Annotated in this window: 51 protein-coding genes (2 of these 51 only partly in view); 18 read left to right on the plus strand and 33 right to left on the minus strand. The window is 57.8% G+C overall.

The features are described from left to right. From nuoF to GRI41_RS05955, 9 genes are all read right to left on the minus strand, one after another. A protein-coding gene (gene nuoF, locus GRI41_RS05915) for an NADH-quinone oxidoreductase subunit NuoF (RefSeq protein ID WP_160603820.1) crosses the window boundary here: on the minus strand, window positions 1–240 show its beginning. The gene continues 1,053 nt to the left of window position 1, outside the view; 240 of the gene's 1,293 nt are visible here — the first part of the coding sequence; its start codon is at window positions 238–240; its stop codon lies beyond the left edge, outside the window. 33 nt (window positions 241–273) lie between these two features. Next, window positions 274–420 (minus strand): hypothetical protein, encoded by a 147-nt coding sequence (locus GRI41_RS05920; RefSeq protein ID WP_160603821.1) that lies wholly within the window; start codon window positions 418–420, stop codon window positions 274–276. After that, a complete protein-coding gene (locus GRI41_RS05925; RefSeq protein ID WP_160603822.1) occupies window positions 420–1,088 on the minus strand; it encodes a complex I 24 kDa subunit family protein in 669 nt (222 codons plus the stop codon). Before GRI41_RS05925 ends, GRI41_RS05920 begins: the two co-directional genes overlap by 1 nt. After that, window positions 1,088–2,299 (minus strand): NADH-quinone oxidoreductase subunit D, encoded by a 1,212-nt coding sequence (locus GRI41_RS05930; protein ID WP_160603823.1) that lies wholly within the window; start codon window positions 2,297–2,299, stop codon window positions 1,088–1,090. Before GRI41_RS05930 ends, GRI41_RS05925 begins: the two co-directional genes overlap by 1 nt. Further along, on the minus strand, window positions 2,296–3,015 hold the full coding sequence (locus tag GRI41_RS05935; RefSeq protein WP_160603824.1) for an NADH-quinone oxidoreductase subunit C: 720 nt from the start codon (window positions 3,013–3,015) through the stop codon (window positions 2,296–2,298). The genes GRI41_RS05930 and GRI41_RS05935 overlap by 4 nt, the downstream gene beginning before the upstream one ends. A gap of 1 nt (window position 3,016) precedes the next feature. After that, entirely contained in the window at window positions 3,017–3,589 is a 573-nt protein-coding gene (locus GRI41_RS05940) for a NuoB/complex I 20 kDa subunit family protein (RefSeq protein ID WP_235901060.1), read from the minus strand. Then, window positions 3,586–3,960: an NADH-quinone oxidoreductase subunit A gene (gene ndhC / locus GRI41_RS05945; protein WP_160603825.1), complete on the minus strand. Its 375-nt coding sequence runs from the start codon at window positions 3,958–3,960 to the stop codon at window positions 3,586–3,588. The genes GRI41_RS05940 and ndhC overlap by 4 nt, the downstream gene beginning before the upstream one ends. Before the next feature lie 118 nt (window positions 3,961–4,078). Then, the gene (locus tag GRI41_RS05950) at window positions 4,079–5,368 is read right to left on the minus strand and encodes an SMP-30/gluconolactonase/LRE family protein (protein WP_160603826.1); all 1,290 of its coding nucleotides are present in this window, start codon (window positions 5,366–5,368) and stop codon (window positions 4,079–4,081) included. Next, entirely contained in the window at window positions 5,368–6,798 is a 1,431-nt protein-coding gene (locus GRI41_RS05955) for a coniferyl aldehyde dehydrogenase (RefSeq protein ID WP_160603827.1), read from the minus strand. The genes GRI41_RS05950 and GRI41_RS05955 overlap by 1 nt, the downstream gene beginning before the upstream one ends. Window positions 6,799–6,965: 167 nt before the next feature. Between GRI41_RS05955 and GRI41_RS05960 the strand changes: the two genes are divergently transcribed. Further along, window positions 6,966–8,162: an acetyl-CoA C-acyltransferase gene (locus GRI41_RS05960; RefSeq protein WP_160603828.1), complete on the plus strand. Its 1,197-nt coding sequence runs from the start codon at window positions 6,966–6,968 to the stop codon at window positions 8,160–8,162. Window positions 8,163–8,228: 66 nt separating this feature from the next. Then, entirely contained in the window at window positions 8,229–8,894 is a 666-nt protein-coding gene (locus GRI41_RS05965) for a hypothetical protein (protein WP_160603829.1), read from the plus strand. 151 nt (window positions 8,895–9,045) lie between these two features. On the opposite strand, the gene GRI41_RS05970 is transcribed toward GRI41_RS05965, so the two are convergent. Then, entirely contained in the window at window positions 9,046–9,516 is a 471-nt protein-coding gene (locus GRI41_RS05970) for an SH3 domain-containing protein (RefSeq protein WP_160603830.1), read from the minus strand. Between the two features lie 90 nt (window positions 9,517–9,606). Between GRI41_RS05970 and GRI41_RS05975 the strand changes: the two genes are divergently transcribed. Beyond that, on the plus strand, window positions 9,607–10,623 hold the full coding sequence (locus tag GRI41_RS05975; RefSeq protein WP_160603831.1) for a 2-hydroxyacid dehydrogenase: 1,017 nt from the start codon (window positions 9,607–9,609) through the stop codon (window positions 10,621–10,623). Further along, window positions 10,620–11,198 carry a YkgJ family cysteine cluster protein gene (locus GRI41_RS05980; RefSeq protein WP_160603832.1) on the plus strand — a complete coding sequence of 193 codons (579 nt, stop codon included), beginning with the start codon at window positions 10,620–10,622 and terminating at the stop codon, window positions 11,196–11,198. Before GRI41_RS05975 ends, GRI41_RS05980 begins: the two co-directional genes overlap by 4 nt. A 6-nt stretch (window positions 11,199–11,204) precedes the next feature. On the opposite strand, the gene GRI41_RS05985 is transcribed toward GRI41_RS05980, so the two are convergent. The 4 genes from GRI41_RS05985 to GRI41_RS06000 form a co-directional block, all read right to left on the minus strand. After that, window positions 11,205–11,813: an esterase/lipase family protein gene (locus tag GRI41_RS05985; RefSeq protein WP_160603833.1), complete on the minus strand. Its 609-nt coding sequence runs from the start codon at window positions 11,811–11,813 to the stop codon at window positions 11,205–11,207. A gap of 97 nt (window positions 11,814–11,910) precedes the next feature. Continuing rightward, complete coding sequence (locus GRI41_RS05990; RefSeq protein WP_160603834.1) at window positions 11,911–13,317, minus strand: NAD(P)H-dependent flavin oxidoreductase; 1,407 nt, start codon at window positions 13,315–13,317, stop codon at window positions 11,911–11,913. A 26-nt stretch (window positions 13,318–13,343) separates the two neighbouring features. Beyond that, window positions 13,344–14,096 carry a class I SAM-dependent methyltransferase gene (locus GRI41_RS05995; protein ID WP_160603835.1) on the minus strand — a complete coding sequence of 251 codons (753 nt, stop codon included), beginning with the start codon at window positions 14,094–14,096 and terminating at the stop codon, window positions 13,344–13,346. 77 nt (window positions 14,097–14,173) lie between these two features. Beyond that, window positions 14,174–14,971 (minus strand): 2-keto-4-pentenoate hydratase, encoded by a 798-nt coding sequence (locus GRI41_RS06000; RefSeq protein ID WP_160603836.1) that lies wholly within the window; start codon window positions 14,969–14,971, stop codon window positions 14,174–14,176. Window positions 14,972–15,147: 176 nt separating this feature from the next. Between GRI41_RS06000 and GRI41_RS06005 the strand changes: the two genes are divergently transcribed. The 5 genes from GRI41_RS06005 (at window position 15,148) to GRI41_RS06025 (ending at window position 20,244) form a co-directional block, all read left to right on the plus strand. Then, window positions 15,148–16,167: a LacI family DNA-binding transcriptional regulator gene (locus GRI41_RS06005; protein ID WP_407985516.1), complete on the plus strand. Its 1,020-nt coding sequence runs from the start codon at window positions 15,148–15,150 to the stop codon at window positions 16,165–16,167. Window positions 16,168–16,286: 119 nt separating this feature from the next. Next, window positions 16,287–16,919 (plus strand): RpiB/LacA/LacB family sugar-phosphate isomerase, encoded by a 633-nt coding sequence (locus GRI41_RS06010; protein ID WP_160603838.1) that lies wholly within the window; start codon window positions 16,287–16,289, stop codon window positions 16,917–16,919. A 22-nt stretch (window positions 16,920–16,941) separates the two neighbouring features. Continuing rightward, window positions 16,942–17,715: a 2-dehydro-3-deoxy-D-gluconate 5-dehydrogenase KduD gene (gene kduD / locus GRI41_RS06015; protein WP_202388665.1), complete on the plus strand. Its 774-nt coding sequence runs from the start codon at window positions 16,942–16,944 to the stop codon at window positions 17,713–17,715. A 138-nt stretch (window positions 17,716–17,853) separates the two neighbouring features. After that, window positions 17,854–19,371, plus strand: coding sequence for a carboxylesterase/lipase family protein (locus GRI41_RS06020; protein WP_235901061.1), 1,518 nt, complete (start codon window positions 17,854–17,856; stop codon window positions 19,369–19,371). 3 nt (window positions 19,372–19,374) lie between these two features. After that, window positions 19,375–20,244 (plus strand): rhamnogalacturonan acetylesterase, encoded by an 870-nt coding sequence (locus tag GRI41_RS06025; RefSeq protein WP_202388666.1) that lies wholly within the window; start codon window positions 19,375–19,377, stop codon window positions 20,242–20,244. Between the two features lie 6 nt (window positions 20,245–20,250). Here GRI41_RS06025 and GRI41_RS06030 read toward each other — a convergent pair whose 3' ends face one another. The 3 genes from GRI41_RS06030 to GRI41_RS06040 all read right to left on the minus strand — a co-directional run bounded on the left by GRI41_RS06030 (window position 20,251) and on the right by GRI41_RS06040 (window position 24,877). Beyond that, window positions 20,251–20,601: a cupin domain-containing protein gene (locus GRI41_RS06030; protein WP_235901159.1), complete on the minus strand. Its 351-nt coding sequence runs from the start codon at window positions 20,599–20,601 to the stop codon at window positions 20,251–20,253. Window positions 20,602–20,684: 83 nt separating this feature from the next. After that, on the minus strand, window positions 20,685–22,016 hold the full coding sequence (locus GRI41_RS06035) for a pectate lyase family protein (protein WP_160603841.1): 1,332 nt from the start codon (window positions 22,014–22,016) through the stop codon (window positions 20,685–20,687). Between the two features lie 116 nt (window positions 22,017–22,132). Next, window positions 22,133–24,877 (minus strand): TonB-dependent receptor, encoded by a 2,745-nt coding sequence (locus GRI41_RS06040; RefSeq protein ID WP_160603842.1) that lies wholly within the window; start codon window positions 24,875–24,877, stop codon window positions 22,133–22,135. Window positions 24,878–25,337: 460 nt separating this feature from the next. Between GRI41_RS06040 and GRI41_RS06045 the strand changes: the two genes are divergently transcribed. Genes GRI41_RS06045 through GRI41_RS06055 form a run of 3 tightly spaced genes read left to right on the plus strand, consistent with a single transcriptional unit; the run spans window position 25,338 to window position 28,017 of the window. Then, window positions 25,338–26,252 (plus strand): TRAP transporter substrate-binding protein, encoded by a 915-nt coding sequence (locus GRI41_RS06045; RefSeq protein WP_235901062.1) that lies wholly within the window; start codon window positions 25,338–25,340, stop codon window positions 26,250–26,252. A 2-nt stretch (window positions 26,253–26,254) separates the two neighbouring features. Beyond that, window positions 26,255–26,734 carry a TRAP transporter small permease gene (locus GRI41_RS06050; RefSeq protein ID WP_160603844.1) on the plus strand — a complete coding sequence of 160 codons (480 nt, stop codon included), beginning with the start codon at window positions 26,255–26,257 and terminating at the stop codon, window positions 26,732–26,734. Further along, complete coding sequence (locus tag GRI41_RS06055; protein ID WP_160603845.1) at window positions 26,734–28,017, plus strand: TRAP transporter large permease; 1,284 nt, start codon at window positions 26,734–26,736, stop codon at window positions 28,015–28,017. The genes GRI41_RS06050 and GRI41_RS06055 overlap by 1 nt, the downstream gene beginning before the upstream one ends. On the opposite strand, the gene GRI41_RS06060 is transcribed toward GRI41_RS06055, so the two are convergent. After that, window positions 28,018–29,541, minus strand: coding sequence for a UxaA family hydrolase (locus GRI41_RS06060; RefSeq protein ID WP_160603846.1), 1,524 nt, complete (start codon window positions 29,539–29,541; stop codon window positions 28,018–28,020). Window positions 29,542–29,704: 163 nt separating this feature from the next. Between GRI41_RS06060 and uxaC the strand changes: the two genes are divergently transcribed. After that, window positions 29,705–31,105: a glucuronate isomerase gene (gene uxaC, locus GRI41_RS06065; protein WP_202388740.1), complete on the plus strand. Its 1,401-nt coding sequence runs from the start codon at window positions 29,705–29,707 to the stop codon at window positions 31,103–31,105. Then, the gene (locus GRI41_RS14460) at window positions 31,102–32,454 is read left to right on the plus strand and encodes a mannitol dehydrogenase family protein (RefSeq protein WP_160603848.1); all 1,353 of its coding nucleotides are present in this window, start codon (window positions 31,102–31,104) and stop codon (window positions 32,452–32,454) included. The genes uxaC and GRI41_RS14460 overlap by 4 nt, the downstream gene beginning before the upstream one ends. A 94-nt stretch (window positions 32,455–32,548) precedes the next feature. Here the strand turns inward: GRI41_RS14460 and prfB are convergent, their stop codons facing one another. The 3 genes from prfB to GRI41_RS06085 all read right to left on the minus strand — a co-directional run bounded on the left by prfB (window position 32,549) and on the right by GRI41_RS06085 (window position 37,287). Continuing rightward, entirely contained in the window at window positions 32,549–33,676 is a 1,128-nt protein-coding gene (gene prfB / locus GRI41_RS06075) for a peptide chain release factor 2 (protein ID WP_160603849.1), read from the minus strand. Between the two features lie 124 nt (window positions 33,677–33,800). Continuing rightward, window positions 33,801–36,308 (minus strand): penicillin-binding protein 1A, encoded by a 2,508-nt coding sequence (locus tag GRI41_RS06080; RefSeq protein ID WP_160603850.1) that lies wholly within the window; start codon window positions 36,306–36,308, stop codon window positions 33,801–33,803. Window positions 36,309–36,417: 109 nt separating this feature from the next. Then, a complete protein-coding gene (locus GRI41_RS06085) occupies window positions 36,418–37,287 on the minus strand; it encodes an N-acetylmuramoyl-L-alanine amidase family protein (RefSeq protein ID WP_160603851.1) in 870 nt (289 codons plus the stop codon). A 478-nt stretch (window positions 37,288–37,765) separates the two neighbouring features. Here GRI41_RS06085 and GRI41_RS06090 point away from each other — a divergent pair, with 478 nt between their 5' ends. Then, on the plus strand, window positions 37,766–40,498 hold the full coding sequence (locus GRI41_RS06090; protein WP_160603852.1) for an Rne/Rng family ribonuclease: 2,733 nt from the start codon (window positions 37,766–37,768) through the stop codon (window positions 40,496–40,498). 42 nt (window positions 40,499–40,540) lie between these two features. Here GRI41_RS06090 and GRI41_RS06095 read toward each other — a convergent pair whose 3' ends face one another. Continuing rightward, window positions 40,541–41,098, minus strand: coding sequence for a class I SAM-dependent methyltransferase (locus GRI41_RS06095; RefSeq protein WP_328600519.1), 558 nt, complete (start codon window positions 41,096–41,098; stop codon window positions 40,541–40,543). A gap of 157 nt (window positions 41,099–41,255) precedes the next feature. Beyond that, entirely contained in the window at window positions 41,256–42,002 is a 747-nt protein-coding gene (locus tag GRI41_RS06100) for an SDR family NAD(P)-dependent oxidoreductase (RefSeq protein WP_160604649.1), read from the minus strand. Window positions 42,003–42,221: 219 nt separating this feature from the next. Between GRI41_RS06100 and GRI41_RS06105 the strand changes: the two genes are divergently transcribed. The 3 genes from GRI41_RS06105 to zapE are packed head-to-tail and all read left to right on the plus strand — an operon-like array spanning window position 42,222 to window position 44,603. Beyond that, on the plus strand, window positions 42,222–43,004 hold the full coding sequence (locus tag GRI41_RS06105) for a succinate dehydrogenase iron-sulfur subunit (RefSeq protein WP_160603854.1): 783 nt from the start codon (window positions 42,222–42,224) through the stop codon (window positions 43,002–43,004). A gap of 13 nt (window positions 43,005–43,017) precedes the next feature. Further along, on the plus strand, window positions 43,018–43,476 hold the full coding sequence (locus GRI41_RS06110; protein ID WP_160603855.1) for a PaaI family thioesterase: 459 nt from the start codon (window positions 43,018–43,020) through the stop codon (window positions 43,474–43,476). After that, window positions 43,473–44,603, plus strand: a complete 1,131-nt coding sequence (gene zapE / locus GRI41_RS06115) for a cell division protein ZapE (protein ID WP_160603856.1) — start codon at window positions 43,473–43,475, stop codon at window positions 44,601–44,603. Before GRI41_RS06110 ends, zapE begins: the two co-directional genes overlap by 4 nt. Before the next feature lie 39 nt (window positions 44,604–44,642). Here zapE and GRI41_RS06120 read toward each other — a convergent pair whose 3' ends face one another. The 10 genes from GRI41_RS06120 to GRI41_RS06165 all read right to left on the minus strand — a co-directional run. Next, window positions 44,643–45,602 (minus strand): crotonase/enoyl-CoA hydratase family protein, encoded by a 960-nt coding sequence (locus tag GRI41_RS06120; protein ID WP_235901063.1) that lies wholly within the window; start codon window positions 45,600–45,602, stop codon window positions 44,643–44,645. A gap of 151 nt (window positions 45,603–45,753) precedes the next feature. Further along, the gene (locus GRI41_RS06125; RefSeq protein WP_160603857.1) at window positions 45,754–47,652 is read right to left on the minus strand and encodes an XrtA/PEP-CTERM system amidotransferase; all 1,899 of its coding nucleotides are present in this window, start codon (window positions 47,650–47,652) and stop codon (window positions 45,754–45,756) included. Between the two features lie 10 nt (window positions 47,653–47,662). Next, entirely contained in the window at window positions 47,663–49,201 is a 1,539-nt protein-coding gene (xrtA, locus tag GRI41_RS06130) for an exosortase A (protein ID WP_235901064.1), read from the minus strand. Window positions 49,202–49,214: 13 nt separating this feature from the next. Beyond that, window positions 49,215–50,462, minus strand: a complete 1,248-nt coding sequence (locus tag GRI41_RS06135) for a TIGR03087 family PEP-CTERM/XrtA system glycosyltransferase (RefSeq protein ID WP_160603859.1) — start codon at window positions 50,460–50,462, stop codon at window positions 49,215–49,217. Further along, window positions 50,462–51,526: a FemAB family XrtA/PEP-CTERM system-associated protein gene (locus tag GRI41_RS06140; protein ID WP_160603860.1), complete on the minus strand. Its 1,065-nt coding sequence runs from the start codon at window positions 51,524–51,526 to the stop codon at window positions 50,462–50,464. The genes GRI41_RS06135 and GRI41_RS06140 overlap by 1 nt, the downstream gene beginning before the upstream one ends. Continuing rightward, window positions 51,523–52,437, minus strand: a complete 915-nt coding sequence (locus tag GRI41_RS06145; protein WP_328600520.1) for an XrtA system polysaccharide deacetylase — start codon at window positions 52,435–52,437, stop codon at window positions 51,523–51,525. The genes GRI41_RS06140 and GRI41_RS06145 overlap by 4 nt, the downstream gene beginning before the upstream one ends. A gap of 14 nt (window positions 52,438–52,451) precedes the next feature. Further along, complete coding sequence (locus tag GRI41_RS06150; protein ID WP_160603861.1) at window positions 52,452–53,606, minus strand: XrtA/PEP-CTERM system-associated ATPase; 1,155 nt, start codon at window positions 53,604–53,606, stop codon at window positions 52,452–52,454. A gap of 18 nt (window positions 53,607–53,624) precedes the next feature. After that, on the minus strand, window positions 53,625–55,304 hold the full coding sequence (locus GRI41_RS06155; protein ID WP_160603862.1) for a preprotein translocase subunit YajC: 1,680 nt from the start codon (window positions 55,302–55,304) through the stop codon (window positions 53,625–53,627). 6 nt (window positions 55,305–55,310) lie between these two features. Then, on the minus strand, window positions 55,311–56,375 hold the full coding sequence (locus GRI41_RS06160; RefSeq protein WP_160603863.1) for a P-loop NTPase family protein: 1,065 nt from the start codon (window positions 56,373–56,375) through the stop codon (window positions 55,311–55,313). A gap of 10 nt (window positions 56,376–56,385) precedes the next feature. Then, a protein-coding gene (locus tag GRI41_RS06165; protein WP_160603864.1) for an XrtA system polysaccharide chain length determinant crosses the window boundary here: on the minus strand, window positions 56,386–57,671 show its 3' portion. It continues 235 nt past the right edge of the window; 1,286 of the gene's 1,521 nt are visible here — the last part of the coding sequence; the start codon falls outside the window, past its right edge; it ends in the stop codon at window positions 56,386–56,388.

A 57,671-nucleotide genomic window follows, 5' to 3' on the forward strand; every position in this document is an offset into this window, starting at 1 on the left:
AAAGCTCGGCCGGCCATCCGCGCTCTCCTTGGGCATGAAAGACCATTTCAGGCCGGTCGGGAAGCCAGCCCCGCCGCGTCCGCGCAGACCCGATGATTTGATCTCTTCGATGATCGCATCCTGCCCCTTGGCAATCAGATCTTTGGTCTTATCCCAATCGCCGCGCGCCTGCGCAGCTTTCAGGCCCCAGTCCTGAAAACCGTAGAGATTGGTAAAGATGCGGTCTTTGTCAGCGAGCATATGCGAGCGCCTCACAAATAACGTCGTGCAGGCTCATGATAGATAGCCCTGCGAATAGATGTACAAACCGCCGCACAGAATTGCGGCGATGGCAGCGAATTTCACCATGCCCTTGATGACCTTCCACGCAACAAATGCGAGGCCGAGAGCGATAGCAAGAGTGACCCAGTCAAAGCCCATCACCATTCCTTCCGGTAATCGTGATTGGCATCGACCATGTCTTTCAGCGTGGTCGGACCGCCCGATGGTTCGGAGGTATGGCGCCCTGGCTCTTGCGTGCCTTCCTTGGGCTCCTCGCCCTTGGTCAGCGCGTCAAGTACCGCATCGAGCCGCTCAACGGTCAAATCTTCGTAATTGGCGTCGTTGATCTGGACCATCGGCGCTGTTGCACAATTGCCCATACATTCGACTTCGGTCAGCGTCCAAAGACCGTCTTCGGAGACTTCGCCCTTTGCCATCCCGCGCTTCTTGCAAGCGGCAATGATATCGTCCGATCCGCGCAGCATGCAGGGCGTGGTGCCGCATACTTGCACGTGATATTTCCCAACCGGAACAAGGTTATACATGAAATAGAATGTCGCGACTTCGAGCACGCGGATAACCGGCACATCGATATAGGCGGCGACATATTCGATCACCGGCAGCGGCAGCCAGCCTTGCGTATCGGTTTCCGCGCCAACCTGACGCTGCGCCAGATCGAGCAGCGGCATAGTCGCCGATTTCGCGCGGCCTTCGGGGTATTTGGCAATATGCCAATCCGCCTTCGCCTTGTTCTCTTTCGTCCATTCGAAAGAGCCCCAGCGCTCGCGCAGTTCAGGCGTATCGGGTGCGATGTGACGGTTAGCCATTAGCGGTCACACTCCCCGAATACGACATCGATTGCGCCGAGAATCGCGGTTGCGTCGGGCAGCATATGGCCTTTGCTCATCATATCCATCGCTTGAAGGTGACTGAACGCCGTCGGGCGGATTTTGCAGCGATAGGGTTTGTTGCTGCCATCGCTCACCAAATAGACGCCGAATTCGCCTTTGGGGCTTTCGGTCGCGACATAGACTTCGCCTGCCGGAACGTGGAAGCCTTCTGTGTAGAGTTTGAAGTGGTGGATCAGCGCTTCCATTGACTGCTTCATCTCGCCGCGTTTTGGCGGGGAAACTTTGCGGTCGTCTGAGCAGATCGGGCCTTCGGGCATTTCTGCGAGGCATTGTTTGATGATCTTCGCGCTTTCGTACACTTCCTTCACGCGCACCATGAACCGGTCATAGCAATCCGAATTGGTGCCCACCGGAATATCAAACTCCATCCGGTCATAAACATCATAGGGCTGCGATTTGCGCAGGTCCCACGGAATGCCCGCGGCGCGGATCATCGGGCCGGAGAAGCCCCACGCGATCGCGTCTTCCTTGCTGACATGCGCAATATCGACATTGCGCTGTTTGAAGATGCGGTTGTCCATCACCAGGCTCATCGCATCGCCGAACAATTCGGGCAGACGCGTATCCACCCAATCGCCGATATCGGTCAGCAGCTTCAGCGGCACATCCTGATGAACCCCGCCCGGGCGGAACCACGCGCTGTGCATCCGTGCGCCCGATGCGCGTTCGAAGAAGTTGAGGCAATCCTCACGCAGATCGAAGACCCATAGGTTCGGGGTCATCGCGCCCACATCCATCACATGCGCGCCGATATTGAGCATGTGGTTGCAGATCCGGGTAAGTTCGGCGAACAAAACACGCAGATATTGCCCACGTTCCGGCACTTCGAGATTAAGCAGCTTCTCGATTGCGAGAACGTAGGAATGCTCCTGCGCCAGCGGGCTGCAATAGTCGAGCCGGTCGAAATAGGGCAGCGCTTGCAGATAGGTCTTATGCTCGATCAGCTTTTCGGTGCCGCGATGAAGCAATCCGACATGCGGATCGATCCGCTCGACGATTTCACCATCCAGTTCCATCACCATCCGCAAAACGCCGTGCGCCGCAGGGTGCTGGGGACCGAAATTGATCGTGTAGTTGGAGATGACTTCGCCGTCAGTGGTCAGCGATTCTTCGAGCTGCATGCTCATGCATCACCTCCCGATGGTTTTGCGGCCTTCTTGTCCGCCTTCTTGCCCGCGCCGGTTTGCTTGGGGCTTTCCGTCGTTTTTGGTTCGTCGACAGGAGGCGTATCGGCCTTCTCGTCGCCGGGAAGCACATATTCTGCGCCTTCCCACGGGCTCATGAAATCAAACTGCCGCAGATCCTGCGCGAGTTCGACGGGCTCGTACACAACCCGCTTTTCCTCTTCGGAATAGCGCAGCTCGGTATAACCGGTGAGCGGGAAATCCTTGCGGAACGGGTGCCCTTCGAAACCGTAATCGGTCAGAATGCGGCGCAAATCGGTGTTGCCGTCAAACAGCACGCCATAAAGGTCGAACACTTCGCGCTCGAGCCAGCCGGCATTGGGCCACAGGGTTGTGACCGTTGGAACTGCATTATTCTCATCAGTCGAAACCTTCACCGTCACACGGTGGTTCTTGGTCAGCGACAGCAGCATATACACGACTTCGAAACGCTCTGCGCGCTCGGGGAAGTCAACACCGGCGATTTCCATCAGCTGCTGGTAGGAATGATCATCGCGCAACATCCGCAGCACATCTTCGATGCTGTCGCGCGATACGGTGAGAACAATCTCTCCATGCGCTTCATCCGCGCTGATCAGGGAAGCGCCAATCGCCTTTGCCAACGTGTCTTTGACGCCGTCATTGCTGGCATATCTGGGGGCCGAGTGAAGAACAGTCATATTAACGCTCTATCGTCCCGGTGCGGCGGATCTTGCGCTGCAATTGCATCACGCCATAGAGCAGCGCTTCTGCAGTCGGCGGGCAGCCGGGAATATAGATATCAACCGGAACAATCCGGTCACAGCCGCGGACCACGCTGTAGCTATAGTGGTAATAGCCACCGCCATTGGCGCAGCTGCCCATCGAAATCACATATTTCGGATTGGACATCTGATCGTACACTTTGCGCAGTGCCGGGGCCATTTTGTTGCACAGCGTTCCGGCAACCACCATCACGTCGGACTGGCGCGGTGATGCGCGCGGCGCGGCGCCAAACCGCTCCATATCATAGCGCGGCATATTGGCGTGGATCATCTCCACAGCGCAGCATGCGAGGCCGAAAGTCATCCACCACAGCGAGCCCGTTCGCGCCCATTCAAACAAATCCTCGGTGCTGGTGACAAGGAAGCCCTTGTCATTCACCTCGGTCTGCAGCGCGTTGAAATAATCCGCGTCAGGCTGACGAATCTCGCCCGCTTTCGCAGTGGGCAAAAGCGAACTTTGCGCGGCGGTAGGTGCGGCTTGATTGGTCATTCCCACTCCAAAGCTCCTACTTTCCAGGCATAGGCAAAGCCGACAATCAGTTCGAACAGGAATACCATCATCGTTATCCAGCCTGGCCAGCCGGTCAGATCAAGGCTGACCGCCCAAGGGAACAGGAACGCGGCTTCAAGGTCAAAAATGATGAACAGGATCGCAACCATATAGAATCGCACATCAAATGGCGCGCGCGGGTCTTCAAATGCAGGAAAGCCGCATTCATATTCGCTGTTCTTCTCCGCATTCGGGCTGTGCGCGCCGGTCAGCCGCGAAACGCCCATTGGTAGGAACACGAACAGAGCTGACAATCCCACTGCAATGAACAGAAAGATCAGGATCGGAAGATACTGTAAAGGGTCGAACAAGGGGACACACCCGACTGTTAGTAAAGCTTAGGCGCGCCCTAGTCCCCTGCCCCACGCTTCGCAAGGGGGTGAGGCGTGTAAAATGAGCGAAAATCGGTGCATTATATGCAAGCCGGCCCTAGAGCGGCAAACGCCGGACCTGTGTTGCTATGGATGGCTTGCCTTCAATTGGCACCCCGCCCTCTTCGAAGCGATCCCACTGACCGGTTGCGACATAATACAATGCGCCATCGCGGATTGTACCGCCAAGGGGTTCCGTCCACGCGGAATGCGCCTGCTCAAGGACTGTCAAATTTGTCGCGGATTTTCCATCATCGGAAAGGTCAATCGCAACGATGCGCATCGGGTTCATCCCGTTCTGTATACCGATCAGGCGGTTCCCGGCGCGCCACAATCCGTCGATTCCGTCAAGAATCACGGGCTTTTGCGCAACCAGCCGGGAGATCTTGCCGCTGTGCAGATCGACAATCGCAATGCCGTAGCGATAATCGCTTACATATAGTTTGGTGCCATCGGCGCTTGTCGCAAGACCCTGTGGCGACCGGAATTGCCGTTTGTCTTGCCCGACAATCTTTTCCAACTGGCTCTGGCCGGGCGCAGCAAGATAAATTTCCCCGCCAAGCGGATTGCTTGCATAGACCTTACCGCCGCCCGCAAGGTGGATGTCTGAAGGGTTTCCGCCAGACACCAATTCAATGCTCGTCGGGCTGGTATTCTGATTGATACCGAACCGGAAAAGACCCTTCGCCATTGTCCCGGCTTCTGCGCCCGACATGCCCAGATCGGCTGATGCCACCCACAATGTGCGTGTTTCAGGATCAATGGCGATGCCGCTCAGGCTGTTGGCATTGGGCAATGGCGCGCCCGTCCAAGTGCCATCATCATCGATCCCGAAGATCATGCGTGAAACCACCGTCGAAACGACCATTCTGCCATTTGCGGGATCGATCGCGATGCCCTCCACTAGCTTGGCTGTTTCAGGAACGGTTGCCGCAACCTCGCTCCGCTCTATCGGCTTAGCATTGCTTTTCAGCGCCGCTGCCAAATTGGCCGCAATCGCGGTTTCGCCCGCCATGTTCAGAATTTGCGCGCGTCCCGCATCGCTGAAAGAATAGCCACGGTCGGCGAGCCACAATGCCTCTCTGACCACGCCAGCAGCGTTTTCGGTCTCCGCGTAATGCCGCAGCAGTCGCAACCGCACCGATGCACTGTCCGGAAATGCGCGGGCCAGCGATCTCAATCCGGCGAGATCGGAAATTGTGCCTGTTTCCTCATCAACTGCGCGCCAGCCGGCATCGCCGGAAACGACAAATCCAGCAGTCGCGCGGGCTGATCCTGGCGACACAGGCGGCACGTAATTGCACGCCGATACGCTTAGTACGGCGACAAGACAGGCGAGCGTTCTCATCACTTCAATTGCGTAGCAATCGCCTTCTTCGTGGCTTTACCATAGGGCGGTTTGAAACCGGCAATTTTGGCAATGTCCATTTTTGGCTGCGAATAGACCGAACGTGCATGGCTGAATTCCTTGAACCCTTCAGGCCCGTGATAGGAACCGATGCCCGATGGTCCCACCCCGCCAAAGGGCAGATCATCCATGGAGATATGGAAAATCACATCGTTCACTGTCACACCGCCAGAAATTGTTTTTTGGAGAACACGCTCTTGTTCGCCCGTGCTCTGGCCAAAATAATATAATCCCAAGGGCCGGTCATTCTGGTTCACATAGTCGATCGCTTCGTCGACATCCTTGTAGGTCTTGACCGGCAAGACGGGGCCGAAAATCTCTTCCTGCATCGCTTGCATATCATCATTGACGTTGCGCAGAATGGTCAGCGGCATTTTGCGGGAATTGGAATTCGAGAAATCCTCTTCCGCCGGATTGACCTCGATGACTTCCGCGCCCTTCTCTTTTGCGTCTGCGACCAGCCCTTGCAACCGGTCAAAATGGCGGTCCGTCACGACGGAGGCGTAATCATCATTATCGAGCAAAGTCGGATATTGATTGTGAACGCCCAGCTGGACACCGGCAATCGCGGCCTCTTCCTTCTCTTCGGGCACAATCATGTAATCGGGCGCGAGACATATCTGTCCGGCGTTCATCATCTTGCCCATCGCAATCCGCTCGCCTGCTTTCTCAAGATCTGCGCTGCGCCCCAGAATAACCGGAGATTTCCCGCCCAGCTCCAGCGTGACGGGAACGAGATTTTTGCCCGCTGCCTCCATCACTTTGCGACCGGTCGCGGTCGAGCCGGTGAACAGCAGATGGTCGAATTGCAACGATGAAAACGCCTGCGCCACTTCCGGGCTGCCGGTGATCACCGCCACTTCATCCTGCTCGAAATATTCGCTGACCAATTTGTCCATCAGCGCAGAAGTCGCTTCGGTAAATTCGGACGGTTTGACCATCGCCCGATTGCCCGCAGCCAGAATCTGCATCAGCGGGTTGAAAGTCAGCTGCACGGGAAAATTCCACGGGCTCATGATGCCGACAACGCCCTTGGGTTCATAGCGAACCTCGGCCTTTGCACCCAGCAAGCCAAGCGGGAACGTTACTTTCCGTTTTTCCGGCTTTGACCAAGCGCCCATATGTTTGAGGCAATATTTTCCGAAATTCACCGAACTGACGATATCGGTGATCATCGACTGATCGACGCTGCGATTACCGAAATCCTCATTCATTGCCTGACACAAAACTTCGCTGTGATCCTTGAGCAATGCGATTGCCCGCTTGATCCTGTCCCGGCGCCGATCGAGCGCTTCAGGGCGCGCGGCGACAAAGGCATCGCGCTGGAGCTTCAGGATTGTTTCCATTTCGGCGTTTTTATCGGCGGCCATTATGTCTCTCCCATTGGTATCGAATTGCCACCCATTTTTCACGAGAGTCAGCACATTGACAAGCGGAGAATAGGCTTGGCGCGTTTCCCGCATAGCTATGTCGATTGATTTTGGTGCGCTGCAACATTAGGTCAGGGGAAATTTCACTTTGAACTGGAAAGAACCCAATGACCCAATTCTCCGCTGCCGACCCGATCGTAATCCTTTCCTATGCACGGACCCCGATGGGCAGCATGCAGGGCGTTTTGTCCGATGCAACTGCGACCGAGCTGGGCGCAACGGCGGTAAAAGCAGCGGTCGAACGCGCTGGAGTTTCCGGAGATAAGGTAGACCGAATCTATATGGGCTGCGTCCTGCCCGCAGGCCTCGGCCAGGCCCCGGCCCGCCAGGCAGCGCTGAAGGCCGGTCTGCCAAAATCGGTGCAAGCCACCACGGTCAACAAGGTTTGCGGATCGGGCATGCAGACGGTGATTATGGGCTCGGAAGCGCTGGCATCGGGGACTGTGGGTACGGTTATCGCAGGCGGCATGGAGAGCATGACCAACGCGCCCTATCTGCTGAAAAAGCACCGCTCGGGAGCGCGCATCGGGCATGATACAGCCTATGACCATATGTTCCTCGACGGTTTGGAGGATGCATATGAAGAAGGCCGCGCAATGGGCACTTTTGCGCAAGATACTGCCAACGAATATCAACTGACCCGCGAAGAGATGGACGATTACTCTATCGAATCGCTCCGCCGGGCAAATGCCGCAATTGAAAGCGGCGCTTTTGCGGATGAAGTTGTTCCGGTGACGATTTCGACCCGGCGCGGTGACACGGTGGTCGATACTGACGAAGCCCCCGGCCGCGGCAATCCCGACAAGATACCAACGCTCCGCCCGGCATTTGCCAAAGACGGGACGATTACGGCCGCGACATCAAGCTCGATCTCAGACGGCGCGGCTGCGGTTGTTCTCACGCGCAAAAGCCTCGCCGAAGAAAACGGCCAGAAAGCGGTAGCAACGATTGTCGCCACCGCTGCCCATGCGCAGGAACCATCCGAATTCACGATTGCGCCAATCGGTGCGATCAATTCGGTTCTTGAGCAAGCCGGCTGGTCAACCGATGACGTTGATCTGTGGGAAGTGAATGAAGCCTTCGCATGTGTCGCCATGTTCGCGATGCGCGACATCGGCATCCCGCATGAAAAGATCAACGTAAACGGTGGCGGGACCGCGCTTGGCCATCCTATCGGGGCAAGCGGAACGCGCATTATCGTGACTTTGCTCAACGCGCTGAAACAGCAGGGCAAGAAACGCGGCGTGGCCAGCCTGTGCATCGGCGGCGGTGAAGCAACTGCGATTGCGGTTGAGATGGCCTGATGTACCAGTAAGTGGACAATTAGGCTTCGATTCTTATTATCGCATTGGGATCAAGGGGGGGATGGAATGCAAAAGGTCGTAAGTACGATTGACGAACTGAATTTCTTTACGGTGATAGGAACCGTAGAAGGAGCGAGCACTTGGTCGGAAACGAGCTTTAGCACTACTACAAGGCCGGGCTTCACTGACTCGACTGGTTATACCACGAGCGGATACACTACCACGTCAACGTCAACCACGGAGCGAAATCGATTTTTCGTCAAGCGCACCGAAGATGGCAAAGAATACGAAGTGGACCTGTACGGAAACAAATTTAGCGTCAGAGAAGGACACGAGGTCGGTATTTTTTACGTTGGGAGAACTGACGACGATCTGTGCTATCCGCTGCTCTACGAGAACTATTCGACCGACAAACGTTGGATGCGTCGGAGCAATTTCGACTCAGCACGTGGTACAGCAGTCAAAGCTGGCTGTTTGAGCGTGACAACGATCACTCTGGGAGCACTCGGCCTGATGTTCGCTTTAGCCGCGCTGAGCGAGGGGCATGAGCTCGGTCCCCTATTGGGTGTGTTAGGTGCCGGTTTACTTGGCCTTGGTATCTTTCTCACACTTCGGGCATCAGCAAGCGGCAATCAGGCTCGAGCGATTGACGCAAGGATTATAGAAATTGGGAAGCGCAATCTTGAGAATCGAACTTCGGTGTTAAAAAAAACGCCCTTGTCCGCAGGATAGAAGAACAATCGCAGGTAATTGTGCGGCTGGCTAAATCGCTTACTTCGTCAGCGGCGATGGAACGGCGAGAGGGTTTCGCAACCCAATTTCCGTCACAATACAAACGTGCGGAACTTCATCCTGGCTGCAGTGCATTCTCTGTAGATGCGTCTCACGGTTTCCCCGCGCCCCAAAGTCGGTCTTGTGCGACCCAGCCTTCGCGGCCGCCAACGTCAAATTCGCACCATCCGGCGGAACACGTCCCGAGCACGCCCACCACTCCGGGCTCTGCATTCCACTTCAGCTTGCTATTGTCAGCGGGCTTTTCACGCATAGCCGCAAGCCCTTCTCCGATCACCAAGGCCCCGCGTTTTGCGCTTAGCAATCCTTGGCTCACCCAGCCGGTTGTACCTTCGGAATCTTCGATCAATCGCCAGCCATCAACCACGCGGACAACCTTAATCGGCAAGCCTTTGCGCTTATACACCCAGTCGATCCGGTATTCGCGGCTGGGGCCGACTCTCATATTGAGCTCTTCGGTGTTGATCGTCGCCCAATAGGGCACTTCGCGCTTCTGCGCATGAGCGGGCAATGTGAACGACGTCGCGGTGACAAGAATCGCGAAAAGAATCCGGATGAGCATCCGATTATTCTAACGCTTTAAGTGGCGATGCTTCAAGACTCATCGCTTGACGCTTGACGCATGGCCGCGTTGCGCCCTAGCGCCCTACCCATGGCTGAAAGCAACGACAAAACCACGCGCCGTGTCACTGGAATGCCAAAGGTGATTGTCACCCGGCATCTGATGCCCTCTGTCGAAGCAAGAATGGCCGAGCTTTACGACACCACGCTCAACACCGGCGATGTCCCGCTTTCGCGCGCGCAGCTTGTCGATGCGATGCAGAATTCGGACGTACTCGTTCCCACGGTCACTGATACTATCGACAAGGAGATGATCGCGCAGGCGGGCGACCGTCTTGGCCTGATCGCAAACTTCGGCGCAGGGACGGATCATATTGACCTCAACGCCGCGCGCGACCGCGGTATTATGGTCACCAATACCCCTGGCGTGTTCACCGATGACACGGCGGACCTGACGCTTTCGATGATCATCGGCGTACCGCGCCGCGTTCGCGAAGGCGTTTCGCTGGTCCGCAAGGGCAAATGGACCGGCTGGGCACCGTCGCGGATGCTAGGGCGCCAGTTGGGCGGAAAGACGCTGGGGATCATCGGAATGGGCCGGATCGGCCAAGCGGTGGCGCATCGCGCGCGCGCTTTCGGCCTCAAGATCGCCTATCACAACAGACACCGCCTGCCCCTGGCAATCGAAACGATGCTGGGCGCTGAATTTCACGAGCATGAAGACAGCCTGATTGCCGCGTCAGACATTGTTTCACTGCATTGTCCGGCAACAGAGCGGACAATCGGGTTTTACGATGAAGGCCGTTTTGCGCTGATGAAGGACGGGGCTTGCTTGATCAATACGGCGCGCGGCGATCTGGTGGATCAGGAGGCGCTCATTGCTGCGCTGGAGAGCGGCAAATTGTCGGGCGCGGGCCTCGATGTTTACCCTGACGAGCCCAATGTTGACGCGCGCCTTCTCGCCCATCCAAACGTGATGACTCTGCCGCATATTGGAAGCGCCACCGCTGAAGGCCGCGAAGCCTCTGGCGAGAAAGTAATCGCCAATATCCGCTTTTGGGCTGACGGCCACCGCCCGCCCGATCAAGTACTGGACGCCTTGGTGTGACGGCGGACAAACCCGTCACATCGCAGGAACTCTCCGACATTTGCCTTTCCTGCGGGATGTGCTGCGAAGGTACGCTTTATTCGCACATTCCGCTGAAGCCGGAAGAAATAGCCAAGGCGGAGGGCCGCGGATGGAAGATCGACGAAATTGGCAATGGAGAGACCGGGTTTCTCTCTCCGTGCCACGCGCTTTCGGGCGCTTGTTGCACGATTTATGGCGATCGTCCCTCTGTCTGCGGAGCCTATAGCTGCAGGGTTCTGCGCCGGGTGAAAAACGGACGCATTGCAGTGGAGGAAGGCCAATCCATCATCGCCAAAGCTACCTCTTTGCGTGATCAGCTCCGCCAGTATGTCCCGGCCGGTACAACGCTGTTCGATTTCAGGAGAAAGGCGGCCGATTGGGTGGATAACTGGCAGCAATTAAGCAAAGCGGAACGCAAGGAACTCGCCCCCGCCATGCTGCTGATTACCGAACTGACCAACCTTCTCGACAAAGAGGTGCTCTGGATAACGGACAATGCGAGATCGCCCGAACCCTCTATGATGTCGGACAAAGATGGCGACCGCGTCGCCTAGGCGCGGTCAGCCTGTTCCCGCGCTTCGTCGAGCCAGTATATCGATAATTCCGCCAACTGCGCGGCGCGAGCTGCCCATTTCCAAATGCGTGACAGGCAGTTCCACTTGCTCGTCTGATTCATCGCTCTGTCCGCATGCGCATTCGGGTGCGATCACGCCATCGACTGGAGACCAAACCGCGATTGTGTGCACGGGTGGCTTTATCGAAAGGTCTTCTTTGAAGGGCGGATTTTCCACCGTGTGATCATTGACAAACTCGTAGACCCGCCAGGCATTGTTGGCATGCCGATCGCCGGAAAACGGAGTGCCCAAGGTCACAACAAGGCTGATCTTTTCCGGATGGCGATGCGCCAATGCGCGTGCATAGAGCCCGCCAAGGCTCCATCCGACGACCATGACCGGTTGCCGCGATGCCGACGCTACACGGTCCAATTGCCGTTCAACCATGGCAAGGCTTTCCTGCGTCACGCGAGCGTTATAACCGCCGCCCAAACCCGACGAGACAAATCCTGCCGCATCGAGCGAACGCCTGAGGAAGCTTGTGGAACCATCGCCCGACATGAGGCCGGGAATAACCAGCACGGGTTCGCCATGCCCAACAGTTCCAGATTGCAAGACCGGCCTGATGCGTCCGGCTATCAGCTTTGGGATCGCAAATGCTTCCCTAGCCAAATAGGGAAATGCAGGAGGCTTCACGTCGGACAATAACGCATCAATCCCCGGTCAAAATCCGGTCGACCAATTCCTTCACTGTGGGCGTGAAGTTGTTGGAATAGAATGGGTCCTGCTTGAAACGATAGGCCGAATGTCCGGCAAAGGCGAGATTGTCATCCGTATCTCCGCCATGCGCAATATCCTGCAATGTCTTTTGAATGCAGAAACTACGCGGGTCAGCCAGGCGCCCGGTTGTGTAGTCATCATGGTCTTTCCACGAAGAGAACCCGCAATGTGACAGGCAGCCCATACAATCGGCCTGGTCCTTGCGGATCGTATCGCGGCTTTCGGGGGTGACGAACACGAGAGTGTTGTCGGGCGTTTTGAGAGCTTCGGTGTAGCCCTCTGCAAACCACGCTTTGGCAACGCCCCAATCATGCGGTGTTACCCAGAAATTCTTGCCTCTTACGCCGAAGTCGAGCTGCGCCGTGTGATCGCCTGCCTCGGTCTTGCTGAACGCAATTTGCCGTTCGCTGCGATGCACCAGGTCATTCAGGAAAGGATTCTTCACCGCAGAGGAATAAAACCCCGTGGGCGAGAACTTGTGCAGCAACACTTGTCCTGGCTCGACCGTGCGAAGCATGTCCTTCCATCCTTGCGGGATCGGGCTTTCCTGAGTCAGAAGCGGGCGCGTACCAAACTGGAAACAGATTTTGCCAAGTTCGGGATTGTCGATCCAGTTTTCCCACTCGCGCAGAAACCAGACGCCGCCCGCCATAACGATGGCGGTCTCTTCAGAAACACCCTCTTTACGCATAGTGTCGCGCAAATCCTTGACCCGTGGATAGGGGTCTTGCGGTTCGCGCGGGTTTTCTGCGTTGGAAAGGCCGTTATGGCCTCCTGCAAGCCATGGGTCTTCATAAACCACCGCCGCCATCAGATCGGGAACCTTGGAATAGCTCCTCTTCCATAGCGCGCGGAATGCACGCGCGGAGCTGATGATGGGCAGGTAGTGGACATTATACCGCGCGGCGATTTCCGCCAGCTTGTAAGGCATGCCTGCGCCGCAAGTGACACCTGTCACCAACCCTTGGGTTTTCTCTAGAATACCTTCGAGAATCTCTTGCGCACCGCCCATTTCCCATAGGACATTGATATTGATCGCGCCTTTGCCGCCAGCAATATCATAAGCTTTCTTGACTTGCTCGATACCGCCGTCGATGCCGTATTGGATCAATTGCTCGTGGCGCTCTCTGCGGGTCCGCTGCGGATAGACCTGCGGGATGATCTCGCCATTCTCGTCGGTGCTATCGGCATTGACCGCGCTGACAGTGCCGATCCCGCCTGCAGCAGCCCAGGCTCCCGAACTCGTATGATTCGTCGCAGAAACGCCTTTGCCGCCCTCAATCAATGGCCAGACTTCACGTCCGCCATAATTAATCGGGCTCAACCCCTTAAATGCCATTACTCATCAGTTCCTTGAAATTCGGCTTACTTTTCAGCGTTGCCCGCCCCGCCCGCCGGCTTTGACCCGGGTCCGCGGCATGGTTTTATATCTTTCGGTTCAGGCCTCGTAGCGGCTGCCTTGAACTGTGCATAGTACCCGGCCAATTCGGGCGCATCTTTGAAGGCCACCAATTCGAACCCCACCTGCCTGAATTCGCAGGACAGAAGCAGCGGGTCGATGCCATGCTGGTCCGTTGGGCGATCTACATCCACAACAATGACCTGCCCGCCTTCATTGAGCGCCGACCATAGTCGCCAAAGGAAGGCATAGGGCTCCTGAACTTCATGATACATATGCACCATGAAGATCCGGTCGAAGCTTTTCTCCGGCAGACGCGGATCATCACCCGCCCCCAGCTTGATCGAAACATTGTCGAGCCGCTCTTTCTCGACCCGATTGCCCAGCCGCTCCAGCGCTTCTTCATCGATGTCTTGCGCCAAAACCCGGCCATCCGCACCAACGCGCTTGGCCAGACGGACAGTGTAATATCCTTCACCTGCACCGATATCCGCGACGGTAGTGCCTAGTTCAATCTCCGCGAGATCCATTACTGTTTCGGCCTCTCCTTTGGCATCGCGCGCGGTCTCGGTCGAAAAGGCATTGGAACCAAGATCCGACACGGGCCGGTCAGGACGGGGAAAATCGAGCGCCGATTCCGGGCGATCGGATTCGCCATCCGCTGCCTTGCAGGAAGACAGAGCCAGCGCCGCAAGCAAAAGGAGAGAAAGGCTTCGCATATGCGAGAGGTCTTTAGCGCCAAGCGGCACGAGTAGCAAAAGCGATTATTGTGTGGTCAACAACGCCGTGGGGTTGGCTAACGCAATCGGGTCGGGTCCGTTTCCACACGCGTGGCTATTTCGCCGATATCCTTGAACCGCGCCAAGGCGATTGCGCCAGCAGCGATTTCGTGGACACCGGTGATTGCTCCGCTGGAAATCCACCAACCGGCTTGCGGCTTGATCCCGCGCTGCGCGAGGTTGCGAAGCAGGAAACACACAGCTCCGAATGGACCATCCAGCATGGTTGATGTTGTCGCCTTGCCCACTTCGCGGCCATCAATGTCGAGAGAGATATCGACATCATCAAGCGTGTCCCAGACTGTCCGGTCTACGCGCTTTCCAATCAGAAGGCCGGCATTGTTGCCATGATCGGAAACCGTCACGCAGGGACCATCCTGGTTAATTTTGGCATAGGGCGATGAGGCTACTTCTATCCCGATGCAGACTTCGTCCACCCAATCCATCGCTTCGTCGCGGTCGCGTGGCAGCGCGGCATCCTTTGGGTCAAGACGGAGCATAAATTCTGCTTCGACCGCCGCAAATCCACCCTCGAAAATCCGGAAAACATTGCCTTCGTTATTCTCGCGCTGGATAGCGTCTTCGAAAACCGGGCCAATTAGCCGGTTGGCGCCGAGACTGTCGCTGGCGGGAACGTTAATCTTCCCGACTTTCCAGCCACCGATCGGCCGATTCCAGATCGAAATAGCTTTATCCTGAATGCTGTAAGCACTGGCTAGATCGACTGGGGGGCTACCGGGATAGTTGCTGATTGGCTTCCACGATTGACGGGCGTCAACAAACGCATGTGCAATTTCACCCGCTTCGGAATTCATTAACTCCACCCCTTCAAGAAACTCACCCTAAAGCATGACTTTGACGAAAAAGGAAACCGGTGTCAAAACGATTCTGACTTGGCGTTTGCGAATAGATTTCAATTTCGCACTGCAATTCGGATGTGGTTGGCCTATAGGTCAGGCGCAAAGATCAGGAGGGGTTTGAAAGAATGGCAATGTCCGGTTCGTCACCGACAATCAATGACGTTGCACGCATTGCAGGCGTGTCAAAGAAAACGGTCAGCAGAGTCATCAATCGGTCGCCCTTGCTGAAAGAAGCGACACGGGAAAAAGTCGAGAAGGTTATCGCCGAACTCGGTTACACTCCCAACCCTCAGGCGCGTGCTCTCGCCCTACGCCGTAATTTCCTGCTTGGCCTGCTGCACGACAACCCGAACGCGCAAACCGTGCTCAATTTCCAGGAAGGCGTGCTCGATGCGATCCGTGACACGGAATTCGCGCTTGTTGTCCGGCCGGTAGACCGCCGTTCGCCCGATATGCTGGAAGACATCCGCAACTTTCTCGAAGTACAAAGGCTCTATGGCGTTTTGCTGTTGCCGCCAATTTCCGAGAATGACGAATTGGCGGAACTGTGCCGCGATATGGGTTGCGGCTATGTACGCATGGGTTCGGCAGCGCTCGATACATCGGAACATCTCGTGCAGTCGAACGACCGCGAAGTTGTCGAATCGGTGATCGATTATCTGGTTGAACTGGGCCACCGCAGGATTGGATTGATCGAAGGACCATCGGGGTTCCGGTCCGCTGCCGAACGCCGCGAAGGGTTCCGCGCGGCCATGAAACGCCACGGCCTGGAAGTGCCCGAAACAGCCGTCGCCCAAGGCAATTACCGATTTGATTCCGGGGTGGAAGCGGCCAACAAACTGCTGCAAGGCGACACCCAGATCACCGCGCTTTTCGCAAGCAACGATGAAATGGCGGCGGGCGCATATCATGCGGCCAGAGAGAAGGGGATCGCGGTTCCCGGGCAGCTGTCGATCGTCGGCTTCGACAATTCCCCGATCGCTGCCCATATCTGGCCACCGATGACCACGGTCAGCTGGCCGATTCGCGAAATGGCCAAGTCCGCAGCATTGAAATTGATCGATCCGGGTTCTGACGGCGCGAAGCCTTCAACCTTTCCCGCCCGCCTTGTAACGAGGGACTCGGTTGGCCCTCCCCCGCCTACGACGTAAGCTCAAGGTTGAAATACAACCCTGTTTCGGTCTAAACGAATAAATGACACCGGTTTCCTCTCGCTTCGAATCGAGGCATTGAGGCGACAAAACAATGCTCTTGCGAGCAAGGAGACAATATGAAGATCGCTTTGATCAACGAGAACAGCCAAGCAGCCAAAAATTGCATCATTCACGACGCCCTGACCGCCGTTGCCGAGCCACTTGGCCATGAGGTGCACAATTACGGGATGTATACTGCAGAGGACGACGCGCAGGTTACCTACCCCATGGTCGGCTTGCTGACAGGCATATTGCTGAATTCAGGCGCTGCCGATTTCGTGGTCACCGGATGCGGAACCGGCTCGGGCTCAATGCTGGCGGCCAATGCAATGCCGGGCGTGTTTTGCGGCCTGGTGATTGACCCGACCGACGCCTTCCTCTTCGCCCAGATCAATGACGGCAACGCCGTTGCCATGCCCTATGCCAAGGGTTTTGGCTGGGCTGCGGAACTGAATCTGCAGGATTGCTATCGCAAATTGTTCGAAGGCGAGAGCGGCGTCGGTTACCCCAAAGAACGTGCAGCGATTATGAAAAAGAATCGCGGCGTTCTGGCAGATCTGAAGTCGAAAACCTGCCATGACATGCTGACAGTGCTCAAGACCGTTGACCAAGAACTGCTTCGCAGCGCTGTCGCTGGTGAGAAATTTGCCGAGCTTTTCTACGCCAATTCGAAAGACGATGCGATCAACGAATATCTGCGCGGTCTCTAAGTCAGGACGGGAGAATTGATCCATGATTAACGGTGCATTCGATCTGACCGGCAAAGTGGCTCTGGTGACCGGCGCAAATACCGGCATCGGTCAAGGCATAGCTGTCGCACTGGCCCAAGCGGGGGCCGATGTGGCGCTTGTCGCCCGGCGTGATCCTGCGGAAACCAAGAAGCTTGTCGAGGAAGCCGGCGTCCGCGCGCATGTTGTCATGGCTGATCTATCTTCGATCGAACCGTGCGAGAGAATTGTCGAGGATGTGGTTGCCGCGCTCGGCCGCATCGACATACTCGTAAACAATGCGGGCATCATCCGGCGCACCGACGCGCTCGATTTCTCGGAAGAGGATTGGGATGCAGTGATGGAAGTAAACCTCAAGGTGTTGTTCTTCCTAAGCCAATCAGTCGCCCGTCATATGACCGGATGGGCCAGCCAGTCTGGCGAGCGGGGCAAGATCATCAACATCGCTTCGATGCTCACATTCCAAGGCGGGATTCGGGTTCCCAGCTACACCGCAAGCAAAAGCGGCGTAGGCGGATTGACCAAGCTGATGGCGAATGAATGGGCGCTCAAGGGTATCAACACCAATGCCATTGCCCCGGGATATATCGCCACCAACAACACCGAAGCGCTCCAGGCTGACGAAACCCGCAACCGGCAAATTCTCGAACGGATTCCGGAAGGCCGCTGGGGCGATCCGGCTGATATCGGCGGGGCTGCCGTGTTCCTCGCCAGCAGGGCATCGGATTACGTCCAAGGACACATTCTTGCCGTTGATGGTGGGTGGCTCGCGCGATGATACTTTCGCCGGAAACAGGCTGCCTCGCCTGCTTCGGCGAAAATTCGCTACGCCATTCGCCTTCTTCAGGCGCGCAGTGTTCGCGAGCCTATGTCAGCCGGTAGCGGAATAAGCCGGCGAAGCGCCATCGGCGGCGCTATGGCAGGGGCCGCCCTGCTCCATGCACCCGCGATCAGTGCTGTGGCTGGAAAGCCTGATCCCAAAGTATTGAATTACCGCGGCTTCATTGACCGTGGAACCCCGGCCTTTTTCGGCATCCGTTATGCCCGTGCGCAGCGTTTCGATCTACCGGTGCGCGAACCGCTACCGCAAAGTGAGACTCCGGCGACCGAGTTTGGCCCCTTGTGCCCGCAACGCAACCCGATGACACCGCTGATGAGCGAGGATTGCCTGTTCCTCAACATCTGGTCGCCCGATCCCTCCGCCAATGCGCGACGTCCGGTTATGGTCTATTTCCACGGCGGCGCTTACAATTGGGGATCTGTCACCGATCCGATTACGCAAGGCCCGCATCTTGCCACTAAGGGCGATGTCGTAGTCGTCAGCGTCAATCACAGGCTAAACCTGTTCGGATATGGATGGCTGTCGCCCTTTGGCGATCGCTTCCGCAGCAGCGGAAATGCCGGACAGCTCGATCTGGTTTGCGCGTTGCAATGGGTACGCGATAACATCGGAGCCTTCGGCGGCGATCCTGATCGTGTAATGGTGTTCGGCCAATCCGGAGGGGGAGCCAAAATTGCCACTCTGATGGCAATGCCCGAAGCAGATGGCCTGTTTCACTCCGCAGCCACGATGAGCGGACAGCAAGTGACCGGACAGGGGCCGGAAAACGCATGGAAAAGGACCCGTGCATTCATGCGCGAAATCGGGATCGGCGAGAATGATGCGGAGGCGCTGCTTACTCTACCGCACGAGCGCCTGATCGAAGGGCTGACCGCTGTCGATCCGATACTGGGCGGCGGGATCTATTTCGGCCCGGTGCTCGATATGGTTCACCTCCACCGCCATCCGTTCTGGCCCGATGCCGCACCGCAATCGCGCCATATTCCAATGATCCTGGGCAACACTAGCGACGAAACCCGCGCCTTTATCCGCGCAGACGGGCCGGTAGTGCGCGATCTCGATTGGTCCAACATCGCCGAGAGGCTTGCTCCGCAAATCAGGATCGACCTGCGCCCTGACTGGGTCATATCGCAATACCGCGCCCAATTTCCCGAATGGTCCGCAGAAGAAGTTTTCTACGCCGCGACCACCGCGGGGCGAAGCTGGCCCGGCCAAGTTATTGAAGCAGACAGGCGGGCAGAAGCAGGTGCCAAAGCCACTTGGGTGTACCAATTGGACCGGGAAAGCCCGATCGATCCCAAACGCGGCGCGGCGCATACCGATGATCTGCCCTATGTCTTCGGGACGCTTGCTGCTCCGGGAAGTTATTCGGGCACAGACAAACGAGCGCAAGAAATCAGCGATGCGACGATCGCCGCATTTGCGGGAATGGCGCACAATGGAAAGCCGGGCCTTGAGAGCTGGGCACCATACACCCTGCCCGACCGCGAAACGCTCGTCATCGGGCAAGAGCACATTGCAATGCAAAGCGATCCCAGACGATGGGAACGCGAACTCTGGGCAACAGGCCCCTATATCCAACCGGGGAGTTGAAGCGTGAAACGAATATTTTTCGCAAGCCTGGCCATGGCTGCAGCCAATGTTGCAAGCTTTGCATCAGCCCAGACCGCGCCCTCTACCCCGGCACCGCAAACGCAAAGCGGCACGGTCGAAAACATCAACAAGATTATCCTCGTCGGCGATTCGACGACTGCCACGGGAAATGGGTGGGGATCGATGTTTTGCGCTCACCACACAACGCACCCCACTGCCTGCCTCAACCTCGCCCGCAATGGCAGGAGCAGCGGGTCATTCCGGGCCGAGGGGCTGTGGGATGTTGCCCTGCGCGAAATGCAGGTAGAGGGATATGGCGATGTCTTTGTCCTGATCGGCTTCGGTCATAATGACCAGCGCGGCAAACCGGGCCGATCGACCGATCTCGAGACCGAATTTCCCGCAAACATGCGCCGCTACGTCGCTGAAATTCGCGCTGCCGGAGCGACGCCGGTTTTGTTCACGCCGCTGACCCGTCGGTCATTCGATGACGGAGAGGTCACCCGCGATCTCGACGCTTGGGCGAATGTTATCCGCCAGATTGCGAAAGACACAGGAACACCATTGATCGATCTGAACGAGCGCAGCCGCGACATTGTCCAGGCTCTGGGCCCCTCGGTCCAGAACATGCTGGCCGAACGCCCAGCCAGCCCCGAAGTGTCTGCGGCGGCTGCTATTGATGGCGAAACGCTGCCTTCTGAAACGGGTCGGCCTGACTTGCCGGCTTCGCCCCCGGACTTGCGCATCGCGAAGATGAATTCGCGTTTTGACTATACCCATCTCGGCGAATTTGGCGCGAAACTGTTCGCGTCGGTCGTCGCAGCCGAAGCGGTAAAGGTGGAGCCTGAAATTCGCCGGCTGATCCGTCCCTGACCGCGATCAGTCCTTGGGGCTAACCGGGTAGGATATGATGATCGACAGAGGTTCCGGTCCGACCTGTCTGATGCCGACCACAGCGCCTTCATACAAATAAGCCGCCATGCCCGGGCTCAGTTCTGCCTCGACTCCGTCCGACATAACCACGCCTTTCCCAGACGTTACATAATAGACCTCGTCATGCGAGATCGGATGTTCACCAACTGCCGCGCCGGGATCGAGGACACGCCGGCGGAATTCCATTGTCCGCGGCTGCGGCGCAGCATCGCTTATGCGGTAGGCGGTCGACATCCCGATGGCGCCGTGAGGCGGCGCCTCGCGGACTTTCACGTCACTCTCGGAAACCACGACCATCGGCGGAACGGTGGAAACTGGCTGCGCGCCATTCGCTGCGCAAGCGCCCAATTGCGCAGCGAGAAGTATCAGCGCACAGCGTTTCATTTGTTGGATTCCCGCATCTCGCGGTCTCTTGGCGAAAGGTGTTCCTGTGCGCCGGCTTTCTGCCCCGGCATAACACCAGACTTTGTGGTCATATCGGACAGATTCCAATCGACCGCGACGAAGGGCGCTTTGGTAGAAGCGAACTCGGGATAGCCGCCTACTTCGCTTTCGGAATCGATGATTTCGCCCCGCCCCTCGGCGATGAAGAACAGCACGCGTGTTTCCATTTCGCTTCTGTCCCAAGGACGCGCGCCCGCGGTGGCAAGCAGGTGCGTTTCGACCTCGATCGACGGCAAGATGGTATAGTCCGACAAATCGTGAAGCGGCGCATCCTGCTGCTTGATCTCGGCCGAAGTCACGCCATACCGGCCGAACATGGGAAGGTCGCTTCCATACCGGTCCACCGCAACGTTATCGTGGCCGTAATAGAGTAGGTCTCCCACCCCGCCGATTGTGAGGAAAGGCAGCCCATCATCGGTGCTGTTGCCACCGCGCAAGACGTTGCCAACCGCGGTCAGCTTTCCGTCCACTGCCCCGTGCCCCGCCCATTCGAGGTCCATGAGGTTGTAGTGAACCGCCCGGTATTGCGGATCGTAAATCAGATTGTTGATCATCAACGCTTCAACGCCCCCTTTGAGCAGCGGCGAGCGTTCGACATTATGCGCCCAGATATTGCCTTCGAAGACGATACCCGTTGCGTTGTCGTGGATGAGCGAACCTTTTGAATGCTCTCCTTTGGGGTGCGTTGAATCGGCAAGGCCTTCGGCGGCAAGGTTCGACCGGAAAACGATGTTTCGGCTTGTTCCCTCGCGCCATTCCTCCACCGTGTCGCCGGTAAAGCGGGGGCCAGAGGCGGACATGTTCTCGTCAATCGCCCAGAAGAAGCTGTTATTTTCAATTACAACGTTGTGCGCTGAACGGGTGGAAAATGCATCCACTTCCCAGCCATGGCGTTTGGGCAGGCCGTCACTGCCAACGACCACGCGCAGATGTTGAAGCAGCACATCATGCGTTTTCACATCGATCCCGCCGCGAAGGATTGTAATCCCTGGCGAAGGCGCTGTCTGGCCAGCGATAGTCACAAACGGCTCTGCAATTTCGAGCGTTGATCGCTCCAAATCGATTGCTCCACCTACTTCGAAAACAATGATCCGGGGGCCTTTGGCAGCAAGCGCTTCGGCAAGGCTACCGGGACCGTCTTTTGCCAAGGTGGTGACGCGGATGATTTTGCCGCCCTTGCCCCCTGATGTGGGGTCTGGCGGAGACGCATAGACAAGATTTCCGAATACCAGGGCAAGCACGGCAGCAATTTTCAATATGGTCCGCATGACATCCTCACTTTATTCTATTCTTGCCGGTCAATCGATGGCTCGGCTGTGCGCACAAAAAAGCCGCCGGCGTGAGGAGAGTCGCGCCGGCGGCCTATCAAGTCAATTCTACCGGCTCAGAAGCTGTAACGCGCACCGAGCAGGAAGTTGCGACCCGTATGGTGGTAGAGTGTCGGCAGATTCAGCACATCGAATGTCTGAAACTCGAACTCGTCGGTCAAGTTGATCGCTTCGAAGGTGACTTCGACCTGATCTGTCAGCTGGTAGGAAGCCGAGAAATCGAGGTTGAAAGTCGAACCGACGCCGCGCGATTCGCGCCCTTCGGTCCGTCCGCTCGCATTAGGAAGCCGGGTGAGATAGGCATCGCGATAGGCACCGGTAACACGTGCCGCAAACTTCTCATCTTCATAATAGAGCGTTGCGTTGAACGAGTTTGGCGAGAAGCCGATAATGTCGTCCGAATTGACGTAGGTGTAGTTACCGACGAACCCGAAATTATCCAGACCGGAACCAAGGAAGGTAAACGGAGTCTGGAAAATCACTTCCAGACCTTTCACCTTCGCATCGTCACCGTTGACCTGCTGGTTGATATCAACCCGCGGGTCCTGTCCTGCAGAGAGCAGTTGCGCCAGCGGACTGGTGGGAGAAGCAACGCTGTTTGGCAGGCCGGTCTGGCTAAACGTGGTTTCGATGGTATCGGCCTGTTGGAAGAACGAAGAAATGTCCTTCTGGAACAATGCCAGAGCGAGCAGTGCTTCCGGTTGGAAGTACCATTCGATGCTGATGTCATAGGTCCAGGCACGGAACGGATCGAGGCCAGGATTACCCAGGCTGAAGTTGAACGGAGGACCGTTAAACGTGTCGATCGAACCGCCAGGCGTCAGGTCACCCAATTCGGGGCGAGCCATTACCTTGGCGATGCCGCCACGGATAAGCAGATCCGGTGTCGGCTCGAGAACCACGTTGAAAGCAGGAAGCCAATCGTCATAGCTGCGATCGATGGTTACTTCGTCAGTGCCGTTCACGAAGCCGGTCGACGAAACATTGGTTTCAACAAACCGCACGCCGAAGTCACCGCGAACAGGCATATCGCCGAGCGTAAGATCGAAATCGGCCTGAACAAATCCGCCGTAATCGGTTTCTACAACGCTGCGCGTATCCTGTGCCCGCACAACCGGCGGGATGCTGAACAGGTTGATGGCGTTGACTGCCGCATCAAAGTTCGGCGTGACCCATGTGCGATCGGTCCCGGCTGGAAGCCCCAATCCGCTGCCGTAGCCACTGAGCAGGTTAGCCAAGCTTGCATCGACAGCGATCGGGCCTGTTCCGGTGATGTCAGAAACATCACCTTCTGCACGACCTTCAAACGTTTCGAACTTGAAGCGTTTGTAGCTGAAGCCGGTTTTGAGAGTGAGCGATGGGCTTACTTCCCATTCCAGATTTGGCTGGAACGTATCGTAGCTGTTGTCCACACCCTGAGGGCGGTTCCTATATTGCGTGAACAGGAAGGACGACGGATCGGTTACGTCGAAATTGCCAAAGCTGATATCGGGAGTGTTGAAGCTGTTGGTGAAATCGTAGCTGTAACCACTAACCGGCGTGGCCGCGTCGAAGAAGATCGTCGCTTGCTGCGGGATGCTCAGATCTGAACGGGAGATACCGCCAAGAACATTCAACCGGAAAGTATCGGTGAATTCATGTTCCAGCTCACCGGTGATCTGGAAATATTCTGTGTTCAGCTTGTCCCGGCGGTGCTCGCTGCGAACTGGAATGATACCGTTCGCGGCGTCTGCCTGAATGTCAGCCACCAACCGCGTAATCACACCATCGCCATTGATCGTGTAATCGGTCACATCGAGATTGTCGGTGTTGGAACGGATGAAGACCTCGAGGAATTCCTCCGAACGGTCGCCTTTAAAGTCGGAATAAAGACCGTCAAAGCTGATCGTTGTATTGTCGCCCGGACGGAATTGGAGCGAACCGGTAATTCCGAGACGCTGCTGGTCATAGTCCAGACGGCCATAGCGCGGAATGCGCGCATACCATGCGTTGCGCAGTTCCTCGCAGGCACCGCCAGTGGGGTTGCCGGCGCAATTTTGGCCCAGCGCCGAACGGAATGTGGCGAAGTCATCGAAACGGACGGTCGAGAAGCCTTCTTCGCGGATCAGACGATCCTGGAAAGCGACCGACAGCAACGCGCCGAAAGTCTCGTCATCGTTGGTGTAAGACAGCAGACCTGCAACGCGCGGACCCAAATCCTCTGCAAGGTCGTTATATTGCGCCTGCGCGCTCAATGCACCGGTCAGGCCCGCGCCGTAATCGAAGGGTCGGCCAGTGCGAAGTTCAACATTGGCACCCAGCGAGCCTTCTTCAATTTCCGCCGACTGCGTTTTGCGAACGGCCAATTCGTTGAAGAGTTCAGACGCGAATACGTTGAAGTCAAAAGCGCGGCTTCTGTTCGTGCCACCCGAAGCGTCGGAGCCGCCGCTGGTAGACAGCGCTTCAAGACCGTTCACGCGAACGCGGGTAAAGGTACCACCCAGACCGCGCACGGTAATCCGCCGGCCCTCGCCCGCCTGCCTGTCGATTGCAACACCGGGAATGCGTTGCAACGATTCCGCCAGGTTAAGATCAGGAAAGTCCGCAATGTCTTCCGCAACAATCACATCGACAACACCGGTTGCCTCGCGCTTTGTATCCAGCGCTTCGTCAAGACTTTGGCGGAAACCGGTTACAACGATTGTATTGTCGTCTTCAGCGGCAGTCTCACCTGTATCTTGCGCGATCGCGGCCACTGGGCATGAAATCGCGAACAGCGAAGCCCCTGTAAGCGCAGCCTTTTTGATGAATTCGAATCGCATTCTAGAACCTCCCAAACACCTCTGTAATCCCAAGAAACCGGTGTCATTTTTTTGACTTGATACCGGTGTCATTTTTGGTATCTATGCCAATTGAAGGCATTTGGCAAGGGGGTTGACCGGCAAAAATTGTCGGCAACAGTGAGGATGGGATGAGGAACAGCGATCTCAGATCGGCGTCAGCCGCAGTCGGCGTCCCCGCACCCGTGAGTGTGGCAACCGTCCTTTCTAGGTCGCGGCACACCCTTGAACGCGCCCCACACATAAGCGCATTTTCGCATCCGTCCGGGGCGCTTGGCCAATGGCCAAGGGGTGCAGCCTGCATAAATCCCCGTCCACATGCCACAGATGGCGGAAAGGCCACAACATGACAAAGGGAATGCCTATGCTACCCAGACGAACGGTATTGGCCGGATCACTTACATTGGCCGCCGGCGCTCTGCTGCCTGCTTGCAAACCCGTCATGTCGGGAATGCTAACGGGCGCGGATGCACATCCCGCAACCTATCCGACAGTTCGCGCTGTCGAATTCATGGGCCGATATCTTGCAGAAAGAACCAATGGCAGGCTTGGCATCAAAGTTTATGCAGGCGGTCAGTTGGGCAATGAAACCGATACGCTGGAAATCACCAGCTTCGGCGGTATCGATCTCAACCGGGTCAATTTCGCGCCGCTCAACAGTATAGAGCCGATGACCCTGCCCTTCTCTCTCCCGTTCATTTTCGATTCGGTTTCGCATATGCGCCGCGTGGTCGACAGCGAAGTGGGTAACGAAGTGCTGGCGTCGCTAGAGCAGCACAAGCTGATCGGCCTGTGCATCTACGATTCCGGCGCGCGCAGTTTCTACAACGTTCGCAGAGCGATCACGCAGCCTTCCGATATGGAAGGGCTCAAGATCCGCGTTCCCGCGTCCGACCTGTATATCGCCATGGTCAATGCGCTTGGGGCAAATGCTGTACCGATCCCATTTGGCGAGATTTACCAGTCGCTGGCACAAGGCGTAATCGACGGTGCGGAGAACAACTGGCCCACTTTCGTGGGAGAACGGCACTACGAAGTCGCTGGCTACCTCAGCCTGACACAGCATCTTCTTACACCGGAAGCGCTCGTGATGAGCAAAGTAAGCTGGGACCGCCTTTCAGCGGAAGACCAGGCCCTTCTGCGCGAAGCGGCCAAGGCTTCCGTGATTGAAATGAGACGCTTGTGGGACATCCGCGTCGACGAAGCTAAGGCCGCTGTCGCTGCTTCCGATGTGAAAGTGAACGAAGTCGACACACAGCCTTTCGCCGATCTCATGCGCCCCGTCTGGGACCAGTTTATCACCTCACCGGCCCAGCAAAGCGTGGTCGAGCGCGTTCTTGAAATGAAGGAGGGGTAATCATGGCTGCGTCCATTTCCCGCTTGTTGGTCGCTTTCGGCTCCATCGGACTGCTTGCCATGACGGCGATCATCGGGTGGCAGGTCCTCGGGCGTTTCGTGCTCAATTCCAGTCCGTCTTGGACAGAGCAGGCATCGCTGATCATGATGATCTGGTACGTAATGTTCGCCGCGGCGGCGGGCGTTTATGAAGGCTTTCATATTCGCATCGCGCTGCTCGAAGAGAAATTCGGTGATCGTGCGCGGCCGCTCTTGCGGCTCGTGGCAATTGTCATCGCGATCGTCGGACTTGTTCTGTTGGTTTACGGAGCGCAGCTGTGCTGGGCGGTTCGCTCCAACGTCGTGCCATCGCTCGGGATCAGCCGGGCGGTTGCCTACATCCCCCTTCCCGTTTCCGGTCTGCTCATGGCGCTGTTCGCCTTGCCGCAGATAATGACCGGTCGCCATCCGGCCGAAATGTCACAAGAATTGGAGGCAAAATAATGGAGCTTCTCGTTCTCTTCGGTGTGCTTTTCATCCTGCTCATTCTGGGCGTGCCGGTCGCATTCTCTCTGCTCGCTGCCGCTCTCGCCTGTTTTCTGGCAATGGGCATCCCGCCAATTGTCGCGGTTCAAAGGGTCGCGTCGGGCATCAGCGTGTTCACGCTCATGGCAATTCCGTTTTTCATTTTTGCCGGTGATCTGATGTACCGAGCGGGCATCGCGGAACGATTGGTGCGCGTTGCGGACGCGGCAATCGGCCGGGTCCGCGGCGGGCTTGGTATCGTTGATGTTGGCGCCTCGATGATGTTCGGCGCTGTTTCGGGATCGGCAATTGCCAGCGCATCGGCCATCGGTTCGACCATGGTTCCGCTGATGAATGACAAAGGGTATCCAAAGGACTACGCCGTCAACGTCACAGTGACAGCCGCGATTGTCGGCCTGTTGATCCCTCCATCGCACAATATGATTATTTATTCTGCGGCATCGGGGATCGGCGTTTCGATCGGCGACCTGTTTCTTGCGGGTGTCATTCCGGGAATTCTGACCGGTACAATGCTCATGCTCGTCGCCTGGCTTGTGGCGCGGAAACGCAAACTGCCGACCGGGCGCTTCCCGGGTTGGCGCGAATTCATTCGTGCAACCGCCTATGCTATTCCCGGCCTTATGACCGCCGTGATCATCATGGGCGGAATTCTGAGCGGATTCTTCACCCCGACCGAAAGTTCGGCAATCGCAGTCATCTATACGATGATTATCGGCACCTTCGTGTATCGCAGCCTCGGCTGGAAAGGCATGTGGGAAGCCGCGGGCAAATCGGTGCGCACCGCATCCATGGTGCTGTTTATCATTGCGGCGGCCACTGCCTTCGGCTTCGCTCTGGCGCTTCTGGAAGTACCCGCCGCACTGGGCGCGCTGATCGGCGTGATGACCGAAAACCCGATTCTGACACTGCTGATCATCAATTTGATGTTGCTGGCGCTGGGCACATTTATGGACATGGCCCCGCTCATCGTGATCACCACGCCGATCTTTCTGCCCGTTGCGATGGGCGTTGGCGTGGACCCGGTTCACTTCGGGATCATCATGATGCTCAATCTCGGTATTGGTCTGGTCACTCCACCGGTTGGATCGGTGTTGTTCGTTGGATCTGCCGTGGGAAAAATTCCGGTAACGTCGCTCGTCCGGACGATCTGGCCGTTCTATCTCACCCTGATCCTGGCGCTGATTGTCATCACTTTCGTGCCGTCCCTGTCGCTTTGGCTGCCGGGCAGCTTCGCGAACTAATCACAGCGTAACGCCGCGCTTCCAGATGGAGATCACGCGCTGGCCGCTGCGTTCGGCCTGCGTGAAACGCCCTCCGGCAATTGCGATCAGGCTTTCTGCAAAGGCTTCGTCAACCGCATCGGGCCCTTCGCCCAGCACACGCCCGGCGTCGAAATCGATCCATCCCGGCTTCGATCCGGCGAGCCGCGAGTTGGAGGAAATCTTTACAGTCGGTACAGGGAAACCGAGCGGCGTTCCGCGGCCGGTGGTAAACAGGATCATCGTTGCCCCTGCAGCGGCCAGAGCGGTGGATGAAACCGCATCATTGCCCGGCGCTTCGAGCAATGTCAGCCCGGCCAGCTTGGCGGTATCTCCGTAGTTGATAACATCGACCAGCGGCGCCTTTCCGCCCTTCTGAACAGCGCCAAGCGACTTTTCTTCCAAAGTGGTAATTCCGCCTGCGATGTTTCCCGGCGAAGGATTTTCGGAAACAGGCTGCCCCTGTTCGATAAAATAGCGTTTGAAGCGGTTCACCAATTCGCCGGCCGCGGCGAATATCTCTGCCGAATCCGAACGCGCCAATAGAGCATCCTCTGCGCCAAAGACTTCGGGAATTTCGGTCAGGACCAGCTTTCCGCCTGCTGCCGAGAGACTGTCGCTAAATCTGCCCAGCAAGGGGTTGGCTGTCAGGCCGGAAAGCGCGTCCGACCCGCCGCATTTCAACCCTACGGTCAGCGCGCTCGCGGGTGCAGCTTCGCGCTCCAGCGGTTCCAGCGCTTCGACAAGTTCCGCGATGATCGCGAGCAATTCCTCCCGTTCATCCCCTGCTTCCTGCGCGCGCATGCTGCGCAGTTTGCCTCTGCTTCTTTCCGGCACCAGTTCTATCAACTCGTCCAGCTGGTTGCTTTCGCACCCCAGCCCGACGAGCACGACCCCGCCCGCATTGGGATTGTCGCACAAAGCGGCAAGAAGCGCTCTGGTTCCGGAAAGATCGTCACCCAGCTGAGAACAGCCATGCGGATGGCCAAATCCGACGATCCCGTCGAGCTTGCCGCGGTGAATGTCAGAGGCTTCGCGCGCCACCATTTCCACCAGCGGCGCGACGCAGCCTACAGTGGGCAGCAGCCATATTTCATTGCGCGTCGCAAACCTGCCGTCATCGCGGCGGTATCCGTACCATTCGCCCAAAGACATGGTATCTCTGCTGCCAGAAGATGCGCCGGCAAAGGCCCCGTAATCGAGCTCTCCCGACAATGCTGTTGCGAGGTTGTGCGAATGGACATGCTCGCCCGGCAGAATATCTGCGGTCGCGAAGCCAATCCGCGAACCGTACCGGATAACGGAATCTCCCTTCATATGTTGCTGCAAAGCAAATTTGTGTCCGGCGGGAATGGCATTGATCAGCGGAAAGGTCCGCCCGCCAATCGAGAATTCTTCGCCCTCTGAAAGCTCGCGCATGGCAATGGCCACGCTGTCATCCCGGTGGCAAAGCCAAACGGCGGGATAGCCATTTTCGGTTGCGGGCGGCTGTGGATTGCTATGCATGTGCAACAAGGCTCTTTCAGCAGGTGTTGAGAGTTGATTTTGTGTCCCGAAAAGGCCAGAAAACAATTGCTGACACCGGTTACCATGATTTGGTATCTTCAGGCAATCGCCTTCCGGTTTCAGGGCCTGGATATAGGGCAACGCAAACGCAAGGACGTGAATGATGAGCAAGCCGCTGCAACTGCATGAGGACCGCCTGTTACCCGCCGATCCGGGTATCCGGTCGATCGCGCGCGCGCTCTATGCCGAAGTCGCCGGCCTTCCCATCATAAGCCCGCATGGCCACACCGATCCGGAGTGGTTTGCGGAGAACCAGCCATTCGGCAATGCAACCGAACTGCTGCTTCACCCCGACCATTATTTGTTCCGCATGCTCTATTCGCAAGGCATCGCATTGGAACGGCTTGGCATCGGCCAGAGCGATGCTGACCCGCGCGAGTCATGGAAGCTGCTGGCAGAAAATTATCACCTGTTCCGCGGAACACCTTCGCGCATCTGGCTCGACTGGGTCTTTGCCGAGGCCTTCGGTTTCGAAGTCACTCTCGATGCTTCAACCGCGGATCTTTATTTCGACACTATCACAGAGAAACTCCAGCAAGCCGATTTCCGTCCACGCGCGCTCTTTGACCGGTACGGGCTCGAAGTTCTGGCGACGACCGAAAGCCCGCTCGACACGCTCGAGCACCACGCAAAAATACGCGATAGCGATTGGAACGGGCGGGTCATCACCGCCTATCGCCCCGATCCGGTGGTCGACCCGGAATTTGAAGGCTTCGCTGACAATCTTGCGCGTTTCGGAGAGATTACCGGCGAAGATACGATGAGCTGGTCGGGCTATCTGGCGGCGCACCGCAACCGCCGCGAATTTTTTGCTCGTTCTGGCGCAACCTCGACCGATCATGGTCACCCCACGGCGGCTACGGCCAACCTCTCCCCAGCGGAAGCCCAAAGCCTGTTTGACCGTGTCAAGAAAGGCGGCGCGTCGGCATCCGATGCAGAGCTGTTTCGCGGGCAGATGCTAACCGAAATGGCGGCAATGAGTTTGGAAGACGGATTGGTCATGCAGATCCATCCGGGAAGCTTTCGCAATCATAATTTGCAGCTTTTCGAACAGTTTGGCCGTGACAAAGGCGCGGATATTCCCACCCGGACGGACTACGTTCAAGCTCTCAAGCCGCTGCTTGATCGCTTTGGGAACAACGCGGACCTCTCGATCATTCTCTTCACGCTGGACGAAAGCAGCTATGCCCGCGAGCTGGCTCCGCTTGCCGGTCACTACCCCTGCCTGAAGCTGGGGCCCGCCTGGTGGTTCCACGATAGTCCCGAAGGGATGCGCCGCTTCAGGTTGATGACCACCGAAACCGCCGGATTCTACAACACCGTCGGCTTCAATGACGATACCCGCGCGTTCCTGTCGATTCCGGCAAGGCACGATGTGGCGAGGAGGATCGATTGCGGTTTCCTCGCGCAATTGGTGGCAGAGCATCGCTTGGAAGATTGGGAAGCCGCAGAACTGGCGCGCGATCTGGCATATAACCTAGCTAAAAAGGCCTATCGTCTGTGAGGCTCGGCCCTGATTCCATTCATCGGCTCAGCGAGGCGGTCGAGCGGTTCAGCTATGACCGTGACGCCCAAAAAATCGGCATTGTCCATTTCGGTATAGGGGCTTTCCACCGCGCCCATATGGCTTGGTACACCGATCTTGCGATGAATGCCGGAGACCGGGACTGGGCGATTTGTGGGGTTTCGATGCGATCTCCCGCCGTAACCGAGCAGCTTGGGCCGCAAGGCGGGCTCTACACTCTGACCGAACGGGCCGTCGAATCTGCGAAAACCCGCATCATCGGATCGGTCCGCGAAGTTCTCTATGCCCCTGAGCAATTCGAGCAAGTCGTCGCCCGCCTCGCCGATCCTGCATGCTCGATCGCCAGCTTGACGGTCACCGAAAAGGGCTATGCCAGGGGCGAAGGGGTAAACCTCGACATCGAACTTGCGCGGCACAGTTTCTACCCGATTCTATCGGAAGCACTGCGAAGAAGGCAGGTATCCGGATTTGGCGGGCTGACCATTCTTTCTTGCGACAATCTGGCGGATAACGGGAGAGTTCTCGACCGGCTGCTGCGGCAATGGATCGACGCAGAGCAGCCCGAACTCAGACAATGGTACGAAAGCGAATGCCGCGTTCCATCAACAATGGTAGACCGTATCGTTCCGCGCACGCGGCCAGAAGATCTTGGCGCGCTCAATGACAGGATTGGTCTGGTCGACAAGGGCGCAGTCTTCACCGAAGAATTTAGCCAGTGGGTGATCGAAGACGATTTCGCTGGCCCCCGCCCGCGCTGGGAAGAACACGGCGTGGAACTGGTACAGGACGTTGCCCCATTCGAAACCGCAAAGCTGCGCATGCTGAACGGGGCCCATTCGATGCTGGCCTATTGCGGGCTGCGCGCCGGCTTTCAATTCGTGCACGAGGCCGTCGCCGATCCGGCTCTGCGGGATTTGGCTGACAAGCTGATGCGCGAGGAGGCTATGCCCACGATAGAGGCAACGCAGGATCAGGATCTGGACGAATATGCCAACCATCTGATGAAGCGATTTGCCGATCCAGCGCTGATGCATCGCCTCGACCAGATTGCGATGGATGGGACACAAAAAATCCCGCAGCGCTGGCTGGATACTGCGAAGCAACTGGTCCAGATCGGCAGGCCGCTCGATGCGATACGCACCGGCTTTGATGCATGGTTATGGCACCTTGCCGATGGCCGATGGGTCGACGATCCGCATGGGGGCGATCTGATGCGCATAACCAGCGACGAAGGCCACAAAGCGACAATCGAGCATTGTCTGCTCGGCGGAAAGAATGGTGATCCGCTCTGGCCAGGATACGCAGAATTGGCCGGGGTACTCGCTTAGCTTACACCGCTTGTTCCGTGCACTGCAGAATTGGCCGGGGTACTCGCTTAGCTTACACCGCTTGTTCCGTGCACTGAAATGGGCAGGCTACAGCCTAGTCGACGTCCTCGACTTCTACAGTGTCGCCGGTAACGCGCTGCGCCAAAGCCGCCGAGATAAATTCGTCGATCGCGCCATCCAGCACCGCATCGGGAGAGCTTGAGGTGGTGCCGGTGCGCAAATCCTTGACCATCTGATAGGGCTGCAAAACATAGGACCGGATCTGGTGTCCCCACCCGATTTCAGTCTTGGATTCATATTCTGAACCCGCCGCTGCCTCTCGCTCAGCCATCTCTTTTTCATAGAGACGCGCTTTGAGCATGTTCATCGCGGTCGCGCGGTTCTTGTGCTGGCTGCGGTCATTCTGGCTCGCCACCACGATACCAGTCGGCTGGTGCGTGATCCGGACCGCAGAGTCGGTGGTGTTGACGTGCTGTCCGCCCGCCCCCGAAGCGCGGTATGTATCGATCTTGAGATCGCTTTCATTGATATCGACTTCAAAGTCATCGTCGATCACGGGATACACCCACACCGAGCTAAAGCTGGTGTGGCGCTTGGCCGCGCTGTCATACGGGCTGATCCGGACGAGACGATGCACGCCGCTCTCGGTCTTGGCATAGCCATAGGCGTTTTCGCCTTTCACCAGAAGCGTTGCAGATTTGATCCCGGCCTGCTCGCCCGCGTGATAATCGACCAGTTCGACCTTATATCCGCGCTGCTCTGCCCAGCGCGAATACATGCGCTGGAGCATTTCGGCCCAATCCTGGCTTTCGGTCCCGCCAGCGCCCGCGTGAATCTCTATATAGGTGTCGTTGCCGTCTGCCTCACCCGAAAGCAGCGCCTGAACCTTGTCGGCATCCGCACGTTCTGCGAGCTTTTCCAGACTGGCATGCCCTTCATCGACGATTTCATCATCGCCTTCGGCTTCGCCCAATTCGATAAATTCGATCGCGTCGGCCATTTCGGACGAGATATTGCGCACTGTCCCGACACCGCTTTCGAGCACGCGGCGTTCGCGCATGATCTTCTCGGCTTCTTTCGGATCGTCCCACAAGGTCGGATCCTCAACGCGCGCGTTGAGTTCATCCAGACGCCGCAAGGCACGCTCCCAATCGAGCGACATGCGGACCAGTTGCAGCGCGGCTTCGATCCTCTCGATATGGGCCTGCCCTTCGGCACGCATGGCATAATTCTCCGCTAATTCGCGGCCCGCTTAGCGGACGGCGGCTGATTGTAAAGTTGGCTGTTAAAATTGCGAACGTGTGACTTGGGATAAAGGCCCGGCAAAAGGAGCGGACGCCTGCGTGCTAATACAGGCCGCCTTGCTCCTCTACGAAATCGTCAGGCGGCTCCTCGCGTTGGGTTTCTTGCCTCCTTTGCGATTGCGCCGCCGAACCTTGCCGGATCAGCGCCAGAATTTCCTTGCGCTTGCTTTCCAGCTCGTCACGCCAGGTTTTGCGCGGAGGTTCCGTATCCGGTTTGAAGGCTTCCCAAATCACGCTGGCTTTGGGATCGGAGGTCGGCCAGACATTGAACACGCGTTTGCCGGAAGCGCGATCAACGCGGACCATCCGGATGCCCGGCGGCGCAACAAACGGGTATCCGCTCATCCGCTCTTTCGTTTCCTGGAAGAACTGCTTGATGATCGGCGCCGCAATCGTGCCGCCTTGCGCATAGCCGCCAAGATTGGTCGGCTTGTCATATCCGATATAGGCACCGGCGACGACATCGGGTGTTCCGCCAACGAACCACACATCTTTGGGCCCCGTCGTGGTTCCGGTTTTGCCAAACATCGGCAAGTTCAAATCACGCAATACCGTCGCGGTTCCGCGCTGGATCACCCCTTCGAGCATATGGACCGTCTGGAACGCGGTGCGCGCGTCCATCACCTGATCCCCGCTCGGCGCGAGGCGCGGCATGGGCTGGCCATCCCACTCGCTCATATTGCAGCGGCCACAGTTTCGGTCATCCGCCCGGTAAATCACTTTGCCGTGCCGATCCTGAACGTAATCGATCACCGTGGCTTTGTTGAGCCGTCCATGATTGGCCAGCGCCGAATAGGCATTGACCATTTTCATCACGGTGGTTTCTTCGGAACCAAGCGCCGTCGCAGCGTAGGGGTCGGCCTCGCCAATCCCCATCTTCTCGATCGTGTCGACGACGTTGGTCATGCCCGCCTGCATACCGATTTGGACGGTCATGATGTTTTGCGACTGTTCAAGCCCGTAGCGCAGCGGGAATTCACCCGCGCGGCCGCCGCGAATACATTTTTCGCCAAGTTGGCTGCCCTGATAATAGCAATAGCGCGAATTATCGATCGGCGTGGACGGGGTCATCCCGTTGTCGAGACCCGTCGCATAGACAAATGGCTTGATCGTTGAACCCGGTTGCCGTTCTGCCTGCGTGGCGCGGTTGAATGAACCAAGGCGGCTATCGAAACCGCCTTGCATCGCGAGGATCCGTCCGGTTTGCGGGTCCTGCGCGAGGAAACCGCCCGAGACACCGGGAAGCGTCCGCACGCTGTAACCATTGCCGGACTTTGCCACCGCGATAACATCACCGGCTTTCAACGCATTGGGCAGGTTTGTGAGCGGGGCCTCTTCACCATCGCCGAAACCGATTTTGGCAGAACCACCGCTGCGTTCGGTGACAACGCCAACGCGCCATCCCTCGTAATTGATGCCGAGATAGGAACTCTTGAGCTGCCCCGCCCAATTGCCCTCTTCCAGATTGATTGTGGCAATCGGACCGCCCCATCCCTTGCGGCCATGATAGCGGAGCATACCCCGGCGCAGGGAATTGCGCGCAGCTTCCTGCATTTCGGGGTCGAGCGAGGTGCGGACCCACAGCCCGCCTGCATATACGCTGTTTTTGCTTTCTTCCGCCGATTCACCGAATTTCTCGATCAGCTGGCGGCGTACTTCCTCGAGGAAATATCCCGCATCGACACTTTGCGTGGTGGAGCCGGAAGTCGTGAGCCCGAGCGGCATCGCCTTTGCTGCGCTGGCCTCAGCAGCAGTGATAAATTCGTTTTCCTCCATCTGGTCGAGCACAAAGTTGCGCCGGACCATGGCGGTATCAGCGTTCTTCGCCCGGCCATAAACCTCCGGGGCCTTTGGCAAAATCGCCAGAAACGCCATCTCGTGCAATTCCAGATCGCCGACATCTTTGTCAAAATAGGCGCGCGAGGCTGCCTGAACGCCAAAACTGCGACGCCCCAGCGGAATTTCATTGAGATACAGCTCGAGAATTTGCTGCTTGGTCAGCACGCCTTCGATCCGGCGCGCGAGCATCATTTCCTTGAGCTTGCGCGTGATCGAATATTCGTTGGTCAGCAAGATATTCTTGGCGACCTGCTGGGTAATCGTCGAGCCGCCTACTGCGCGCTCGTTGGACCCCAGCTTGCTGATGTAATCGATCACCGCGCCAGCCAAGCCGCCGGCATCGATCCCGCCATGGCTGAAAAAGGTTTTATCCTCTGCCGCCAGATAGGCTTCGATCAGTGTTTCGGGAAAATCCGCATATTGCAGCTGGACCCGCCGGTCGCGCGCATAGGAGTGGACAATCTCGCCATCGATCCCGCGGACAACCGTCGGCAAAGGCGGCTCATAATCAAGCAGAGTTTCCGCATCGGGCAGGTTGCGCGCCAAAATTGCCCACGCGACCAGCCACACGACGAGAAACAGCCCCAAGGCAATTGTGCCCCAGCGGAACCAGCGCCGATCGTGCCAATTGGTTTTGAACCAGGCAACCGCACCGCTCGCGTCGCGGCGGATGCGATAGCTTAGATTCTCAAATTTCGATGTCTCTGCCATAATCAACCAAGGCCCTTAGCACGGGGATTCTGACTTGCGCCAGAACGTTTATCGGCCTTCGCACAGTGCACAATCCACAGCTGGCCCGTTTGCAAAACCATTGCGTGGTTCAATCGCGCGCTTCCCGCGCAAAATAGATGCGGATCGCGCGGGCCATGGCCTCTGCAAATTGCTTGCGGCCGTCCTCTGAAGCAAGCCGCGCGGCGTCATTCGGATTGGTGATGAAGCCGGATTCAAACAGCACCGCCGGCACATCGGGTGCGCGCAAGACACCCAACACGGCAGAGCGGCGACGCTGTGGGTGGAATTTCAGTGTTGCGCTTCCTTCGCGCACGATAAGCCCCGCAAATTCGGAAGAGTTTTCCTGTACCCGGCGCTGCGAAAGTTCGACCAGGATGTTGCTTACATCCTCGCTTTGCCCGGCGATCACCGCGCCGTTCAAAGAACTTGCCTTGTTCTCCCTCTCGGCAAAGCGCGCCGCCGCTTCGCTCGATGCTTCTGTGGATAGAGTATAGATGCTCGCGCCGCTGACGCTGCTGATGTCGCCTGCCGAATCGGCATGGATGGAAATGAACAAATCGGCATCCAGCCGGCGGGCGATTTCGGGCCGTTCTTCCAATACCAGGAAAGTGTCATCATCGCGGGTCAGCGCAACGCGTATGCCGCCCTCTTCGATCAGTTGATCGCGCAGCGCCAAGGCGAGCCCCAGAACAATATCTTTCTCACGGTGTCCTGCGCCGATTGAGCCGGGGTCTTTCCCGCCATGCCCCGCGTCTATCACCACCAATGGGCGAGAGCGGTCTTGCGGCCCCAATATCTCCGGCAAATCGACCGGAGATCCGGCATCGGGCAACGTCACGCGGACAACATAATCCCGCCCGAAATGCGGCACGGGCAAAGTCAGGCCAAAGGCATACAGCCCGCCCACCAGCAGGACAGGCGCCAGAAAAATAAGCCAAAGTTGCAAACGCAGCGACATGTTACAAACCTGTTAGGGCGGCATGGGTATGTTGCGCAATATGGTTGCGATAGGAAACCCACGGTGCTAGCGAACCATTCATTGGAACAAGTTCCTCTCCGCTGCCCCGGCAATGTTACAAATGCCGGTCTGTTTGGGGGGAACAATCCGCCAAAATACCCGGGCATCCGCCCGAGTAATTCACAGGTTGATGCAGTAATGAGAAGCCTCTCCCCGACCCAGACAGTTCAGCCAATGGGCTGCGCTGTGACACGGGCGGACCGGGCAGCGCACACAATGCGCAGGCTCATTACAGCAGACACATCACTCCGGCCCAGCGCATTCAGGAAATCAAACACACGCTGCCGCCGATCCGAAATTGCCGCCGCCCGCATTGGGCCAAGCGGCTATCACACATATTTGCGCCTCCAAATGGCAAGTGCTGACCCCGGCTTAGGCCCCGGTCAGGCTCCGCCCGGATGCGCATGGAGAAAATTCAATGGCAACGCGCATGCTAATCGATGCGCGCCACTCGGAAGAGACCCGGGTGGCGGTACTAAAAGGCAACCGGATTGAGGAATTCGACTTTGAATCTGCCGAACACAAGCAGATCAAGGGCAATATATACCTAGCGAAAGTTACGAGGGTAGAACCCTCGCTTCAGGCGGCATTTGTCGACTTTGGCGGCAATCGTCACGGGTTCCTTGCATTCAACGAAATCCATCCGGATTATTACCAGATTCCAAAAGAAGACCGCGAAGCGCTGCTCGCTGATGAAGCGGCCGCGGCAGAAGAAGAAGCGCGCCTTCGCGCAGAGGAAGAGGACGAAGGCAACGTCCCTGGCGACGAATATGACGCCGAGGATGAATCGGCAGAAGCTCTTGCCGAAGATCTCGCCGAAGACGGCATGGAAGAAATCGACACTTCCGAGAAGGACAAAGTCGCAACCATCGAAGAAGGTCACGTCGAAGACGATGATGACGAAGATGATGATGACAGGGACGAAGATGACGAAGACGGCGAGACCGATTCGGACGACGACGCCGATGATGCAAGCGGCGATAAGCCGAAGGGCCGTCGCGGCCGTGGCCGCCGCGGTCGCAATGGCAAAAACCGCCGTCAGGGCGGCGGCAAAGGCCGCAGCCGCGCAAAAGCTGTCGATGAGGCCCGCGCCAAACGTATGGCGCTGCGTCGCCGCTACAAAATCCAGGACGTAATCCAGCGCCGCCAGGTTCTGCTGGTTCAGGTCGTGAAGGAAGAGCGCGGCAACAAAGGCGCTGCCCTCACCACCTATCTCAGCCTTGCCGGCCGTTATACCGTGCTGATGCCGAACAGCAGCCATGGCGGCGGAATCAGCCGCAAGATTTCCAGCGCGCAAGATCGCAAGCGCCTGAAGCAAATCGTCGGCGATCTTGGCCTGCCCAAGACGATGGGGCTGATTGTGCGGACCGCAGGCCTCAGCCGGACCAAGACCGAAATCAAACGCGATTTCGACTATCTCGCCAGATTGTGGGATGACATCCGCAACAATACTCTCGGGTCCAGCGCGCCCTCGCTAATCCATTCGGACAGCGATCTGATCAAACGCGCGATCCGCGATATTTATAATCGTGAGATCGAAGAGGTCATCGTCGAAGGCGAAGATGGCTACAAATCGGCCAAGGCATTCATGAAAATGCTGATGCCCAGCCACGCGCGCCGGGTGAAGGCCTATTCCGATCCGGTGCCCTTGTTCCAGCGCTACGGCGCAGAGGACCAATTGCGCGCGATGTATGATCCGGTGGTTCAGCTGAAATCGGGCGGCTATCTGGTTATCAACCCGACCGAAGCGCTTGTTTCGATCGACATCAACTCGGGCCGTTCGACCAAGGAACACGGTATCGAGCAAACCGCCACCGCGACCAACGTAGAGGCCGCGCGTGAAATCGCCCGTCAACTGCGCCTTCGCGATATGGCCGGTCTGGTCGTGATCGACTTTATCGACATGGAATACAATTCCAACGTCCGCAAAGTCGAACGCGCGATGAAAGACGCGCTGAAGAATGACCGCGCCCGCATCCAGGTCGGGCGTATTTCAAGCTTTGGCCTTATGGAAATGAGCCGCCAACGCCTGCGTACCGGTGTGCTCGAAGCCACGACTCGCGAATGTCCGCATTGTGACGGAACGGGTCTGGTCCGCACCGCATCCTCCGCAGGCCTGTCGGCGCTGCGTCTGATCGAAGATGAAGCGGCCAAAGGCAAAGGCACGGTCATCTCGCTCAAGGCGAGCACCGAAGCGGCTGTGTACCTGCTCAACACCAAGCGCGCCGATCTCGCCGAGATCGAGGAACGCTATCACGTGGAAGTTCAGGTGATCCCCGAAGGCGAAGATGAAGGGGCCAAGATGGAAGTCGGCAGCTCCGGCCCCAAGCCCACCGAAACTCCTAAATTCGAACCGATCATCGACGAAGACGAAGACGAAGATGATGATATCGACGAGGAAGCTTTCGAAGACGAAGATCGCCCGCGCAAGAAGCGCCGTCGCCGTGGTGGTCGCGGCCGCAAGCGCAAAGGCGACGGCGATGAAAACGCCTCGAACGACAATTCCGACGATCAGGACGGCGGTGCCCCGCGCGAAGTCGAACTGGACGAGGATGGCAACCCGAAGAAAAAGCGCCGCCGGCGTGGCGGGCGTGGTCGCCGCGGCGGTCGCGGACGCAACAAAAATGCGGAGAACGGTGAAAACAACGAGGTTACGGCGGAAGACGCCAAGAACCTTGATGATGTTTCCGATCAGGTGAAGGAAGACATGGCCGTGGTCGCGGGGCCCGATGATGCACCGCAATCCGCCGAGGCTATGGCTGACGAAAAGCCGAAAAAGAAGCGCGCACCGCGCAAGAAAAAGGCTGACGAAGCGCCTGCTGAAAGCACCGAGGCACAGGACGAGAAGCCCAAGCGGACCCGGCGCAAGAAAGCCGACGCCGAAGCTGCCACTGCTTCTGAAGAGGCGGAAAAGCCCAAAGCCAAACGCGCACCGCGCAAGAAAAAGGCCGATGCTGACGACGCGCCCGCGGATGAAGCGGCTGAAAAGCCCAAGCGTGCGCCGCGCAAGAAGAAGGCTGACTCAGCAGATGAGGCAAAGCCCGCCCCTGCGACCAAGGCAAAAGCTTCTGCCAAGTCGGATGACAGCACGAGCGAAGAAAAGCCCGCGAAAAAGCGCGGCGGCTGGTGGCAACGCACCTTCGGCGAATAAGGCGATAGCTCTCCGCCCTGCACAGTTTGCGGGGCGGAGACGCTAACCGGCTTTCACACCGATACCCCATTCCATCCACCCCACTGTCTTGGGTGTTTTGGGCGTGTATCGCTCGCCCAATTGCTCAACTTCAAATCCGCCCTCGCACACAGCAGAGGTGATCGGCCGCGTCAGGTGGCAGCCACCCGCAATCGGCTTCCAGTATGGTTCGATCCGGTCCTGCCATTTGGCCACCGATGCATCGGGCGCGCGTCCGTGCTCGAGGAACAGCAGCTTCCCGCCCGGCTTCAAAATGCGCCGCATCTCCTTCACGACCTGCGCCTGATCGTCGACCGAACACATCGTATAGGTGCACACAACCGTATCGAAGCTGTTGTCTTCAAAGGGAATGTCTTCCCCGACACCGTCCCTGATATCGGCTTTCCAGCCCTTCTTTTCGGCCTCCGCCCTTGTGTATTCGAGCAGCTTGGCCCCGGGATCAATGCCGCAATAGCGGCTTATGGCGGAGGCGTTGTAGAACTGCTGATTGATCCCGCCACCACAGCCGATTTCAAACACATCGCCTTTTGCCAAAGGGACCAGCTGAGACCGAAGCTTCATGATTTGCGGCGCTCCGCAAGCGAGCTTGATCACTCTTGGGACACCGTGCCTGTCCCACCAGCTTTGCATTCCCATGCCTGCCTCCCTCTCGCCTTTTGCCCCATAATAGCCTCCACCGAAGCGAAAAGGCCAGAATGCAAGCCGAAGGAGGCGCTCGCTAGGGCGTGATTTGCGTTCCGTCATAGGCAAACAGCCCGCCACTATCGCCCGGCGCTAGGCCCGCTAGCGTATCGAGCAAACTCCGCGCCGCATCGGCGGGTTCGGACAGCTGCCCGTCGGGCAAATTGGCCTGAAATGGCCTCGACAGGTCGCTATCAACGGTACCGGGATGCAGGCCCGCAACAATCGCTTTCTTGTGCGTTCGGCCAAGCTCGATCGCGAAATTTTTGAGCAGCATATTCAACGCCGCTTTGGACGCGCGGTAGGAATGCCATCCACCAAGCCGGTTGTCGCCAATCGAACCAACCCGCGCGGACAGTGCTGCAAACACCGATCTGCTTTCCCTCGGCAACAATGGCAGAAAATGCTTTGCAATTATCGCGGGGCCGATCGTGTTGATGCGCAAGACTTCCGCCATCTTATCGGCGTCTAGCTTGCGATAGCTTCGCTCCGGTCCGGTCCCGTCTGCTAGGGTCAGAACTCCGGTCGACACTATCACCAGATCAGGATTGTCAGCGCGCACCAAAGCTGCGGCATCGGCAATGCTTTTCTCATCGCCCAGATCAAACCGGAACGGAACAATTGCGTCAGTACTTGGCGCATCTCCGCTTCGTGATCCTGCAAAAATGCGGCGCACGCCCCGCCGGGCCAACTCGTCACAAAGCGCCGCGCCAATTCCGCCCGACGCGCCAAAGATCACGGCGCATCGCGGCCAAGATGAATTGTTCTGTCCTACATCGCTCATTGCAAATACCATTGGTGCGCAGGAAACGCGTTCAGGTCCAGCCCTTTCGAAGCGCGTCTGCGGGACCGCATTTTCTTGCAACAGAACCGTGGTCCATGTGGTCCATGTCTTGTTGAGCGAAGCGCGATTGCAGATGCACATAATCCAACGCGCTGCCGCTTGTCATGACGGCGATATCGGCTAAGAGACTGGGCAAAGCGAAATCAGGATTTTGACCTTATGGCGACGTTTACTCTCCCGAAGAATTCCAAGATCAACGGCAAAGGCAAGTCCTACACTGCCGAAGGCGGGAGCCGGATCAAGAAATTCAAGATCTATCGCTATGATCCCGATACGGGCGAAAACCCGCGCTATGACACTTACGAGCTGGATCTCGATGATTGCGGTCCGATGGTTCTTGATGCTTTGTTCAAGATCAAGAATGAAATTGACCCGACGCTGACATTCCGCCGGTCCTGCCGCGAGGGGATTTGCGGTTCGTGTTCGATGAACATGAACGGCAAGAACGGCCTCGCCTGCACTTCCGCGATCGAGGATATGAAGGGCGAAATCCGTATCACTCCGCTGCCGCATATGGATGTGATCAAGGATCTGGTTCCTGACTTCACCCATTTTTACGCGCAATACGCCTCGATCCGTCCTTGGCTGCAGGCCGTGACGCCAACGCCCAGTGGCAAGGAGCGTTTGCAAAGCCCCGAGCAGCGCGAGCAGCTTGACGGGCTGTACGAATGCATTTTGTGCGCCTGTTGTTCGACCAGCTGCCCGTCTTACTGGTGGAACAGCGACAAGTTCCTTGGCCCGGCTATCCTGCTACAGGCCTATCGCTGGCTTGCCGACAGCCGCGATGAAATGACTGGCGAGCGTTTGAACGAGCTGGAAGACCCATTCCGCCTGTATCGCTGCCACACGATCATGAATTGCGCGAATGTGTGCCCCAAAGGCCTCAGCCCCGCCAAGGCGATCGCGGAAACCAAGAAGATGATGGCCGAACGGGCTATCTAAGCGAGCGCCAGCAATGCGCGCGCCTCCTGACTTCTTCACCTATGAACCGGTGCCCGACCATCCCGGTTGGTATTCATGGAACATGGTCGATGACACGCGCTTCAACACGCAAGTGATGGGGCCGATGATGGTCCGTCAGGAGGGCCAAAAATGCCGCCTGCGGATGTTCCCGGAGCATAAGCACACCAATCTGCAGGATATGATCCACGGCGCGACTACGCTGTCGCTGATCGATATCTCGCTGTTTTCGGCAATGCATGTGCTGCGGCAAAGCGAAGCGGGAATGGCGGTAACGCTGGAGCTGTCGACGCAGTTCATCGGCGCGGGAAAACCCGACGAGCCGATGGATGCGGTGGTCGAAGTCATGCGCGAAACCGGCCGGCTGATGTTCATGCGCGGCGAAGTCGTGCAAGGCGACCATCTGGTTGCGGCCTATTCGGGCTTGGTCCGCAAAGCCTCTCCAAAGAAATGAGCGAAACACCAATATCGCGCTATGAGGAGCTGGTTGCCGCCGGCGAGTTGAAGCCCGATCCGGAGCAGAAAGACGCCGCACGGCGCCTCGCCCAATTGCGCCAGGAGCTTTCCGCTCAAGCGCCCTCCGGATTCCTCGGCAAACTATTCGGCAAGGCACCGTCCCCGCCCCGCGGGATTTACATGTGGGGCGGCGTCGGGCGCGGCAAGAGCATGCTGATGGATCTGTTCCATCAGGCTCTCTCCATCGAACAGAAGCGCCGTGTGCACTTCCATGCATTTATGCAGGAAGTTCACCAGATGATCCGCGCCTGGCGCGAAGCCGATCCCGGTGATCCCATTCCCAAGGTTGCGCGCGATATTGCGCAGCATGTCCGCTGCTTGTGCTTTGATGAAATGGTGATCAACAATTCTGCCGACGCGATGATTATGAGCCGCCTTTTCAGCGCGCTAATCGTCGAAGAAGGCGTCACTGTCGTAACCACGTCCAATCGCGCGCCCACAGACCTCTACAAAGACGGGTTGAATCGAGAGCATTTCTTGCCGTTCATCGATTTGATCGAAAGCAGGCTCGATATTCTTCCGCTCAACGGACCGGTTGATTATCGCCTCGACAGGCTGGGCAATATCGATAGCTGGCACTCGCCACTCGGAGAGGCGGCAACCGCGCAGGTGCGTGAGGCGTTTTTCAGGCTGACCGACTATGCGCCGGAGGATGCCGACAATGTCCCGTCAGGCGATCTGAATGTGGGCGGCGGGCGAATGCTGCATGTACCGCGCGCGCTCAAAGGGGTTGCGGTGTTCAGCTTCAAACGCCTCTGCAAAGAAGCTCGCGGCGCAAGCGATTATCTCGCAATTGCAAGAGCTTACCACACGGTGATTGTGGTCGGCATTCCCAAGATGACAGCCGAGGACCGCAACGAGGCCGCGCGTTTTGTTACGTTAATCGATGCGCTTTACGAACATCGGGTCAAGCTGTTTGCCACCGCCGAAGCAGAGCCTGAGGAGCTCTATGAAAAAGGCGATGGCAGTTTCGAATTTGAACGCACCGTCAGCCGCTTGATGGAAATGCAGAGCGAAGAATACATGGCGCTGGGCCACGGCCTCGACGGGGCAACCGCAGCTTGAAACAGTAATTTGAAGTAGAGAATTGCCTTCGGCGGCGGTTCAGGCCGCTTCGGCCAGCTTGCGCTGCGCGGTGACGAGGCGCTGCATCACTTTCAGATCACGTTCGGTCACTTGCAAAGCCGCATCTGCCCACAACTCGGTAATCCGGTTCAATTCGTCGAGCTCCAGATCCCACGACACTTTCATCGCGCGCCGTGCATTGACCAATCCCGCATGGCGGCGATCAGATTTCTTGATGAACTCGCGGCAGACGCTCAGCCCTTCGCCCTTTTCAGCCAAATGGTGGACGAGACCCAGATCGTACATTTCCTCAGCCGAATAGGTTTTGTTCGAGACAATCAGCCGGTCTGCCATCGCGCTGCCCAATTTCCGCGAAAGCAGCGCATGGGCGCCCATACCCGGGAACAGACCAAACATAATTTCCGGCAAGCCGAATGTCGCATCGCGTTCTGCAATTACATAATCGAAAGACAGCAATGCTTCGAATCCGCCGCCCAGTGCAGCACCCTCGACCAGACCAATGGTGAGCATCGGAATATCAAGCGTATTGATATTATTGTGTAAAATCTCGCAGCAGCGATGGCCGTAACGCACAAGTCCGTCGCGGTCGCGCGTGGTGATCAGTTTGGCAAACAGCTCCAGATCGCCGCCGAAGCAGAACACGCCCGGCGCCCGGCTGCCAAGCACGAGATATTTCAGCGGAACTTTGTCGGGACCAAACCCCTTGGCAATCAGCCTTTGCCACGCTTCGAAATCGCTGAGCATCGTCCGCGTAAAGCTGGGCCGCCCCTCTGGCCGCATATAGGTCCAGAGCGTTTGGCTGTCTTTCTGATAGAGAACATCGAGCTCTTCCAGCTCTAGCAATTCTTCTGGGATAGATGAGTGAACGGAATCGTGATCGAGCAAATGCTCATCACCGCTGCCCAAAGGCATTATAGTTTTCGAGACGCTGTCCACGCCGTCAACTATCCTTCCCGACTCAGCCGTTTCCCGATTCATTGCGACCCCTTCCAGGATGAATGCGGTGTGCCGATGACCGCCTTGCTACTAGAATCGTGACTCGCTTGGCAAACGTTTATTTTCCAGTCAGGAATTCAAAACGTCCCGAAAATGGCCAGTTGGAAAGTAATTGTGACTCTATTTCGGGTACTTAGCCGGTGATTTGCAGATGTTTTATTGATCTTTCGAGCATTAGTAATTGCCACAGTATCCGTCCGTGATCCGCTCTTCGCGCAATGTGATCCTCTGCAATTCTTGCCAATGCGCGAGGGTTGAACCAACCGGTTCGCGCCAATCCCGCGCCCGAACTGATGGCTTTTGCCTGCGTCGCCAGTGGCCCACGAAACCATTCGGAGATCGGGGTAACAAAGCCTTGTTTCGGCCGGTAGAGAATATCGTCGGGCAGATATCGCTCCATAGTATGCTTGACGAGCCACTTGCCCTGCGTGCCGCGAATGCGCGCGCGATGCGGCAATTGCGCCGCAAATTCGATCAGACGGTGGTCTAGCAACGGCTCGCGCGCTTCCAGACTTACCGCCATGCTCGCCCGGTCGACTTTGGTCAAAATATCGCCCGGAAGCCAGAATTTGAGATCGGCATATTGCGCCCGATCAAGGCCGGATCGTGCGGGAGCATTGCGCATCAGTTCAACCAGGGGCTGTTCGGCCCGATATTCGCCCAGTTCCCGCTTTAGTTCGTCGGAAAAAAGCTGCCCGCGAATTTCCGGCGGAACAACCGACAGCGCGCGCGCATAGCCTGTCGCTCCGTCCCGCGCGAGCGACTGGAACGTGGACTTGGCGCGCAACGGCCGCGGTGCCCAATCCGCCTTGGGCCAGATCGCCCCGAGGCCTCCGAATAACGGTTTGCGCAGGAATTCGGGCAAAACCGCCCTCGCCTGCTCCTCGCGCGCATGGAAGACCTGGCGGCGATATCCGGCAAAAGCCTCGTCCGCGCCATCGCCCGACAAGGCAACGGTGACATGTTCGCGTGCAAGCTGGCACACCCGCCATGTTGGCAATGCAGAGGCATCGGCAAAGGGCTCGTCGAACATTTGAACCAACCGGTCAACTTCGTGATAGTCATCGGGTTGAACCGTTCGCGCGTGGTGCTGTGTGCCGAAAAGTCCCGCGACTTTCTGCGCATAGCCGGTTTCATCAAGCTCTTTGACATCGAACCCGATTGAACATGTGGTAACAGGATCGCGGCTCGTCTCCGCCATCAGCGCGACAACGCTGGACGAATCCACTCCGCCAGAAAGAAATGCGCCCAGCGGAACATCCGCTTCCATCCGCGAAGTCACTCCCTCGCGCATCAGATGAAGCAGTTCGACCGACAAATCCTCTGTCGTGCCTTTTTTGCGTTTCGAAAAATCGACATCCCACCATTGCTGTGGCTGAGCCGCCGGGCCGCCATGTTTCAGCAGGCGGAAATGTCCGGCAGGCAGTTTTTCCACGCCCTTCAGCATTGACCTGTGGTCCGGGACATAGCCCCATGTCATGAAATCTTCGACCGCACGCGGATCGGTTTCGCGGCGCAGCAGCGGATGTGCCAACAGGCCCTTAAGCTCCGATGCAAAGGCCAAACTACCGTCGCTGAGCGGCGCCATGAACAGCGGTTTGACCCCCAACCTGTCGCGCGCAAGCAGCAATTCTTTGCGGTTCCGGTCATAGAGCGCGAAAGCGAACATGCCGTGCAAACGCTCCAGACAGTCAATGCCCCAACGCTGCCACGCGGCCAGAATAACCTCGCTATCGCCGTCGGTCCTGAACGCTGCACCGTCTCTTTCCAATTCGCGGCGCAGCTCGCGGAAATTGTAGATCTCTCCGTTGAACACCAGCACGGCACTGCCATCGGCAGAATGCATCGGCTGTGGAGAGCCTTCGATGTCGATGATCGACAAGCGGCGATGCCCCAGCCCAACGCCCGCTTCGGTCCATACGCCCGAACCATCGGGCCCGCGATGCGCCAGCGCGTCGCACATCCGCCCGACGCGTGCCGGATCAACCGGTTTGGGAGTTCCGAGATGGAATAGGCCAGCGATTCCGCACATATGCTGCGCCCTATCGCAGCGCTGCGATGCGGTCCATCCATTCGCCTTCATCACCAATCGATTGGCGGAATGTGGCAATGGATTGGACCGGATTTTGTGTATCGCTCTCCTCTGCCGACAGGATCAGCATCATCGTTGGCCGCGCCTGAAGCAATAACCGGTCACGCATATTGGCGAGCTTCAACTTCGTTGCGCTGCCCGTGGTGACATCGGCGGTGTGGAATGAGGTTTGCGCCAAACGCTTCAAATGCCCGTATGCCAACAGATACTCGCTCGAGGCGTTTTCCATGGCATCGCCGGGCGCCAGCCACCGCCACGGCGTATCCATCGTCAAGGCGCCTTCGCCATATGCGCTTGCCTCGCGCCCTTCTTCCTGCGCCGAGTACAGCGCGATGAACACGTCAACTTCATTGCCGTCGCCATTCCTGTACCGGCCCAGCAAGCGATGATCGGCCCCGGTGGCCTTGGGCGACCATTCGACGGTGGGCGCATATTCGATCTGCTCCCAACCATTGACCTGTGGCAAGGCGATCGATTGCGGCAAATCGGCTTCGATCCGGGACGCCATCGCATGCCAACCGGCGAACAGGATGAGCATGCCGGCGATTGCAGCAAATGCCTTGTTCACTCCAATTTGCAGCGCGGCAATGTGGGCAAACCATTGCTGCTTCCCGACATTCGGCAGATCAACACCCATATCTTCAGGGTCGCGATCGAAGAAGCGCCAGGAAGCGGCAAGCAATCCGGCTACTACCAGCGCGAAGAACACCCAGCCGTAGAAAATGTGATCGAAGCCCTCGGCGAACTCGATGCCCTGCGATTGCGCAATATAGATTGTCCCCCAAGCGCGCACGCCATTGGCAAATATTGGCAGCGCGATCGCCACAGCCATGAACAGAACGCGCCGTTTCCAGCTCTTGAAACAGCAATAGGCGACCAGCGTCCCGAGCGCGAGCATGGCGATCAGAAACTTCACGCCCGAACATGCCTCGGCGACTTCGAACAAGCCCGCCGGCGTATCAATAAACACACCATCGATGACGGCGGGAATGCCGCTCCAATGGGTAAAGGCAATGACCAGATCCGCTGTGATCATCTGCAATGTCGGGACAAGTTCATCACCGAACGGAACGAGGAAAAGCATGTAGAGCAGCGGGAACAGATTGGCTGCGGCAACACGCGGGCCAAGCAGCGTCAGTATGCTCGCCTGCAATGCAACGACAACGCCCAGCTGGCTCGCGGTGTTGACCCCGGCCAGCGATCCCAAAAGCCACAGGAACAGCGCCGATCCCAGCGCAACAAATCCCGGCCACCATGCCTCGGGCGTCATATCGCGCAGATGCGCGCGCCGGTCATAGACCAGCCAACCGATGATAAAAGGCACCAGCAGGATGTGATTGTAAGTGGAGATGTTCCACCACTGGTCGAACATTGCCAACCAGTCCCGGTATGTCAGCGCGAAAATTGCCGTCCATGCGAGCGCGAGCCGGACCAAAGGCACACGCCACTGGTCGGGAATGCCGCTGAGGATGCCGCCGACTCGGGCCATTGGAAGAGGCATACTACGCGGCATTACGCTTCTTGGTTGGTGTCGCGGCCTTTGACGGAGGGTAGCCGCACAGTTCGGCCAGCGGCGCAAGCATCGCTTCCCACCCCTGATGCTCCACCACGTAACGCCGCGCCGCGACCGCCATCTGCAGCGATGCAGGCCCCTCGGCAAGCATGGCCAAGGCCCTGTCAATCAGCGCGCGATCGGATTGAGCCACGGCAAAATGCTCTCCATCGACCGCGTCAATTCCGGTTGCCGCCTCTGGCGAAAGCAGCACGGGCCGCGCCATTGCCATGGCTTCGAGCACCTTGTTTTGCACCCCGCGCGCTATCTCTAGCGGTGCCAGGACGATATCCGCGCCGGCCAAAAATGGCCTGACATCTGGCACCTCGCCCCAAACCCGGACACCCGGATCGCCATCGCGTTTGGTCAATTCGCTGACCGGCGCACGGCCCACCAGGTGGAAAGTCGCATCGGGATGCGCAGCGCGGATTTCGGGCAGAAGCCGGTCCATAACGCGCAATGCGGCGCCGATATTGGGCGCGTAATCCATCTGGCCAGTGAACACGAAATTGGGACCGCTCGACGCGGCCAGATCGGCATGTGGTTCGACGTAGCTCGGATCGAAAAATTGCGTATCGATACCATTGCGAAGGGCAATAGTGCTGCTGCGCTCAGGTTCGGCCAAGCGGGAACGGAACAGCGCTTCTTCCGCTTCGCTGACAAACAATGTCACATCGGATCGCTGGCCCAGGCGTTCTTCCACATTCGAAAGCAAGTCTCCCTCGCGCGCATCAATCCAGCTGCGCGGAAAGCGTCCTTCTTTGGCGTATGCTTCAAACTTTGCTGAATCGACATCGCACAAATCGACCACAACACGGCCTTTGAACGAATGCGGGATATATTGCCCCACCTGCCCAGAGAAAACGAAGATCGTCTGCACCGGATGATCCAGAAGGGTTTGTTCGACCCAGTCAGCCAGCTTTGGATCGTAGAACGCGGTCTCGCTAACCGGCCGCCGCGTTGCGAGAGCCTCTATCCCCGCGCGAACCATCGACTTTGATCGCCGCAGCAAGCAATGGCTTCTGGCCAGCTCTGCCAATTCATGCTCGTGTGCAAAATCGTTGTCCGTATCACCGAAGCAGCCAACGTGAACCGGAGCGAGCCCGGCCAGCGCCTTTAGCAGATGATGCGAACGGATTTTGTCGCCGCGATCAGGCGGAAACGGCATCCGGTGCGCCAGAAACAGTATATCGCCCATCAGGCCAATCCTTTGGCGATCACGGGCCCAATCATATTTGCGAGTTTGAGCGGCAAACGTTTCCACAATTCAATCTTCGCCGAATAGGCTTCGCTATTGGGATTGATATCCCGCTTCCGGTGGCCCGGCGCGGTCCAGCTGGCATAGCTGAGCGGCTGCGGCTCAAAACCCCAGTTCTTTTTGTAATTGTAAGGCCCACTGCCGGTTTTGGAGCGGCCAAAGTCGAACCGCTCCATCCCGCGTTTGCGGGCATGCAGCATCAGTTCGAAATACATGCGTTCATTGGCACGCAGATTGCGCGCCGCGAAAACACCCCCGCCCCAGAATGGCATAACCGTATCGTCGTGGTAAAATGACAGAACGCTGGCGACGGGGACGCCATTGTGACGGATCGTCAGAATGTCAGCAGCGCCCGCGAATTCATCAAGCATGGCGTCAAACAGCGCACGCGGGAAAACCGGTGTGCCAAGATTGCGGACGCTTTCCGAATAGACGGCATAATGCGCGGCCCGGTCCTCTTCATTGCAGCCGACCGAAACGTGCAGATCAAGCTTTAGACTTTTGCGGATTTCTGCCCGCTGTTTGCGCGGGATGGCGAGCAATTGTTGCTCGTCATCCTCGGCCAGTTCGGTAACAAATCCTGCGTGGCTGTGTTCGCAAATCTGCCACCCGGCTGGAGCGGTTCCACCGCGCAGTTCGATTGTCGGGCAAGATGTGCGGACGGCCAGCTCTTCGGCAAAGCGGCACAGGCGCTGGGATGTTTTGTCGCTATCAGCCAAGGGGCCACCGCCAACGGCAAAACCGCTCGAAACAAGCGCGCGCCCGAAAATCGCTGAATGGACCTCGCTAAGCGGAAGCCAGCCGGTCAGGTTTCCGCATTTCTCGGCAACCAGTCCGGTTGCTTTCTGACCGGTGCTGTTCTCAACCGCGCGCAGCCATTTGGGCTGATGAAAAATGCTTCCGCTGCGCTCTGCAACAAAGGCTTCGATGCGCGCGACCTCTCCCGGATCGCGCAGATCCACGACCGAAACAGTTTCGGCGGAAAGAGGAAACGGAGCATTCATTCGCCCCACTCATCGCTTGTCGCATGCGCCAGCAGCGCCTCTCGCTCGGCCACTTCATCCATCCGGCCCCAGGCGAATTCGCCGATCAGCCCGCGAAGCTTGGCCGACATCTGTTTCAGGCCCGTATAGTGCCGCAGTCGCGACTTGATCGGAGCGCCCGGAACGCGCGGTTGATCGGGATCGATTTCCCAAGGGTGGAAATAGAAAACCGCAGGGCGATTTTCCTCGCGGTTTACCTGCCGGATGGCCCAGCGCGAGAAGGCGTAAGGAAGCACGCGGAAAAATCCGCCTCCCCCCGCCGCAACGCGCTTTCCGCCAAGGATCGCTGTTGTCACCGGGATCTCGACAAGATCGCTGCCGCGAAGCGGGCTGAAGGCAAAGCGCGGTGCCTCGCGCCAACCATAATGGTCATGCGCAATCGGTGCGACGCTGCTTGAATAGCGGTATCCTTGCGCAGCGAGTTCCTCATAGGCCCACGGCGTGCGTTGATCGATCGAAAAGCTCGGCGCCCGATAACCGGTGATTTTCACGCCCGAGGCGTCTTCGAGTATTTTCTGTGCCTTGGCGATGTCTTGGCCAAATTCCTGCCGGTCGAAATTGAACACGCGCGCGTGATCATAGCCGTGGCTTGCCAGTTCGTGCCCGGCATCAACAATGCGCCGCATCAGCGAACCATGCCGCTGCGCCACCCAGCCCAGCGTGAAGAACGTTGCCTTCACCTCGGCTTCGGCGAACATATCAAGGATGCGCAGGACATTGTCTTCGACTCGCAAAGACAGATCATCCCAATCGTCGCGGTCGATTACATTCTCGAACGCGCCTACCTGGAACCAGTCCTCAACGTCGACCGACAAACCATTGATTACGGTTTGCTGGGTCTTTTCCAGCGATTTTACCGGCGAATGTTCCACCCGGAACGCTCCTCTTACGCAGCCACGCGAGGAGGCTGATCGCTCTCGATCCACTCGATAAGCATCGTCAGGACATGGCGAACCGTGCGTTCCTGCTCATCAATGCGCGCTTCCATGCCGGCGATCTTCTCGATCATTTCCTTCGGCAGCTCAACGCTATCGGCTTTCGCCTCGACAGAGCGGGACAATTCGACAACCGCCTGTTGCAGTTCCTGGATTTGCGTATCGCGCTCTGCCAGAATTTCCTCGACTTTGGGCTGCGCGATAGCCGGAGCCGCAGCAACATGCTTGATCGGCCCGGGGGCGGGAGCCGCAGGGACTTTCTGCATCGGCTTCGGCGCTGCTTCGGGGAACGTGGTATCGCCCTCCATCTCTTTCAGCACAGCGGTCAGCATCGCGTTATCGATGCGCGTGCGTTGTTCAACAGCACCCAGCAGAAGCAGGCGCGTTACCACCTGGTTTACCCGGCGCGGAATGCCGCCTGTTGCTTCGTAAAGCCCGGCAAAAACGCGCTGGTCGAATTCGGGGTTTCCTTCCCAGCCAACGCATTCAAGTCGGTGTTTGATATAGGGTTCGATCTCGCTCGGCTCCATCGATTCAAGATGGTGCGCGGCAATCACTCGTTGGCGCAGCTGCTCCAGCTCATCGCTTTGCGCGAGAACCTGTTTGAACTCGGGCTGGCCCAGCAGCAACAATTGCAGCAGCGGGTGCGAGCCCAGCTGGAAATTCGACAGCATGCGCAGTTCTTCGAGCGCTTCGACAGAGAGGTTCTGCGATTCGTCGACCACCAGCATGGTCCGGCGGCCTTCGCGGGCCTCGTCATGCAGGAAGTTTTCGATCGCGCCGAGCGCGCTCGCCTTGTCTTTGCCTTCCACTTCGATACCGAAGCTTTGCGCTGCGACATGGACCAGCTCTTCCCCGTCCAGATTGCTGGTAACCACCTGGCCAACAGTCATCTGCTCGCGGTCGATCTTTTGCATCAAATGCGCGACCAAGGTCGACTTACCCGCACCCACTTCACCGGTGATGACGATAAAGCCTTCGCTTTGCGCCATACCATAGCCGAGGTAAGACAGCGCCTTGCGGTGCGTCGCGCTCTCGAAATAGAAATTCGGATCAGGGGTAAGCTGGAACGGGCGTCCCGTTAATCCGTAAAAATCATCAAACATCTATTCAGTCCCCCAGGATCAGAAGCCGAAGCGCAGGCCAACCAGGGCCGATGCTGCGGTGAAGTCTTCGGTCGAAACATCGCTATCGAGACTGTCGATGGCGACCGCTGCCCGTGCGGACAGACGCGAAGAGATATTGTGGCTGTAAGCGGCGGACGCGCCGATCGCATTGACTTCGCCAGCGAGGTCGAAACCACTCTGGAGATAGTTGTAATAAGCGTTGGTGGTGAAGTTGCCGCGGCGGCCGACTTCGCCGGAAAGGAATACCGACGCGTAGTAGGATTCATCGGTCACACCATCAGCCGCTGCCAGGACAGAGCCCGGTACAGCGATAAATTTGCGGCGGTCATAGCCAGCGCCAACTCCGGCGGTCATCCGGCCAAAGCTGGTCGAATAGCTCGCCGCAACACCGCGCGAACGGAATACTGACGAGCGGATCGAACCAAGCGCTCCGTTGAGGCAGTTGGCCCCTTCTTCGCCGGAGACACAGCCGCCCAGCTCACCCGTCAACGGGTTGCGTCCGGCGGTGAATTCTGTCGGCAGATTGGCCAAGGCATTGCTCAACTGGCTGCCGAAGCCCGAAACCGCATCATAAACCGACACGTTGAAGGACGAACGGCTATCGGGCGCATAGGCCAGGCTGCCGTAATATGTGGTCGAGTCATAGCGGCGGCCAACATGGGCTTCGACCGAAGTACGGCGGCTTGGGCGCCAGACCACGCCGACATCCCAGATCAGGCCTGACACATCATATGCTAGCTGACGCGGCTGGCTTGTATCAACGACCAGACGGCCATCGTCGCCGATAACCGGATCGCCATTGACGTCGAGCAACGCATCGCGCGCAGACACTTCCACGTCTTCATAGCCGATGCCGCCGACCAATTGGACGGTCTGCGCGATCGGGATCGACACGTCACCGCGAACATACATGTCGCGGAAACGCTGATCCAGATTGGAAATATCTTCCTGATTCCACCCTGCGCCCACACCGACGCCAATCGGAAGCGGTTCGCCCGGACGTGTGCCCAGGTGAACGGCGGCGCTTTGTGAAATACTGTCATCGAACACGTCGACCGGCGCAGCGCCGGGTGCCGGTGCCAAGCCATCGGGTGCTTCCACACGGGTGTAACCGATGCGATAGTTCGCATTGACTTCAACATCGCCCGCACGTGTGTGCAGATTTGGTCCGGCATAGGCAGAGTAGATCTGGCTTTCCGACCCGCGGTCGTCGAGCGACGAGAGGCTCGACGAGCCATTGCCGTCAACGCGAGTTTCTGCGGCAAGCGCACCGGCTTCCACCGTCAAAACCTGCGGAACGATCGAGGCATAACCCCGCGCAACACCGCTGATGGTTTCGCCATTGATCGCATCATCGCCATAACCGATGTTCTTTTCCACCCGCAGCGACACCGAACCGCCATTGTTGCGGCCGGTGACCGACGCATCGATCCCCGCCGCGACTTGCGTATAGGTCACAACTTCATCGCCGGGCGAAAGCTCCGCAATCGCAATCTGCGAAACCTCGATATACGGCTCCACATTCACGCCATTGCCTGTCCGGCGGTCAGACGCGCTGGAGGACGCTTCCTGCCCTTCACCGCCGCTGTAATCCTGCGCGAACGCAGGCGATGCAACGCTGATGGCTGCCAATGCACTTACCAGTGCGGTCGAGCGTTTAAGGTTGAGTTTCGTCATGACGGGTTATTCCCCATATCCATAATAAGAGCCGAAATTCCGGCCGCTTGGACTGAAATGCGCTGCGTTGAGCAGCAGTTTGATATCCGGGCAGGCCGAAAGAAGCTGGCAGGCGTCCTCCAGCGCGCTTTGGCCGGTCTTGTCCGCCCGCGCGACGAGCACCGCTTGTCCGACATGCTTGGCAAGCTCTGCCGCTGGCGATGCCGCCAGAGCAGGCGGAGAATCGAAAATTACCATCCGGTTGGGCGCGCCCATTGTCAGGCGGTCGAGCACCTGTGCGGTCCGGTCGCTGGCCAGATATTCGCTGTCAGCGGTCGTCTGGTTGCCGGCGGGCAAGACCCACAGACCCGGAATGTCGGTGCCCAGCACAAGATCTTCCGGCTGAACCGTGTCGTCCGCGAGGCAATCCATGAAGCCTGGCCCCTTGGGCAGGCCCAATGTCGAGAGGATCGATGGCTTGGCGAAATCGCCATCGACAAGCACAACTTCGCTGTCACGCTCCGCCGCCATTGCGATGGCCAGATTGGTTGCGCAGAAGGTTTTGCCTTCACCCGGATGCGGGGAACAAATCAGCACGCGCCGCGAACGGGCGGTGTTCTTTGCCCGGGCCGCCTGCAGGATCTGCCGCTTCACAATGCGGAATTCCTCGATCAGCCCGGTCACCGCGCCTTCTGGCACGATAATACCCTGTTCGCGCAGATGCTCGCGGTCGATTGCGTGCTTCTTGCCGGTCAGCGCGACTGCGCTGAATTCGGGCTCAATCACGATTTCACGCGAAGCCGCCGGGACCGGCAGGTTTGCGTCAGACTGCGGTTCATATTCACTCGGAATGCGCGGCTTTGGTTCGGCTGTTTGCGCTTCTTCGACAGTCGCCGCAGGTTTCTCTGCGTCTTTCTTCCGATCAGAGTCTTTGACCCGCACCTTGGCGCGCTTCATTTCGCGTTCTGGCAGCTTGCCCTTGATCGGAGCCGCCTTGAACGGATCGAAGCCGAAAGCGCCGCTGGCCCGTTCGAGCAGCGAGCTTTCTTCGTCACCGTCTTTGGGAAGCGGGATGTTCTTATGCTCAGTCATATCCCGCTCCTCACGCAACCATTCCGCGCTGGAGGAATTCGACCGCCAGCAGAACTACACACAATCCGGCCAAGCCCGCGCTTCCGGCGTAAAACATCTTCATCCGCTTCGTCCGCAGAGCGCGCGCTGTGTCGGTCATTGTCGTCGAAATCGCGCCGAGAACCGGCAGATCGAGCGCCCGTTCGAGCTTTCCGGTTGTGGCGAAAGTCGATCGCAATTGACCCACTGCGAAAGCGGAACCTACGCCAGCGGCGATCCCCGCAATCAGAACACCAATCAGCAGCAAAGGCCGGTTGGGTGCAGAGGGGGTTTGCGGCGTGCTGGGCGGGTCGATCACTTCGAATTTGAACGAGCTGCTCTGGTTTTCCACCTGACCGCGCAGTTTCATTTCCTCGCGGTCCTGAAGCAGCTCGTCATATTTGTCTTTGAGCACTTCATAGTCGCGGCTGATCCGGCTAGCTTCGGCAGCAACCGCCGGATTGTTCGCCTGGCTTGCCAGCAATCCTGACAATTCTGACTGCAACCCGGCCTGACGCGCGGCCAGCGCCTGCACATTGGCCTGACGCTCTGCCTTTATCGCTATCAGCGAACTGTAGGCGGGGTTTGGAGTCCCCACCGTTGCCGGATTTTCATTCGCTGCTTGGGTCCGCAAAAGGGCAATTTGTTTGTTGATCGCGATCACATCAGGGTGATTTCCCGTCTTGCCGCTAGCCTGCATTGTCGCGAGTTGCGACTGCGCGTTGGCGAGCGCTTGGCGAGCACCGCCGGCTGCGCCTGCAGTGACCAGCGTGCGCGGCGTGCCCGCAAGCTGACCATTGATCTGGGCGAGCGCGCTTTGTGCAGCGGCCAGATCGGCCTCTACATCGCGCAAATCGGAACGAAGCAGTTGGCGTTTTTCGCTCAATGTGCCGGTGCCGCCGATCAAATCGGGATTTTCCGCTTCGAATGCGAGGCGGCGTTGCTCGGCTTCTTCCAGTTCGCGTTTGCGCTCTTCCAGCTGCTGGTCGAGGAATACGATCGATTCGGCCACATCACCGCGGCTGCCGGCGATGTTTTCCTCGCGGAAAATGTCGATCAGTTTCTGGACAACGCTTTGTGCCAGAACAGAGTTTTCACCGTCCGAAAGATCGCTCTGGCCAACTTCGGCCTTGATCTCGAACAGATTGTCTTCTTCGCTCTTGACCGTCACCTTCTTGGTCAGGCTCTCGATCGCGTTTTCCATGTCGCGCGGCGTCTGGACATTGTCGCCGAGCTTGGTCGATCGGATAACTTTCTCGAGGTTTACTTTACTCGCTA

This window comes from Pontixanthobacter aquaemixtae, from assembly GCF_009827395.1.
GTDB classification, from domain to species: Bacteria; Pseudomonadota; Alphaproteobacteria; order Sphingomonadales; family Sphingomonadaceae; genus Pontixanthobacter; species Pontixanthobacter aquaemixtae.

Coding starts and splice junctions, on each gene's coding strand:
- GRI41_RS06045 (WP_235901062.1), top strand. CDS start 25,338: ATGTCGGGAATGCTAACGGGCGCGGATGCACATCCCGCAACCTATCCG.
- GRI41_RS05975 (WP_160603831.1), top strand. CDS start 9,607: ATGGCTGAAAGCAACGACAAAACCACGCGCCGTGTCACTGGAATGCCA.
- kduD (WP_202388665.1), top strand. CDS start 16,942: ATGATTAACGGTGCATTCGATCTGACCGGCAAAGTGGCTCTGGTGACC.
- GRI41_RS05965 (WP_160603829.1), top strand. CDS start 8,229: ATGCAAAAGGTCGTAAGTACGATTGACGAACTGAATTTCTTTACGGTG.
- GRI41_RS06155 (WP_160603862.1), bottom strand. CDS start 55,304: ATGACGAAACTCAACCTTAAACGCTCGACCGCACTGGTAAGTGCATTG.
- GRI41_RS06100 (WP_160604649.1), bottom strand. CDS start 42,002: ATGAGCGATGTAGGACAGAACAATTCATCTTGGCCGCGATGCGCCGTG.
- uxaC (WP_202388740.1), top strand. CDS start 29,705: ATGAGCAAGCCGCTGCAACTGCATGAGGACCGCCTGTTACCCGCCGAT.
- GRI41_RS05940 (WP_235901060.1), bottom strand. CDS start 3,589: ATGACCAATCAAGCCGCACCTACCGCCGCGCAAAGTTCGCTTTTGCCC.
- GRI41_RS05960 (WP_160603828.1), top strand. CDS start 6,966: ATGACCCAATTCTCCGCTGCCGACCCGATCGTAATCCTTTCCTATGCA.
- GRI41_RS05935 (WP_160603824.1), bottom strand. CDS start 3,015: ATGACTGTTCTTCACTCGGCCCCCAGATATGCCAGCAATGACGGCGTC.
- GRI41_RS05925 (WP_160603822.1), bottom strand. CDS start 1,088: ATGGCTAACCGTCACATCGCACCCGATACGCCTGAACTGCGCGAGCGC.
- GRI41_RS06120 (WP_235901063.1), bottom strand. CDS start 45,602: ATGAATCGGGAAACGGCTGAGTCGGGAAGGATAGTTGACGGCGTGGAC.
- prfB (WP_160603849.1), bottom strand. CDS start 33,676: ATGCGTGCCGAAGGGCAGGCCCATATCGAGAGGATCGAAGCCGCGCTG.
- zapE (WP_160603856.1), top strand. CDS start 43,473: ATGAGCGAAACACCAATATCGCGCTATGAGGAGCTGGTTGCCGCCGGC.
- GRI41_RS06050 (WP_160603844.1), top strand. CDS start 26,255: ATGGCTGCGTCCATTTCCCGCTTGTTGGTCGCTTTCGGCTCCATCGGA.
- GRI41_RS06125 (WP_160603857.1), bottom strand. CDS start 47,652: ATGTGCGGAATCGCTGGCCTATTCCATCTCGGAACTCCCAAACCGGTT.
- GRI41_RS06085 (WP_160603851.1), bottom strand. CDS start 37,287: ATGTCGCTGCGTTTGCAACTTTGGCTTATTTTTCTGGCGCCTGTCCTG.
- GRI41_RS06055 (WP_160603845.1), top strand. CDS start 26,734: ATGGAGCTTCTCGTTCTCTTCGGTGTGCTTTTCATCCTGCTCATTCTG.
- GRI41_RS05995 (WP_160603835.1), bottom strand. CDS start 14,096: ATGCGAAGCCTTTCTCTCCTTTTGCTTGCGGCGCTGGCTCTGTCTTCC.
- GRI41_RS06110 (WP_160603855.1), top strand. CDS start 43,018: ATGCGCGCGCCTCCTGACTTCTTCACCTATGAACCGGTGCCCGACCAT.
- GRI41_RS06080 (WP_160603850.1), bottom strand. CDS start 36,308: ATGGCAGAGACATCGAAATTTGAGAATCTAAGCTATCGCATCCGCCGC.
- GRI41_RS06160 (WP_160603863.1), bottom strand. CDS start 56,375: ATGACTGAGCATAAGAACATCCCGCTTCCCAAAGACGGTGACGAAGAA.
- GRI41_RS05955 (WP_160603827.1), bottom strand. CDS start 6,798: ATGGCCGCCGATAAAAACGCCGAAATGGAAACAATCCTGAAGCTCCAG.
- GRI41_RS06000 (WP_160603836.1), bottom strand. CDS start 14,971: ATGAATTCCGAAGCGGGTGAAATTGCACATGCGTTTGTTGACGCCCGT.
- GRI41_RS06005 (WP_407985516.1), top strand. CDS start 15,148: ATGTCCGGTTCGTCACCGACAATCAATGACGTTGCACGCATTGCAGGC.
- GRI41_RS06030 (WP_235901159.1), bottom strand. CDS start 20,601: ATGGTCGTGGTTTCCGAGAGTGACGTGAAAGTCCGCGAGGCGCCGCCT.
- GRI41_RS05990 (WP_160603834.1), bottom strand. CDS start 13,317: ATGGCATTTAAGGGGTTGAGCCCGATTAATTATGGCGGACGTGAAGTC.
- GRI41_RS06140 (WP_160603860.1), bottom strand. CDS start 51,526: ATGAATGCTCCGTTTCCTCTTTCCGCCGAAACTGTTTCGGTCGTGGAT.
- GRI41_RS06095 (WP_328600519.1), bottom strand. CDS start 41,098: ATGAAGCTTCGGTCTCAGCTGGTCCCTTTGGCAAAAGGCGATGTGTTT.
- GRI41_RS06010 (WP_160603838.1), top strand. CDS start 16,287: ATGAAGATCGCTTTGATCAACGAGAACAGCCAAGCAGCCAAAAATTGC.
- GRI41_RS06040 (WP_160603842.1), bottom strand. CDS start 24,877: ATGCGATTCGAATTCATCAAAAAGGCTGCGCTTACAGGGGCTTCGCTG.
- xrtA (WP_235901064.1), bottom strand. CDS start 49,201: ATGGCCCGAGTCGGCGGCATCCTCAGCGGCATTCCCGACCAGTGGCGT.
- GRI41_RS05930 (WP_160603823.1), bottom strand. CDS start 2,299: ATGAGCATGCAGCTCGAAGAATCGCTGACCACTGACGGCGAAGTCATC.
- GRI41_RS06150 (WP_160603861.1), bottom strand. CDS start 53,606: ATGTTTGATGATTTTTACGGATTAACGGGACGCCCGTTCCAGCTTACC.
- GRI41_RS06090 (WP_160603852.1), top strand. CDS start 37,766: ATGGCAACGCGCATGCTAATCGATGCGCGCCACTCGGAAGAGACCCGG.
- GRI41_RS05970 (WP_160603830.1), bottom strand. CDS start 9,516: ATGCTCATCCGGATTCTTTTCGCGATTCTTGTCACCGCGACGTCGTTC.
- GRI41_RS06060 (WP_160603846.1), bottom strand. CDS start 29,541: ATGCATAGCAATCCACAGCCGCCCGCAACCGAAAATGGCTATCCCGCC.
- GRI41_RS06135 (WP_160603859.1), bottom strand. CDS start 50,462: ATGGGCGATATACTGTTTCTGGCGCACCGGATGCCGTTTCCGCCTGAT.
- GRI41_RS06020 (WP_235901061.1), top strand. CDS start 17,854: ATGGCAGGGGCCGCCCTGCTCCATGCACCCGCGATCAGTGCTGTGGCT.
- GRI41_RS05920 (WP_160603821.1), bottom strand. CDS start 420: ATGGGCTTTGACTGGGTCACTCTTGCTATCGCTCTCGGCCTCGCATTT.
- GRI41_RS05950 (WP_160603826.1), bottom strand. CDS start 5,368: ATGAGAACGCTCGCCTGTCTTGTCGCCGTACTAAGCGTATCGGCGTGC.
- GRI41_RS06105 (WP_160603854.1), top strand. CDS start 42,222: ATGGCGACGTTTACTCTCCCGAAGAATTCCAAGATCAACGGCAAAGGC.
- GRI41_RS06035 (WP_160603841.1), bottom strand. CDS start 22,016: ATGCGGACCATATTGAAAATTGCTGCCGTGCTTGCCCTGGTATTCGGA.